46 protein-coding genes (1 of these 46 running past the window's edge) are annotated in these 57671 nt (G+C 44.1%); 28 read left to right on the forward strand and 18 right to left on the reverse strand.

The window, feature by feature from the left end:
• Positions 1 to 729: 729 nt before the first annotated feature.
• On the forward strand, positions 730 to 2901 hold the full coding sequence (locus tag CH376_RS11810) for an ankyrin repeat domain-containing protein (RefSeq protein WP_100787517.1): 2172 nt from the start codon (positions 730 to 732) through the stop codon (positions 2899 to 2901).
• An 88-nt stretch (positions 2902 to 2989) separates the two neighbouring features.
• Here the strand turns inward: CH376_RS11810 and CH376_RS11815 are convergent, their stop codons facing one another.
• The 3 genes from CH376_RS11815 to CH376_RS24260 all read right to left on the reverse strand — a co-directional run bounded on the left by CH376_RS11815 (position 2990) and on the right by CH376_RS24260 (position 8010).
• Positions 2990 to 3520, reverse strand: a complete 531-nt coding sequence (locus CH376_RS11815) for a hypothetical protein (protein ID WP_100787518.1) — start codon at positions 3518 to 3520, stop codon at positions 2990 to 2992.
• Entirely contained in the window at positions 3517 to 7530 is a 4014-nt protein-coding gene (locus tag CH376_RS11820) for a DUF4132 domain-containing protein (protein ID WP_207767210.1), read from the reverse strand. Before CH376_RS11820 ends, CH376_RS11815 begins: the two co-directional genes overlap by 4 nt.
• Positions 7531 to 7869: 339 nt before the next feature.
• Complete coding sequence (locus CH376_RS24260; protein WP_165781828.1) at positions 7870 to 8010, reverse strand: hypothetical protein; 141 nt, start codon at positions 8008 to 8010, stop codon at positions 7870 to 7872.
• 260 nt (positions 8011 to 8270) lie between these two features.
• Here CH376_RS24260 and CH376_RS11835 point away from each other — a divergent pair, with 260 nt between their 5' ends.
• The 4 genes from CH376_RS11835 (at position 8271) to CH376_RS11850 (ending at position 11788) form a co-directional block, all read left to right on the forward strand.
• On the forward strand, positions 8271 to 9275 hold the full coding sequence (locus CH376_RS11835) for a cytochrome-c peroxidase (RefSeq protein WP_100787520.1): 1005 nt from the start codon (positions 8271 to 8273) through the stop codon (positions 9273 to 9275).
• Positions 9276 to 9376: 101 nt separating this feature from the next.
• The gene (locus tag CH376_RS11840) at positions 9377 to 9697 is read left to right on the forward strand and encodes a methylamine utilization protein (RefSeq protein ID WP_100787521.1); all 321 of its coding nucleotides are present in this window, start codon (positions 9377 to 9379) and stop codon (positions 9695 to 9697) included.
• On the forward strand, positions 9694 to 10050 hold the full coding sequence (locus CH376_RS11845; RefSeq protein ID WP_100787522.1) for a c-type cytochrome: 357 nt from the start codon (positions 9694 to 9696) through the stop codon (positions 10048 to 10050). Before CH376_RS11840 ends, CH376_RS11845 begins: the two co-directional genes overlap by 4 nt.
• A 25-nt stretch (positions 10051 to 10075) precedes the next feature.
• Positions 10076 to 11788 (forward strand): methyl-accepting chemotaxis protein, encoded by a 1713-nt coding sequence (locus CH376_RS11850; RefSeq protein WP_100787523.1) that lies wholly within the window; start codon positions 10076 to 10078, stop codon positions 11786 to 11788.
• A 6-nt stretch (positions 11789 to 11794) separates the two neighbouring features.
• On the opposite strand, the gene CH376_RS11855 is transcribed toward CH376_RS11850, so the two are convergent.
• Positions 11795 to 12688, reverse strand: coding sequence for a DMT family transporter (locus tag CH376_RS11855; RefSeq protein WP_100788108.1), 894 nt, complete (start codon positions 12686 to 12688; stop codon positions 11795 to 11797).
• Entirely contained in the window at positions 12688 to 14214 is a 1527-nt protein-coding gene (locus CH376_RS11860; protein ID WP_100787525.1) for a M14 family zinc carboxypeptidase, read from the reverse strand. The genes CH376_RS11855 and CH376_RS11860 overlap by 1 nt, the downstream gene beginning before the upstream one ends.
• Before the next feature lie 177 nt (positions 14215 to 14391).
• Here CH376_RS11860 and CH376_RS11865 point away from each other — a divergent pair, with 177 nt between their 5' ends.
• The 12 genes from CH376_RS11865 to CH376_RS11925 all read left to right on the forward strand — a co-directional run bounded on the left by CH376_RS11865 (position 14392) and on the right by CH376_RS11925 (position 34794).
• Complete coding sequence (locus CH376_RS11865) at positions 14392 to 15360, forward strand: formylglycine-generating enzyme family protein (RefSeq protein ID WP_100787526.1); 969 nt, start codon at positions 14392 to 14394, stop codon at positions 15358 to 15360.
• 1 nt (position 15361) lies between these two features.
• A complete protein-coding gene (locus tag CH376_RS11870; protein ID WP_100787527.1) occupies positions 15362 to 16459 on the forward strand; it encodes an LIC_10091 family lipoprotein in 1098 nt (365 codons plus the stop codon).
• Between the two features lie 7 nt (positions 16460 to 16466).
• The gene (locus CH376_RS11875; RefSeq protein WP_100787528.1) at positions 16467 to 18047 is read left to right on the forward strand and encodes a hypothetical protein; all 1581 of its coding nucleotides are present in this window, start codon (positions 16467 to 16469) and stop codon (positions 18045 to 18047) included.
• A 449-nt stretch (positions 18048 to 18496) separates the two neighbouring features.
• Positions 18497 to 19420, forward strand: coding sequence for a hypothetical protein (locus CH376_RS11885; protein WP_100787530.1), 924 nt, complete (start codon positions 18497 to 18499; stop codon positions 19418 to 19420).
• Between the two features lie 59 nt (positions 19421 to 19479).
• Complete coding sequence (locus CH376_RS11890) at positions 19480 to 21549, forward strand: NAD(P)-binding protein (RefSeq protein ID WP_100787531.1); 2070 nt, start codon at positions 19480 to 19482, stop codon at positions 21547 to 21549.
• Positions 21550 to 21614: 65 nt separating this feature from the next.
• Complete coding sequence (locus CH376_RS11895; RefSeq protein ID WP_100787532.1) at positions 21615 to 26825, forward strand: trifunctional serine/threonine-protein kinase/ATP-binding protein/SpoIIE family protein phosphatase; 5211 nt, start codon at positions 21615 to 21617, stop codon at positions 26823 to 26825.
• A gap of 193 nt (positions 26826 to 27018) precedes the next feature.
• A complete protein-coding gene (locus CH376_RS11900; RefSeq protein WP_100787533.1) occupies positions 27019 to 27108 on the forward strand; it encodes a potassium-transporting ATPase subunit F in 90 nt (29 codons plus the stop codon).
• A 9-nt stretch (positions 27109 to 27117) separates the two neighbouring features.
• A complete protein-coding gene (kdpA, locus tag CH376_RS11905; protein ID WP_100787534.1) occupies positions 27118 to 28791 on the forward strand; it encodes a potassium-transporting ATPase subunit KdpA in 1674 nt (557 codons plus the stop codon).
• 10 nt (positions 28792 to 28801) lie between these two features.
• Positions 28802 to 30886: a potassium-transporting ATPase subunit KdpB gene (gene kdpB / locus CH376_RS11910; protein WP_100787535.1), complete on the forward strand. Its 2085-nt coding sequence runs from the start codon at positions 28802 to 28804 to the stop codon at positions 30884 to 30886.
• 11 nt (positions 30887 to 30897) lie between these two features.
• Positions 30898 to 31482: a potassium-transporting ATPase subunit KdpC gene (kdpC, locus tag CH376_RS11915; protein ID WP_100787536.1), complete on the forward strand. Its 585-nt coding sequence runs from the start codon at positions 30898 to 30900 to the stop codon at positions 31480 to 31482.
• Positions 31479 to 34106: a sensor histidine kinase gene (locus CH376_RS11920; protein WP_100787537.1), complete on the forward strand. Its 2628-nt coding sequence runs from the start codon at positions 31479 to 31481 to the stop codon at positions 34104 to 34106. The genes kdpC and CH376_RS11920 overlap by 4 nt, the downstream gene beginning before the upstream one ends.
• Before the next feature lie 4 nt (positions 34107 to 34110).
• Positions 34111 to 34794 carry a response regulator gene (locus CH376_RS11925; protein ID WP_100787538.1) on the forward strand — a complete coding sequence of 228 codons (684 nt, stop codon included), beginning with the start codon at positions 34111 to 34113 and terminating at the stop codon, positions 34792 to 34794.
• A 15-nt stretch (positions 34795 to 34809) separates the two neighbouring features.
• On the opposite strand, the gene CH376_RS11930 is transcribed toward CH376_RS11925, so the two are convergent.
• Positions 34810 to 35508, reverse strand: a complete 699-nt coding sequence (locus CH376_RS11930; protein WP_125231986.1) for a hypothetical protein — start codon at positions 35506 to 35508, stop codon at positions 34810 to 34812.
• Positions 35509 to 35784: 276 nt separating this feature from the next.
• Between CH376_RS11930 and CH376_RS11935 the strand changes: the two genes are divergently transcribed.
• A complete protein-coding gene (locus CH376_RS11935; protein ID WP_100787540.1) occupies positions 35785 to 36690 on the forward strand; it encodes an EAL domain-containing protein in 906 nt (301 codons plus the stop codon).
• Between the two features lie 113 nt (positions 36691 to 36803).
• Here the strand turns inward: CH376_RS11935 and CH376_RS11940 are convergent, their stop codons facing one another.
• Positions 36804 to 37805, reverse strand: coding sequence for a class I SAM-dependent methyltransferase (locus tag CH376_RS11940; protein WP_100787541.1), 1002 nt, complete (start codon positions 37803 to 37805; stop codon positions 36804 to 36806).
• A gap of 143 nt (positions 37806 to 37948) precedes the next feature.
• On the opposite strand from CH376_RS11940, the gene CH376_RS11945 reads away from it, so the two are divergent.
• The 4 genes from CH376_RS11945 (at position 37949) to CH376_RS11960 (ending at position 42168) form a co-directional block, all read left to right on the forward strand.
• Positions 37949 to 38836, forward strand: a complete 888-nt coding sequence (locus CH376_RS11945; RefSeq protein ID WP_100787567.1) for an alpha/beta fold hydrolase — start codon at positions 37949 to 37951, stop codon at positions 38834 to 38836.
• A gap of 471 nt (positions 38837 to 39307) precedes the next feature.
• Positions 39308 to 39976, forward strand: a complete 669-nt coding sequence (locus CH376_RS11950) for a S1 family peptidase (protein WP_165781830.1) — start codon at positions 39308 to 39310, stop codon at positions 39974 to 39976.
• Positions 39977 to 40058: 82 nt separating this feature from the next.
• Positions 40059 to 41054 carry a hypothetical protein gene (locus tag CH376_RS11955; RefSeq protein ID WP_100787543.1) on the forward strand — a complete coding sequence of 332 codons (996 nt, stop codon included), beginning with the start codon at positions 40059 to 40061 and terminating at the stop codon, positions 41052 to 41054.
• A 520-nt stretch (positions 41055 to 41574) separates the two neighbouring features.
• Positions 41575 to 42168 carry a DUF4256 domain-containing protein gene (locus tag CH376_RS11960; protein WP_100787568.1) on the forward strand — a complete coding sequence of 198 codons (594 nt, stop codon included), beginning with the start codon at positions 41575 to 41577 and terminating at the stop codon, positions 42166 to 42168.
• Positions 42169 to 42241: 73 nt separating this feature from the next.
• On the opposite strand, the gene CH376_RS11965 is transcribed toward CH376_RS11960, so the two are convergent.
• From CH376_RS11965 to CH376_RS11995, 7 genes are all read right to left on the reverse strand, one after another.
• The gene (locus tag CH376_RS11965; protein ID WP_243394848.1) at positions 42242 to 42667 is read right to left on the reverse strand and encodes a C40 family peptidase; all 426 of its coding nucleotides are present in this window, start codon (positions 42665 to 42667) and stop codon (positions 42242 to 42244) included.
• A gap of 100 nt (positions 42668 to 42767) precedes the next feature.
• Positions 42768 to 43793, reverse strand: a complete 1026-nt coding sequence (locus tag CH376_RS11970) for a hypothetical protein (RefSeq protein WP_165781831.1) — start codon at positions 43791 to 43793, stop codon at positions 42768 to 42770.
• A 137-nt stretch (positions 43794 to 43930) separates the two neighbouring features.
• Positions 43931 to 44914 (reverse strand): alpha/beta fold hydrolase, encoded by a 984-nt coding sequence (locus CH376_RS11975; RefSeq protein WP_100787545.1) that lies wholly within the window; start codon positions 44912 to 44914, stop codon positions 43931 to 43933.
• A gap of 161 nt (positions 44915 to 45075) precedes the next feature.
• Positions 45076 to 45900 carry an SDR family NAD(P)-dependent oxidoreductase gene (locus CH376_RS11980; protein WP_100787546.1) on the reverse strand — a complete coding sequence of 275 codons (825 nt, stop codon included), beginning with the start codon at positions 45898 to 45900 and terminating at the stop codon, positions 45076 to 45078.
• Positions 45897 to 46727, reverse strand: coding sequence for a metal-dependent hydrolase (locus CH376_RS11985; RefSeq protein WP_100787547.1), 831 nt, complete (start codon positions 46725 to 46727; stop codon positions 45897 to 45899). The genes CH376_RS11980 and CH376_RS11985 overlap by 4 nt, the downstream gene beginning before the upstream one ends.
• A gap of 123 nt (positions 46728 to 46850) precedes the next feature.
• A complete protein-coding gene (locus CH376_RS11990; protein ID WP_100787570.1) occupies positions 46851 to 47825 on the reverse strand; it encodes a M24 family metallopeptidase in 975 nt (324 codons plus the stop codon).
• A gap of 97 nt (positions 47826 to 47922) precedes the next feature.
• Positions 47923 to 49020, reverse strand: coding sequence for a helix-turn-helix domain-containing protein (locus CH376_RS11995; protein WP_100787548.1), 1098 nt, complete (start codon positions 49018 to 49020; stop codon positions 47923 to 47925).
• Positions 49021 to 49136: 116 nt separating this feature from the next.
• Between CH376_RS11995 and CH376_RS12005 the strand changes: the two genes are divergently transcribed.
• From CH376_RS12005 to CH376_RS12020, 4 genes are all read left to right on the forward strand, one after another.
• Positions 49137 to 50417, forward strand: coding sequence for a citrate/2-methylcitrate synthase (locus tag CH376_RS12005; protein WP_100787550.1), 1281 nt, complete (start codon positions 49137 to 49139; stop codon positions 50415 to 50417).
• A gap of 6 nt (positions 50418 to 50423) precedes the next feature.
• Positions 50424 to 50807 (forward strand): HEPN domain-containing protein, encoded by a 384-nt coding sequence (locus CH376_RS12010; RefSeq protein ID WP_100787551.1) that lies wholly within the window; start codon positions 50424 to 50426, stop codon positions 50805 to 50807.
• On the forward strand, positions 50804 to 51151 hold the full coding sequence (locus CH376_RS12015; protein ID WP_100787552.1) for a nucleotidyltransferase domain-containing protein: 348 nt from the start codon (positions 50804 to 50806) through the stop codon (positions 51149 to 51151). Before CH376_RS12010 ends, CH376_RS12015 begins: the two co-directional genes overlap by 4 nt.
• Positions 51152 to 51287: 136 nt before the next feature.
• Entirely contained in the window at positions 51288 to 51677 is a 390-nt protein-coding gene (locus CH376_RS12020; RefSeq protein ID WP_100787553.1) for a DUF3703 domain-containing protein, read from the forward strand.
• 398 nt (positions 51678 to 52075) lie between these two features.
• On the opposite strand, the gene CH376_RS12025 is transcribed toward CH376_RS12020, so the two are convergent.
• From CH376_RS12025 to CH376_RS24035, 3 genes are all read right to left on the reverse strand, one after another.
• Positions 52076 to 53065 (reverse strand): cytochrome-c peroxidase, encoded by a 990-nt coding sequence (locus CH376_RS12025; RefSeq protein ID WP_100787554.1) that lies wholly within the window; start codon positions 53063 to 53065, stop codon positions 52076 to 52078.
• An 82-nt stretch (positions 53066 to 53147) separates the two neighbouring features.
• Entirely contained in the window at positions 53148 to 54113 is a 966-nt protein-coding gene (locus CH376_RS12030) for an MBL fold metallo-hydrolase (protein ID WP_100787555.1), read from the reverse strand.
• Positions 54114 to 55129: 1016 nt separating this feature from the next.
• Positions 55130 to 55378, reverse strand: coding sequence for a hypothetical protein (locus tag CH376_RS24035; protein WP_125231987.1), 249 nt, complete (start codon positions 55376 to 55378; stop codon positions 55130 to 55132).
• Between the two features lie 613 nt (positions 55379 to 55991).
• Between CH376_RS24035 and CH376_RS12045 the strand changes: the two genes are divergently transcribed.
• Together CH376_RS12045 and CH376_RS12050 are read left to right on the forward strand one after the other, a co-directional pair.
• A complete protein-coding gene (locus tag CH376_RS12045) occupies positions 55992 to 56522 on the forward strand; it encodes an LBL_2463 family protein (protein ID WP_420843548.1) in 531 nt (176 codons plus the stop codon).
• A 7-nt stretch (positions 56523 to 56529) separates the two neighbouring features.
• Positions 56530 to 57465: an LIC10906 family membrane protein gene (locus tag CH376_RS12050; protein ID WP_100787559.1), complete on the forward strand. Its 936-nt coding sequence runs from the start codon at positions 56530 to 56532 to the stop codon at positions 57463 to 57465.
• A 4-nt stretch (positions 57466 to 57469) separates the two neighbouring features.
• Here CH376_RS12050 and CH376_RS12055 read toward each other — a convergent pair whose 3' ends face one another.
• On the reverse strand, positions 57470 to 57671 hold the 3' portion of the coding sequence (locus CH376_RS12055) for an XRE family transcriptional regulator (protein WP_100787560.1). It continues 200 nt past the right edge of the window; 202 of the gene's 402 nt are visible here — the last part of the coding sequence; the start codon falls outside the window, past its right edge; it ends in the stop codon at positions 57470 to 57472.

Here is a 57671-nt window from a genome sequence, read left to right on the forward strand (position 1 = left end):
CCCGTTTCCGATTCCTATATCTGGTCCGCAATCTCTCGCGAACGGATTCAGAAGCTAAACAGTTGGGCGCTTGGTTCGATGAAGTTCACCTTGTGGTGATTTCGTCGTAAAAACCAATTTAAGAAATCGAAGCGCTACGGCAAGCAATTATTAAAAAAATTGTTCCGATTTTTCGGGAAAAATCCCCTTATTTTTTTTCTCTACCCGAAAAAAGGCCTCAAGTTCTCCCGAGCGAGAAGCCCGTTTCAACCGGGAGACTTTGTCAATAGGGGCTCATTTTGATAGACCAGTAGGTCTACTATAAAAATAAAAACACATTATAAAATTAAATTATACGATTATTCTTATATACCTAGCGACCATCTTTTATTTCGAAAAGAGGCTCCGCAAAACGAGCAAGCCGGCTTACAAGAAACATTCGTCTATTTTTAACCCCGCTCGATCGATGGAAAACATACTTTGTTTAAACCGTTCCGTGAAGGAGTTCAAATAGAAAAAACTGACCGCTATGATGCATATCCTACTGACCGTCCGCGAAAAGTATCATTTCCTGGATCCGATCTTGGTTTTAAGGAGAATGATAGATAAGATTAACCCGCAGACATTCCTAAAACAAAAAACCGCCTTACCTTGAATATCCATCCGTTAGGTTACCATCGAATTCGGCAGGAAGCAAACCGTTAGAATTCTTAGGAAAATTCGATCAACTTAACTGAAAAACGATGTTGGATGGATATGTCTTATTCTTCGACTTCGCGCCGGTTTTTGATTTCATTCCTTGCTCTTTCTATCCTGGTATTCTTACTCATATTATATTCAAACACAAGAAAGATCGCGAACTCGCCCGATGAAGAGGAATTTTTGGATGCCGCAATCAGCGACGATCTGAAAAAATTAAAAGAAACCTTTCCAAAAATTAAACGCGTGGACGTTTTCCCTGAGAACTGGAAATGTACGGCATTGTTCTTCGCTTCTAAAAACGTCAACTTGGAAGCCGTTCAATTTCTAATCGAACGCGGAGCGGATGCAAATGGGAGAGGAGATTGTTACAGCACTCCTTTAATAGAAGCGATCAACGAGGGTTCTTACGAAATCGTCAAACTACTTATCAAAAGAGGTGCGGACGTAAACAAAAAGAATCGAGATAAACAAAATCCATTGAAGGCGGCCATAGACAATCCCATTCTTAGTGCTCAGTTTTCCAATCAGATCGCAAAACTATTGATCAAATCCGGAGCCGACGTAAACGGAGAGAAAGAATCTTTTTACACAAGCACTCCTCTGTTCAGCGCTTCTATCAAAAGCAATTTAGAATTGGTCCGGCTGCTCTTAAACGCGGGTGCGAACGTTAACGCGGCGGATAACATGGGGAATTCGGTGCTGTCCGCGTTGATGTCATTCGAATGGGCGCCAGAGGAATCGGATTCAATATATAAGATCACCGAACTTCTACTTGCCGCAAACGCGGAAATAAACTCCGTCGATGTGGAAGGAAATTCGGTCCTAACAAAGGCTGCCCTGAATCCGAGCCTTCCGCTCAAAATGATACAACTTCTCCTCGATCGAGGAGCCGACGTAAATTCGATTAACAGCACCGGCGATTCCGCTTTGTCGTTGTTAATAGAAAACTATCGGTTATGGCACGAAACTAAGGATCTTACCCGACGGAAAATTAAACTGCTGATTAAAGAAGGCGCAAACATTCATTTAAAGAATACGAAAACCGGTTGCACCCCGTTACAATTGTCTATCCGGAGTGACATACCGGAAATCTCAAAACTTCTTATACTCGGCGGAGCGGAGATCAATTCTAATTCAGAATGCGAAATCGTCAGCTTATCCGAAGCTGCGTTCTATGATTCCGCTGAAACCGTGAAATTACTTCTGGATCACGGCTCGCAGGAAATCAACGCGCAAAAGCAGAATGGTACCCCTCTCATCAATGCCGTACAAAACGGCAATTTTTCTCTCGTAAAAATGCTTATAACTCAAGGCGCTAATATCGACGCTCAACATACCGTCGAAGGATGTACGGCCTTGTATTACGCCGCGCGTCACGGCTCTTTCGCAATAACCAAATATTTACTCGATCAAGGCGCCATTACGGAGACCAAAGAACCTTGTAAAAATTCCATCCTGATCGCGGCGGTTCTCTCCGATTCTTATTCTACCGTAAAACTACTGTTAGATTACGGTTTGAAAGACGTAAATGGACAAAATGACGAGGGAACTCCTCTTACCGTCGCGGCTTCTTACTCAAGCCTATCGATCCTTCGATTATTACTCGAACGCGGCGCGAAGATCAACTTACAAGACAACAAAGGGGACACTCCTCTGAACGCATTGGTAAAAGAAGCAAACTTCAACGATAACAATGATCTAAAATGGAATGTGATAGAAAGAGCGAAATTTTTTATTCGCCACGGAGCACAAGTCAATCTGCAAAATAAAGAAGGCGTGACGCCCCTTCTTAGTTCCGCTCTTCGTTATCCTTACGATCTTACAAAACTACTGATCGATAAAGGCGCCGACGTAAATGCAAAAAGCGATTTTGGCTGCTCCATATTATTAAAGGCGGTTTCGGTAAAATGGATCTACTTTCGCGAAGATATGTGGCCGGAAGAATTAAATCAACAGTATAGAACCGCCAAACTTTTGATTTCAAAAGGGGCGGATGTCAACGCAAAAAACGAGGACGGCTATACGGTTCTCATGGCAGCGATATGGCCCGGGAAAACCTCCGCTAAGTTAGCAAAACTTCTGATCGATCACGGTGCGGACGTAAACGCAAAATCGAAAAACGGATTGACGCCTCTTCAAAAAGCTATCAACGAAAACCAACTAGAAGTGATACATTTGCTCTTAGAGAAAGGCGCAAAGAACGAAAGCCGCGGCGATTGAAATCTAAAACGAAGACTATAACCGAAAAAAATCAACGGCTCATACAATCAGAATATTTGAAAGAATGCGAAAGGGGAAGAATTCATTTTTACCAAAGAATCGCATTCTCATAAAATCGTTCTCTTTGCTTCGCGTCAAAAAACACGGTAAGATGATTCGTAAAAAGTTTGCATTTGTTTTCGTCGAGAATTTCGGTCGCTCCTATAAAGATACTTTCTCCTTCGGAAAGAATCAATTCCAAGTCTTGCGGATAATCGGAGCGGCTGTAGTGATGCCATAAAACTCGGCGACTGTCGCTTATATATCTCCAGTGCAACCGAACGTCCTTGATTACAAAAGAGTCCTTCCATAAAAGAGTCGCGTCCCGGAACTCTTCTTCACGATCATCGGGAAAAATTCGACCCACTTTTTTTACGGAGATTCCGAAACCCCATCGAAGGGAGAATTCGTCCTCGAAACCGAATCGGAAGATTTCGTCTTCGGCCGTGATCCAATAAATCGCCTTCGAAACTCCATGAGTTTTTTCGAATATTCTAAAATTGCCGTAGTATTGAACCGTCCGGACTTTAAGACCGATAAGTCGTCTGCATCTTTGTTCCAGATCCAGTTCCCGATTCATTCTTCCTCGTTTTTGCTCTGAAGAATCCTGTGAAGATCGTATAAGGTTTCCGAATATACGATCGGATTAACGGATCCGAAGGAAAGCAATCGGTGATCGTCTTCTCCCCTCGGTTCGTCGTAAACGTAACTTCCGGTCGTAATCGATCCCCGATTCACGAAAAAGAATTCTTGAAACGTCATCGGTTCTCCGTAATCAAAACCCTGCACGTTCAATCCTTCGATTTTAAGAAACACTTCCACGTTCTCGTTCGGAAATATCTTGTGATAAGAGGAAATCCCTCCGCTGTCGACGACAGATCCCCTCCTCCATCCGTATTTTTCGGCCCTGTATTTAAACGTGCTCCCGGACATGGATTTGTCCTCAAATTGAAAGGAAATTTTCTTATCGCGATCTTCCTCGGGCAAAAGATACGTGTCTCGATCAAGCTGAGGAAACGAAGGATGAATTTTTAGATTCCGAAATTTTGCGGACCACAAATCGTTTTCTTTTTCGTTCAGAGAAAGCGGATGCAAAAGAAGAATTTTGGACGCGTCGTCGATATTTAACTTTTTATCTTCGAAGTTTAAGACGGATTTTTGGGAAACATAAAAATTTTCCCTCTCTTGATTCTTCTTGGAAGTTTTTACCCATACAAAATTCTGCGCAAAAGCGTTCGCGATCGGATTTCTAAGAAAGAATTCTTTCCATTCTTCGACGGACCATCTCCTCTGGACCACAAGATAGTATTCCATGTTGACGCCGAATTGTTTGACCGAATCCTTCAGCAGGGCCGTATCTTCCTTGATCTTTTTCTTTTCGGCTTCGCTCGTTTTCGGAGGGGTTTTCATTTCCTTCCCGTCCTTGCTCCAATAAACGAACTTCAAGTCCTTGGAAATTCTCAGAGTATATTCAACTTTGCTTAATTTTATCTTTTTGGCGAGATTATCGAAACCCCAATCAGGCAGCATACGATCCTGCAATTCGTACGGAGTCAGATTCATCTTAGAAGCGATAGACTCGAACCCTTGTTCGGCCGCTTCTCTCACGTTCGGATATTTTGTTCTGAAAGTCTGAATGATTCGATCCAGGGCGCGGGCTGCGGTCATCGTATCCATCATCCCCAAACAAGCGCATGCGTTTAGATTTGTGTCTTTTTTCGCAGTCGTTTCCAGATCCGAAACGATATCATCATCCCCGAATATTCCAATAATTGAAACTATAAAACGGTTCGGAGCCTTAAACCCTCCGTTTTTCTGTACGAGCTGCGACAAAAATTTTGTAAAGGACGAGAAAGAACTTTTATCCACTTGTTCGACGACGTCTCGCAGTTCGGAATCGAGAACCACTTCGGAACGGGTTTTCTGCCTATAAAAAAGATATCTGACTTCTTCGGGGCTCAAGGCCTTCTTATCCTTCCAGAAAACCTTCGGAAGTTTCGTTTCGTCCAACCACTTCGCCAGAGGCTTTTCGAGTTTTCCCAAATTTTTAGCGACGAAGATTCGATTTTTCGCTTCTGCCGTAGTTATGGAATTCGGTTTTTCATAGATCAAGTCCGCGGCCAAATTACGTACGTCGTCGTTCTTTTCGTTTTCAAGAAGAGAAGCGAGCGCTTGGATCGATTTTTGAGTTCGCATTAAATTGAGAATCAAAGCACCCGCTTCCCTGAGATGAGTTTGTTTCTCTTTCAAAAATTCGGTCGCCTTCGGAATTACGATTTCCTCGGGCAATTTGCTCAAAGCCAGACAAGCGGTTTCGCTCACTTTTCTGAACTCGCTTCCCGCGATTTTCCAGGTTTTATCGTAATATTTCGAGTAGTCCAGCCCGGAAAGAATATTGAAAATCTGGCGAAAATGTCCCGCAATCTCGTCGCTTTTGACGGTCATATCGAGAGCCTCGCCGGCGATATCGATGGCCTCCTGACCTAGATACTTTACCGCGACTTCGATCACGTTCAGATCCAAAACTTTCGTTTTTTCGACGTATTCGAAAACGACGTCCTTCACTTTTTCTCCGAAGGTCCGCAGCAACCATTCGATAAAGTCGGGAGTGTCGTCCCTGTAATATCCTTTTCCGGTCGACCAATCGAAGCTGTATCCGCGATCCAGATTCTTATTTTTTTTATCGGAGATATAACGCAGAACTTCCTTTACGAAGTCCGTAGTCTCGGCTCCGTATTTTTCTCCGAAAGATTCGTAACGAATGCGCGTAAGTTCGGCTCTACAGGAAACACAATCAATATTTTGAATATGATTGTTCAGAATCGGCTCGATCGTTTCCGGAGAAACCTTGCAAAGAATTTCGATCGTTTCGTATGGAACGTGTTTTTTGCCGTCCGTCCCGTCGTATTCTTTGATTTGAGTGATTTTAGGAATGTGATTTCTGATTTTTTCAAATCCCTCCTTCACGAAAAGTTCCACGAACTGATCGGGCAATCCTTCTTTGAGGAAGTCGTTTATCAAAGAATCTGAATTTGCAAGAAGGAATCTTCCGAACGAAGTGACATGTTTATCTGAAGTAAGAGCCATCTCTCCGATTTTAGATTCCCTTTCCACGAGCATCTTCGTCTCGTCGATTCCGTATTCTCGGAGAGAATTAAGAATATCGGAAAAGAGAGTCTGATCTTCAGGATGAGCGAGAACTTCCTTTTTCATCCATCGGTAAAAAGATTCGAAAAAACCTTCCTTGTTCTTTTTAAAGGACCAGGCTCCTTGTGTGATATAGGAAAGAATTCTAAAATCGACGACGGTCCATTTTCGATACGAAGTCAAAACGCTCGGGAGATCTTCGAAATAATACTGATCTTCGTTGACCGCCTTAGGGACCTCGTCCTTTTCTCCGGAAATAAAACTCAAAAGTTCGACGAGTTTCTTTTTCGTATCCTCTTTGTAGGCCTTGTTCTTAACGGCTCGATTGAATTTTTCAAGCGCGTCCTTGTGTTGATCCAAACTTCGTTTCAATTCCGCGGGATCCGCGTTAGGAACCTTTTGTTTTTTTTGATTTTGCGCCGGTTTTAAAAAATTCCGGATCGACTCGATGCCTCCGTAAACGATGTCCTCCGGAATATTTTCGATCTCGTTGCCTTCGATATCAAACCGAGTAAGGTTTGTTAAATTACAAAATTCTAATGGAATTTTTTTGAGAGGAGAATAGATCATCTCCAGCGTTTCCAAATTTTCCAGTTCGAAAATACATTTCGGAATCTTCTGAAACCGATTAAAATTCAGATCCAAATCGGTTAGATTTTTAAGTTTGCCGATCGTTTCGGGCAAGTCCGAAAGCAGATTGGAGTTCAAAGACAATTCGGTCAACTGAACCAAATCGCCGATCGAATCCGGAATTTTTATGGCGCCTTTATTTTTCTTTTTTTCGAAACGATCGTTTTCCCGGTTATAACTCACCCAAAGAGTTTCCAGAGATTTCAAAGAACCTATACTTTCCGGCAACTCCATTAGAGATTCGTTATGTTGTATATTCAGCCGTTTCAGGCTGGAAAGTTTTCCGAGAGAATCAGGCAAGGTTTCGATCGAGGTTCTTTCGATGCTCAACCACGTAAGGTTTTTCAGTTTTCCCAGAGATTCCGGAATCGATTTTAAAGATTTGCTTTCCTTGATTTCCAGATGATCCAGATTCTTAAAATTACCGATGGCCTCCGGGAGAAAAGAAACGTTCTGTAAATCCAGCCGTTCCAACCAATCCAAGGTGCAGACTTCTTCCATGAGTTTTTCCGAACCTTGGACGTCGACGCTCAGCCGTTCGCTCTTCTGTTTTCTTGCGTCTTCGATCGACTTCAGTTCGAATACGTTAACGCCCGAGATGGGAATCGGGACTTCCACAAAACCTTCTTTTAATTTCGCAGCGATCTGACGGTCCGATTCTTTTTTACAAAGTTCTTCGGAACCGAACTTTTCCGTATTTGTTTTCGGTTCACCATAACGTTGTCCTTGGCGAAAGGTGATTGACTTCGGATTGGAATCGATGGACCAGAATTTTTCCGATTTTCCCTTTTGATAGATAAAGTTACGCGTCATTGAAGTAAGATTCCCATATTATTATTTTTTATTTCGCGGAGGCAAAGCGAACGATCACAATGGACAACAAGTTGGTTTCGAGTTTTTGCAAAGAAGGCAAGGAGGAATTGAAGAGCGAAAAAAATAATGATACGAGCAAATTTTAAAAAGACATTCGTGCATAGAACGCGAATTCTTAAATTTTCCTCTCGATCCCGAGCCCGATTCGCAGACTTCCTATCTTATCGGATCTAAAAACTTCACGATCCGACGCGAAACAAGCGTAAAAGCTCATTGAAGCAAGAATCCTCCCCGTTTTTCAAAATTCTTTCGAAAAGTGGAAAACTTACTTTCGAATTCTTAGAAAAGACGAAAAACCTGTTCTTCCAACTCGAAAGGATCGAGATCCAATGGACTTTTGAAACCGGTTTCTCCCTTGCCCATTCCGTTCTTCCTGACGGCGTGCCCCCAAACGTTATTCTTCTTTGTCGGAAAGATCAAGTGTAAGGCTCTTTCTCAGCCTTGGAGGCTCTTTTTTTTGTAACAATCCATCTTCAATTGAATCCGTTGTAATAAACGAGAAGGCCCATCATTACATTATAAGAAGTCTTCTGCCATATTATAAAGTCAGAAGAATAATCGGAGAAACCGGATACAATCGTTATTCGGCAATCAAAGTTTAATTCTTATAAATTCGGATCGCCCTGTTTGAAATTCAAATTCAAACAGCATTCAAAAATACTAATTCACGAGTGCATCGTATGACGCGTTTTATTTGGATCGCAATCTTCTCTTCCTTCTTCTTTTCCGTTTGTAAAGAAAAAACAACCGAACCTCCCAAAGAAATCAAACCGGTTCTTAAAATTTCTTATCCCTTTCCGAAAGACAACGAGCCTAACGCCGATCGTATCGAATTGGGTAAGATTCTATTCTTTGATCCGATCGCGTCCGGTTCCAATTGGATCAGTTGTGCGACATGTCACAATCCCGGTCTCGCTTGGACGGACGGTTTAAAAACCGCGATCGGCCACAATATGAAAGTGTTGGGTAAAAACACTCCCACAATTCTAAACTCCGCTTTCGGTAGTAAGATGTTCTGGGACGGAAGGGCGAATTCTTTGGAAGAGCAAGCCTTAGGTCCGATCTCTTCTCCCGATGAAATGAATCAGAATCCGGACGAACTCGTTCTGGAGCTCAAAAAAATCAAAGGTTATCAAGATCGTTTCGACCGCGCTTACCCGAACGAAGGAATCAGCAGGGAAACGATTGCAAAAGCGATCGCAAGTTTTGAAAGAACGATCCTTTCCTCTCGAGCTCCTTACGACGTTTGGCTCCAAGGAGACAACAAAGCGATCTCGGAATCCGCCCAAAGAGGACAAGCGCTCTTTAAGGGAAAAGCGAACTGCGTCGCATGTCATTTCGGCGATAACTTCACGGACGACGGTTTTCACAACATCGGAATCAAATCCAAAGAAAAAGATCCCGGTCGTTTTAAATTGGTTCCCGTTAAATCGATGAAGGGCGCGTTCAAAACTCCCACGTTGAGAGACACCGCTCTTACCGCTCCCTACATGCACGACGGAAGTTATCGGACTTTAGAAGAAGTGATCGATCACTACGACCGAGGAGGAGACGACCTTTCCAATCTCGATCCGAATATGAAACCTCTCAAACTCTCTCCGGAGGAAAAAAAAGATCTGGTCGCTTTTCTACATTCTCTCACCGGAAAAAACGTGCCGATCTTGATCCCCGAACTTCCGAGATAAACCCGGAGGCAGAACGTAAGTTATTTAATATTTTAGAATATTGTATTTTTTGAATAAGCGAAATCGAATTATTATAAACACAAAAAACCAAGGAGCAATCCATGTTGCGCAGAGTTTTAACGATATCCATAATCGCAGTTTCCCTGACGGGAAGTCTTTTCGCCGCCGAACACGAAGTGGGTCAAAAGGAAAAAAAGTTCACGACAGAATCCTTGAAAGTGAAGGTCGGAGACGTAGTGAGTTTTCCTAACTACGATTCTTTTTTTCACAATATCTATTCCTTGTCTTCCGAAAAGATCTTCGACCTCGGTTCTTATCCGCAAGGACAAACCAAAAAAGTCAAGTTCGACAAAGCCGGAAAAATCCTCGTGGAATGCGCGATCCATCCCGGCATGAAAATGACGATCGAAGTGCAGCCATGAGAAGAATTCGAATTCTGATCCTGATCTTTTTTCTTTCGTTGAATTCGAACATCTTCGCTCTGGACGCAAACGATAAGTCCGTGATCCGGGGAAGTATCGTTTTTAGAACCTATTGCGCTCTCTGCCACGGAGAAAACGCGGACGGAAAAGGACGTCTTGCCGAAGGTAAAATTCCTCCTCCCGCAAATCTGACTAAGACGTTTCTAAGCGACGCTCAAAAGGAAGAAATCATTCGAAAGGGAGGAATGGGAGTCAACCGTTCTCCGTTTATGCCTCCCTGGAAGGACGAACTTTCCAACGAACAGATCAAAGACGTGATTTCGTATATCAACTTTATTTCAAAATCGAAATAGAGTTTAAAGGAATGTTCAGAACAAAGTGAACCCGCTCAGCAACATCAGCATCAAATCAAGACTCAGACTTAGTTTCGGAACGATCATCGTCGTTTTTATCGCTTCTTCGATCGTGATCGCGACGAGCACCCTCTCCTATCGAATGACGATCCGTTCCATGATGGATAATTCCCAACCTAAGTTTCAGCTTCTCAATCTGACTTTGGAAAAGATCATTCTTATCGAATTGAAAATATCCTCCAAGGTTTCCACGGTCGACTCCCTTCTTTCGGAGGAAGAATACAATAAAACACAGAGGCTGTTCGAAGAAATAAAAAACAATCTGGATCAGTTTCATCATTTTCCTTTGAAGAATTTCGAAATCGAGAACGTTACTCTTCTCAAAGGGCAGCTTCAGAAATTCTCGCAATACAACGAAACGGTTCATCGCCTCTGGAAACAAAATCAAAGACAGGAAGCTCAAATTCTCTACGTAAGAGGTATCAATCCTCTCAGCGAATCTATGCGTGATACAATCAAAAAATGGGTGGAATCCGAAAATGAAACATCCCGATCAAGCGGAGATAACGCAGATTCTCAACTTACGTTTTCTTTGTATTTGATCGCGATCCTCACATTCCTTTCCTCGATAGCCGGAATCTTTTTTTCAAGGTCGATCATCCGTTCGATCACTTCTCCTCTCAAAAAAGCGATCGACTTGGCGTCGGCGATCGAAAACGGAAATCTTAATACGAAAATTCAAAACGAAAGTTCGGATGAAATGGGTGAGTTATTAAAATTCTTAAAACGAATGGAAACTTCCCTTCGGGAAATCATCGTGGAAGCAAGAATCTCAATCGAAAGTTCCGAGAAAACAAGCCGTGAATTTTCCAAGGTTTCGAAAGAATTTATCGCGACATCGGAAACCCAAGCGAACAATTCGCAAAACGTCGCGGATCTCATCGAACGTCTCAGTAAACTCGTGGAAAAAAATAATTCCGTCATATTACATTCCGCGGAGCATCTTCGAAATTTAGAAAAGGAAATTCAGAAAAATCTAATATCTTTGGGCGCCGTCACGAACTCATTGAATGAGTTCACGATCAAGGCTAAGGAATCTTCCGAGACCGCGATCAAAGGCAGGGAAAAAGTCGACGTGGTTCAGAAATCCCTCGAAGAAGCGAAAAACAGCGTTAGAAGAATTAAGGAAACTCTCGAAAAGATCGGCGAAATTTCCAATCGAACCAACATGCTCGCGTTAAACGCATCGATCGAGGCCGCGAGAGCCGGCGAACACGGAAAAGGCTTTTCGGTCGTCGCCGAGGAAGTTTCCCAGCTCGCGGATCACACGATGAGGAGCACGCGAGAGATCAAAGATTTGATCGAATCGACCCGAATCAACGTGGAACTCGGAGACGGCGAGATGAATCAGTTCTCCGATTTTTTTAAAACGATTCAATCCGATACTTCGTTTATGGCTCAATTCAGTTCTAAACTTCTGGAAGACATGAGAAACCAGGAAGCGAGTCTGAATTCCTGTTCCACTCGAATGCACTCGATAGCGGGGAATATTACGGATTTGGAAAATTCTTCTTTGGAAAACAAATCGGCTTACAGTTCGATTCAGAATTCGGTGCAGGATCTTTCCACTGGGGCCAAGTTGATTTCGTCGGGTTCCCAAGAGATCGCCTCCGGCGCCAAACTTCTCGACGCGCAATCCATGAAAGTGAAATCTCTGATGGAAAAATTTATCGTCTGATTTTTTTTAGTCCCGGTCCTTACCGATCGACTCGGCCAAGATCAAACAGGCGAACACGAAAGAACATCCTAGAATCCGAATCGGCCCCGAAGTTTCACCTAACAAAAAATAGGCGATGATGGTCGAAAACACCGGTTCGAGGGAAAAAATAATTCCAACGCGAGTCGGTGAAACGAATCTCTGAAACTTGGTTTGCAGGAATGTGGTCAACACCGACGCCAAAAGAGCGTTGTATAAAACCCCCGGAATGAGCCGAACGTTCGGTTCGAATTTCAACTCCTCCAATCCTGTCAGATGCAAGGCGAGCACGGATAAAAAAGCGAAAAGCCCCGCGACAAAAGACTGATAAAAAACGGAGATTCCGATCGGAGTCCCGGAACTCACTCGATCCATCTGAATGATATAGAGCGAAAAAAAGAGAGCGCCGCCTAACGTGATCCAATCGCCTTTTTCTATCTGCAGCGAACCTTCTTTTCCGGACTCTCCCAAAAAAATAAGACAAATCCCGGCAAAAACGACTGCGGCTCCGAGCAAATTGCCCTTGGAAGGGATTTTTCTTTTGAGAACCGCTTCCAAAAAAGGAGTAATGACGACTAACGTTCCGATTAAAAAAGAGGACTTTGTCGCCGTCGTCGTTTTTAGTCCGACCGTTTCACAGGCGAATCCGAGAAACAAAAACAATCCCAGAAAAAAAGCCCCTGGATACCAGAGTGTTCCTTTTCTAAATTCTTTCCAGGCGAACGGTAAAAAAATGAGACTAGCGATCGTAAAACGTAAGGCCAAAAATACGGAGGGAGAAGTATCCCTAAGACCGAAGATCGTCATCGTAAAAGTTCCGCCCCATATCAAGGTGCAAAACACGAGCGCGGTTTCGTTGATAAATTTTCCGGACCGGAACATCAGGTTTTGTTTTTCTTAAGTAGAATTTTATACGGTTCCCAGTTTCTGCTCGGGCGGATTTGAAACTCGTAAGTTTCGTAACCTTCTTTCGAAATTCTGACCTTAGTTTCCTTTCGATCCGGAAACAACTGAAAGAAAAATCCGTTTTGGCGATTGGAGAATCTGATTTCTTCCTGAAAGTATTTTATCCTTTCTACTTCGACTTTGGCTTCGAGAGGAAAACCTTGTTCGTCGGTAATCTTTAAAAATATCTTTCGTCCCTCGACGACTTCGTTTAACAAAATGTTCCATGAATCCTTCAAACTCAGATTCACCTTTTCGACTTCTTTGTAAACCGGATTGAGATGGGTGGTTTCCAAAAGATAGGCTAACGTTCCGTAGGCGAAGTATAAATAATCCTGATCCACTCCGTCGATCGGATAGATATTCTTTCTGGCTTCGAATTCTTTCTCAGGATTTAAACTCGCGACGGAAGAGGCGATTTTTCTTCCGAGCTCGGAAGCCATATCCGGCTCCGGGTTGTTTAAGGAATCGATCGAATAAGGAATCAAAAGACAATTCGCATATGCATGATAGCTAATGGAGGCAACGAACCTTTCCTTCTGGGCAAGATCCATCATAGCCTTTGTCTCCGGCTCGGAACCCGCGGACGGTCCTCTGTAAAAATAATTGGCCGGATTGGACGAGGAATAACCTCCCCCCGTTTTTCCCCAAAAAAAAGGATAATTCCGATTGATATCGACTCCCGGATTGATCTTATCGTTCACCGGTCCCACTCCGGGATATCCGTTCTTTCTTCCCATCAGATTGGAAACGTGCCAAAAATGTCTGGCCCCGTCCGGGTTAACGATGGGAACGATCCAGATCTTAATCTTGTTTAGAATTTCCTCATATTCTTTCGGCTTGGAAAGAATGGTGTAGACGATATCGTAACAGTGCTCGATCGATATCGCTTCATTGGCGTGATGCGCACAGTTGAAAAGAACCGAAACTTTGTCCTTATCCGGAACGTTCGAATCGGTGAGAACTAATGCCGGGATTTCCCTTCCTCTCGCGCTTTTTCCGATCACTTCCGCTCTCGCCAGTTTGGAATGGTGATTTGCAATCCCGAGTATATAATGGATATTTAATATATTATCCTTATAGCCTTTTTTAAGGTCCTCCAATCCGCCGAAGGTTTCGCTTATCAATTCCTGATAATTTCCGGAGTAGTATTTGAACGGAAAGTTCTGTTTGATCACGCTGATCCCGGGAGAAGGAAAGCCCGTTTTTTCCACGTCTTCTTTGCTCATCACCGAATAATAAGCGTCCGATTCTTGATAACTGATCCGATATTTTCTTTTGGTTCTTTCCTTAAATTCTCCCAAACGCCCCGGATCGATTTTGATCAGGAGCATCTTTCTCGTATCGTTTAAGGGAGAATTCGGAATCCTCTTTCGAAAAAAACCCGCGCAGGAAACGAGTAGAATCAAGCCCAGACCGAAAAGGAGGAAGGCTCGGATGAGAAGAACAAATTGCGGTTTCATTCGATTTTAAGACTGGAACTACTTTGCTTCCATCCGTTCCAGAATCCAGATATTTTTTTCCTCGATGCGAAAGCGATCTTCGCTCGATCGACGATACTCCCGTACCCAACGACTCCTCCATTGAGCGACACGGGCTCGCACGAACGCCGAAGGCGCGCGCGTCCGGGGAATTTTCTCTTGATTTGTCCGTTTCCTTTTTCAGTCTATCCTCAGCCTAAAAGAATCTTCGTAAGTAAGAATTTTTTGGGCAGGAACCCATTCATGAAATCTAAAATTCAGAACCTTCTTCTTTGGAGCGTTATCGTTTCGGCGGCTTGCGCGGAATTCGACTGCAAACTCCTTGCAGATTCTTCCGCTTGCGGAAGCCGGGAAGTTCCGGGAATGAAATGTATTCCCGCCGGAGAATTCATACGCGGAAGCAACGTTTACGACGCGGATGAAAAACCCGAGGAGAAAGTTTACGTGAGCGACTTCTACATGGACGTCTACGAAGTCACAAACGAAGAGTTTGACAAATGTAAAAGCGCGGGCAAGTGCCAAGAATGTCTTAAGACCGGGAAATGCAACTATATCGGGCCGCGTTATGGTAAACCGTATTTAGGACCCAAACAACCCGCAGCGGGAATCAGCTGGTACACCGCCAAGGAATTCTGCGAATGGGCGGGCAAACGTCTTCCCACAGAAGCGGAATGGGAAAAAGCGGCAAGAGGTCCCGACGGAAATTTATATCCTTGGGGAAACGAACCCGCCACCTGCGAAAAGGCAATCATCGAAGTGGGAGATGTCAAGGGATGTGTCGCCAAAAAAACGGCAAAGCCTCATCTGATGCCGACCGCAAACGTGGGAACCAGAGCTCCCGGAGTCTACGGACTTTACGATATGGCCGGCAACTCTTGGGAATGGACTCAGGATTGGTATTCTCCTTCCTTTACGTCTTGCGGAGACGCTTGCAAAGGAAAGGACCCCAAAGGCCCTTGCGCCGGAAAGGAATCCTGTCCCGGTTTTACGAAGAAGGTTTTGAAAAGCGGATCCTGGTGGTGGCCCGCCAATTACGCGAGAGGCTCTAAAAGAAGATCTCATATCCCAGAAAATTTTCCGGAATACCATCACTTTGGATTCCGTTGTGCCAAGGACGCAAACAAATAACATGTTCAACAATTCTAAATTAGGAATTTATATTATTCTTATCTTTTTTTCCTTCGGATTTTCGTTCTGTTCCGGCTCGGAAAAAGTGAAGGAAACCCGTTCCCTGAGCGAGGAAAATCTCGTTTCCAAGATTGGAATTCTCAGAGAAACTCCGCAGGAAGTCCTCGTTCCCACAAAATGGGACGTGGGCGATACGACCGTCTCCAACGAAGACAGACTCGACTTGCTGATTCCTCACGTTCAAAACGCGGGCAACGCGTATATCGGAGTGGGTTCCGAACAGAACCTTACGATCGCCGCCTGGGCAAAATCGGATTTTATTTATCTGATGGACTTCACCCAAATCGTGGTTCACGCAAACGAGATTACCGTTCTCTTTCTCAAGAAGGGAGAAAAGAAAGAGGATTTTATCCGTTACTGGGGAAAAGAAGGAGAGAAGGACGCACTCGAACTGATTCAGACTTCGCTTTCCAATCCGGATGTGTATAAGAAGGTCTACAAACAGGCCTCGCCTTTTATCAGGAAACGTCATAGAACCAATCTGATGCTTTCTAAAAAATACAATTACAAGATGTTTCAAACCGACGACGAACAATATTCTTATATTAGAAAATTGGCGATCGAGGATAGAATCTTTCCGTTAAAGGGAAATCTTCTGGGCAACACAACTCTTCTCGGAATCGGAAACACTCTGAAAAAAGTCGGACACAAAGTCGGAATCATCTACTTCAGCAACGCGGAAGAATACTTTGCTTATCCCCAGGAATTTAAGAATTCGCTTATCAATCTTCCGGTGGACGAGAAGTCGCTCGTAGTAAGAACGATCTCAGTTCGAAGAGATTTGTTTCCTTGGTCGCCGGGTTCCGAAATTTCTACGGACCGCGGGTTTCACTACTGCGTTCAAAAGATTTCAAACTTCCAGAAATGGCTTTCAAGCAACAAACCGGGACTTCGTTCTCTGCAAGTTATGGTGGAAGGCGGAACCGTGGATAAAAAGAACGGAATTACCGTCGTAGACAAGGAACCAGCGATTGCGCCGGCTCCGTCGACGACGACCGCTCCTAAAACTCAACCCGCAACAAACTCAATTCCTCAATAAAAACCGAATGTTTCGGAAGTTCAAAAAGGAAATCGTACTCGTTGCGATTTCCTTTTTTGTCTTTCTGACTTCGCTTAACAATCAACCGCAAATCTCGGACCTCGTATTCAACGCAGACATTCTCTATCCTGCGGTTCTATATCAGGATATAATCACCGACGGGAATTCATTCTTAGGCTGGAGCGTTACTCCGTCGCCGTATTTTTTTCCGGACATAGCCGCCTTTTTTCTGATAAAACTTTTTGTGGACGACGGCGTAAAAAGTCAATACGTCGTATTTTTTTTACAGGCATTGGCTCTTCTGGGAGCGCTTTTATTTTTTATCCGTTCCGGAATCGATTCGGATGAAACCAAAGACATCTCCTCGAAAATCAGCATTTGGGTATATTCGATATTTATAATTTCTTTTTCGTTTCAGTCGTATTTTTTTCCGGTTTTAGGATTTGCGGTCCACGGCGGCGCGCTCGTCTTCACTTTGATCTCCGGAGCTATGTGGCTTTCCGAAAAGAGAAAAAAGAATTCCACCTATTTTTGGATTCTGTTCGGAGCGATGCAAATCTTCCTAATCGTATCGGATCCCTTATACTTTTTTTATTCTTCACTTCCGTGTCTGTTCTTTGCGGGAAAAACTTGGATCCGAAAAAGAGAAAAAGAAGATCGGAATTCTTTTTTACTTTTGCTGTTCTTTATCGGAATCGGTTTGATTCTTTATAAGAATCTGACCAAATCGGATCTTATTTTTATTCCGACGAATTATTATCAAAGGGAAACATCCTGGAATTTCATCCGGCCTCTTTGGCTCCTGATTCAAAATCAAATCCTCTTTACTCCCTATTCTTTCCTACTTCTCATTCTTTTTTATCTTTCATCCTGGATGCTGCTCCGCCTTTCGAACGAAAGGACAAAGAAGAAACAACCGTTCGACGAACACATATCCTTTTCGGCGTTGGTAGTCCTCGTTTCTTCTTTCGGAATTTTAATTTCCGGTGCATTCTCAGGAATCTTTCAAAAAGACGGAATCGCGATACGTTATCTGCTTCCTCTCCTGTTTTTTTGGATTCCGTTTTTAATCGTTGCGCTTCTTCGTTTATCGACTTCTTATCTCCGGGAGGTCTTTCGAGGATTGAGTTTGATAATCTTGATCGTAGGAGCTTGTTCCTCGTATTGGGGAGACTTACGGCCAAGGTTGTATCGGGATTCGTTGGCGGATTGTCTGGATCGGAAACAAGAAATCGTTTCCCGATCGAGAGGACTTTCCGATTTTTGGAACTCGAGAAGAATTAGAATCTTCTCTCAAAAAGATCTGCGCGCCGACAATTATCTACAGGACCTTCATCCCGAATACTGGCAGAATTCTTGGAATTGGTTTATAAAAGTTCCGGAGAGGGAATATAACTTCGCCGTCTTACCAGGCTTAGACGAAAAAAGATTAAAGGAAGAATTCGGAGAACCGAACGACCGCGTTTTCTGCGAAAAACATGAAATTCTAATATGGGATTCGGATTCAAAGGAAAGATTCGTCCGATTTCGAAAAAAGAAAATCGAAGAAATCGAATTATGGCGCAGACTCACCGGAAGAAAGAGTTAGACAAATCGATCCGATTCATCGCAGATCCGATCCGGACCAAACGAAAAAACCGAAACTTTCATTCGGCAAAGAATTCGGGAAATCGAGAAAAACGCAAAGGACACTTTTATAAGAACCTTTCCCAAAATTGGGACAGAACCTTGCAGCTTGATCTTTCCGACAAAATAAAATAAGGTTTTGGGACGCGCTGTAAATCAAAACGCCCCTTTCCGAATTCTAATTCCATAGAATCAAATCCGGAAAATAAATGCGGATTACGTTTTGTGTAAGTCGATTCGATTTGCCATCGAATTCAAAACTAAATCCCTTCGGCTTCAATATTCGGAAACGTTGTCCAAAATTCTTCCAGGAATAAGGAGCAGAAGAAACATCATTTTTTCGTAATTTTCTTATTTACAATATTTTCATTTCCTAAGAAACCATGAACCCCGATCCAAACAGGAGAACTCATGGCAAATTACGTTGTGCGCGGCGGAGAACAGGAATTACCCCCGCCCTATCAGATGAAACAAGTGGAATTTTATTCTTTTTGCATAGAAGGAAATCAGAATTCGATTCAAACGATCGTAGATCGGGATTTAAACGGTCCCGCAAACGGTTCGGCCCACTACTCCGCGTTCACCGATAAATTATTTCTCGTCTTTGCGAAACAACAATACCTGGTTCCGGGCAACGATTGCGGTTGGGTGGAAGAAACGGACGTAGGGTTTTGGATTCCCCTCTTTGCAAAGGATCCGCTCAGAATCCGCTTTTATCAGCCGTATCTTTTCGTGGACATTCCGACTGCGATGGCGACGGGAAGAGAAATCTACGGGTTCCACAAAATCCAAGGCGATTTTCAGATGCCTTCCTTGCAGGTTCCTCCGGAATATTTTTCCGTGGATGCGATTACTCCCCGCGGCAAAGACAGACAAGCGATTTCGCAAAGAATGTTCACGCTCACTTGTCCGCCCGGCGGATCCAAAACAAAAGAATCTTACGATGATTTTTCCAAAATAGGAAGTAAGTTTGCGGAAATTCTTTTCGGAGATCCGTCCAAGATCGCGATCCCGGGAATGGGCCTCGTCGTCAATCTTCTGGACTTTTTATTCTCTCCGGAGCTGGGTATGGTCTTTCTCAAACAATTCAGAGACGCGGCCAATCCGACTCTTGCCTGTTACCAAGCGATCGTGGAAGCGAGCAGCAACGTAACTCATTTTCGAAAAGGCGGACTTCTGGAAGGAAATTACGTTTTGGATCTTCTCGACAATCCGTATTTCCCTTTTATCAAAGACTTCGGCCTCAAAGGGGCTTCGGTTCCGGTTCAATTCGGAATTTGGTGCGATTTTGATTTCGACTTTTCACCCGGAAAGATCATTCACCAAAACGCATAATATTTTAAGAATATTCTAAAATTTATATACATTAATTTTTAAAAGAGTCAGGTAGAAAGATGGCCGATAAAAAAGAAAAAGTAGTCATTTTGGGCGGAGGCTTAAGTTCGTTGGTTACGGCCTACGAAATCACCTCTCAACCGGGTTGGGAAAAAAAATACGATCTTACGTTATACCACATGGGCTGGAGGCTCGGTGGAAAAGGCGCAAGCGGCAGAAACCAACAGATCTACAATCGGATCGAGGAACACGGTCTTCATATATGGTTCGGTTTTTACGATCACGCTTTCCAGCTCATACAGAAATGTTATCAGGAAGCCGGAAGATCGCTGACTCAGCCTTTGGCGACTTGGGAAGAGGCTTTTAAACCGGCGAACTATTTCGTCTTAGAAGAAAAAGTAAACGACGGTTACGTTCCTTGGCCCATCGATTTTCCGATGAACGATCAGGTTCCGGGAGAAAGTCTGGATCTTCCGGATCCGAAAAACTATCCGGGACTCATTTTAAATTATCTGCATAAATACTACAACGAAAACGCGGATACTATATTTCCGGAGAAAGAAGACGAAAATCAAAGCGGAATCTGGGATCAGATCTTAGAATGGATCGAAGGAACCGTCGAAGCGATCGGCCTCGATCTGATCGGTAAAACTCTCTTTGTCTTAAAAAATCTTCTGAATAAACTCAGTTCCGATTTTCCAAAGGATCGTTTTCTAAAGATCGTCGACCTTTTTGCAAAAACTCTCTGGAAGAAAGTTGAAAAACAGATCGAATCCAACACGAACGCGAGACGCTTTTGGATCATGGTCGATTTCTCTCTCACGAACATCAAAGGTATGATCGAAGATCGGCTCTTTGAAAAAGGCTTTGAAAGTATAGACGATTACGATTACAGAGAATGGCTGAGACACCATGGAGCGAGCGAACTCACGATCAACTCCGCGATCGTTCAGGCGATCTACGGTCTCGTGTTCGGAGGAGTGAATCAATATACTTTTGCCGCGGGCACCGCTCTGAAGGGGGCTCTTCGGATGGTTTTCACATACAGAGGGGCCGTAGCCTACAGGATGCAGGCGGGAATGGGCGATACGATCATGACCCCTCTTTACGAAATTCTAAAACGACGCGGAGTTAACATCAAATTTTTCCACAGAGTCAGAGAACTCGTTCCCGGAACATCGGAAGGAAAAGCCAACATCCAGAGCATTCGTATTGGACGACAGGTCACCTTAAAGGGAGAAGAATACGCTCCACTAATCGATGTTAAAGGTCTACCTTGCTGGCCATCGGAGCCCTTGTATGATCAAATCGTAGAGGGGGAAATATTAAAAAAAGAGCATGTAGATCTGGAGAACTATTGGTCCGACTGGAAGGATAGGGAAGAGATCGTCCTGGAACACGGAAAAGACTATGATCGAATCGTATTCGGAATATCGATCGGCGCGATCCCATTCTTATGTCCTCAAATTCTAAACACGAATCCGCAATGGAAACAGATGACCGAAACGATAGAGACTTGTCTGACGGACGCGTTTCAACTCTGGATGTTTCCCGATAGCGCCGGCTTAGGATGGAAGTATTGGAAAAACGAGCCGCCGATCCTCGGCTCCTTCGTCGAACCCTTCGATACTTGGTGCGACATGAGTCATCTCATCAATCGGGAATCTTGGCCGGATTCCATGACGCCGAATCATATCGCTTATTTTTGCGGACCGTCCCCGCCCGGAACGGCGCCGAGCAACCCCCTTGCAAACCCCGACATAGAGGCTGAGATGAAAAAGTTAAGAGAAAGAGTCGCGCTCTTTTTAAACCAAGACGTTAGCACTCTTTGGCCGGCGGCGACAATGACCGGAGCCAGAGGAGGATTCAATTGGAATCTTCTTTTGGATAAACAGGAAAAAAGCGGCGTAACGAGAATCGAAGGCCAGTTTGTCCGTTTAAATATACAGCCTACCGAAAGATATGTCTTATCGGCAAAGGGCTCCACAAAATACAGACTCCCCGCGGGAATGAACGGTTATTCCAATCTTGTCATAACGGGGGATTGGATACAAAATCCGATCTTGAACGCCGGTTGTGTCGAAAGTACCGTTGTGAGCGGTATCGAAGCGGCGAAATGTTTCCTCTGATTTTCTAAAATCAATTTTTTTCTTTTTGATTTTAATCCTAGGGAGAATATCACAGTTCTTCCAGGATGGAACTCCCCGGCTTTGAAACTTTCGAATCCTTTTCCATTGATCATCAGTTTCTGATATACAGATCTCTGGATCAAAGATCGGGGAAGCACGTTCTCCTCAAAATTCTTCGTCAAAAAAATCCTTCGCGCAAAGACATTCAGAAAATTCATCACGATTTTAGAATTTCTAGTTTTGCTAAAGGTCCGAGAATTCAGAACTCTCTGGAATTAATCCGACATGAAGACCTTCCCATCCTCGTAATAGAAGATAACGGATCGGTTCCTCTCTCCAGAATGTATCCAAACGGTGTTAATTCTGTAGAAAAATTTTTCGAGATTGCCATGAGTATCTCCTTGGCTCTCAAAGAAATTCATGAAAAAAGAATTCTACATCAGGCGCTACGTCCTGGAAACATCTGGGTTCAACCGGAAACCGGAATAGCAAGAATCACGGATTTTTCATCCTCGACTTTCTCGGGAAAGGATACTTCTCCTTCCGTTACGCCGGATCTATCCGTCGAAATTCTATCCTATCTTCCTCCGGAATTGACCGGAAGACTTTCCCGGGTTTTGGACCTGCGCACTGATTTTTATTCTCTGGGAATTATCTTTTACCAGATGATCACCGGAATGTTGCCGTTCGTTTCCAAAGACAGAAATGAACTTCTGCACGCGCATTTGGCGAGGCGGCCGGCATTGGTTCACACTCTTCGAGACGACCTTCCGGTTTCCATTTCGCTTATCATCGCGAAACTACTGGAAAAGGATCCTGAACAACGTTATGCGTCCATCAATGGATTGATCTACGATTTGGAGCTTTCCCGGAAAGAGTACGAAGACAAAAATCAAGAGGCGGTTTTCGTTCCGGGAACAAGAGACGTTCCGGATTTGAGTTTCGATCCGTCGGCGTTGTACGGAAGAGATCGTGAAAAGGCGGTATTGGAATCTTCTTTGGATAGAGTTTTTCGGGGAGAAACGGGCTTAGTATTGATCACCGGAGATTCCGGTTCGGGAAAATCCGCCTTAGCGAAATCTTTCCTAAAGAGCATCTCCGAAAGAGGGGGAATCGTAGTCCAAGGCAAATTTGATCAATATGAAACTTCGGTTCCTTTCGGGGGCTTGATCCATTCTCTTCGGGATCTTGTTTCCATATTCTTATCCAAACCCGAAAAGGATATCAAAGAATTTAAAAAACTCATTCTACAATATACCGGAGCCAACGGAAAAATTCTTTTGAATCAGATTCCTGAGTTGGAGTTTATCATCGGTCCTCAACCCGAGTTGGCGGAACTACCGCCCGACGAAAACAGAAACCGATTCTACTTTACGCTCCGAAATTTTATCCGCGCTATCTCCGAAATTAGCCGTCCGCTCGTTCTTTATATGGACGATCTTCAATGGGCGGACCCGGCAAGTTTAAAACTCATAGAAACATTTTTAATATATTCAAAAATTAAGAATTTCTTATGTATTCTTTCTTATCGCCCGGAAGCGACGGACAAAAACAATACCTTTTCAAAAATTTTAGAATCCCTTGAAAGCAATAGGGTTCAGAAGAATCTGATCACCGTCAATCCTCTGGACGAGGAAAGTATCTATCGTCTATTGCAGGATTTGGCTCCCGGTCCCGAGGAAGAAATCCGCGTCGTTTCTTCGATCCTTCACAAAAAAACTCTGGGAAATCCGTTCGCGATCGTCCAACTGCTTCGAACTTCGGAAAAGACTAATTCCATATCGTATCAATTCGAAACAAAACTCTGGAAATGGGACAACGAAAAAGCGCTTCAGCTTCCTGTTGCGGATAACGTGATCGATCTTTTATGCCAAAGGATCAGGGATCTTTCCCCCGGAGTTCAGGAGCTGCTCGGAGTCTGTTCCTGTCTCGGAGAAAGATTCACTTCGGGATTTATTTCTAAATTACATTTTTTTGATACTGCTAAACTCAATCAAATCCTCTGGGAAGCCGTAAGAGAAGGACTTTTAGCCCCGTCCCACAATCAGGACCATTCCCTTTTCGAAGAAAACGTCTCCGCAGAACAAGCATTTGGTTTTTCGCACGACAGAGTACAACAGGCCGCCTATAGTCTTTTGGAAGAATGGAAAAGAAAGGAATTTCACAAAAAGGTGGGAATCGCGCTCCTCGATCTGCACGGACCAAGTCCGAAAAATCGGGTTCTTTTTCAGATTACGAATCACCTCAACCAGTCGAGGGAAGTCATCGAAGAGGATATGCTTAGAAAAAAATTGACTCTTCTAAACTATAAGGCCGGCTTGCAGGCAAAAAGTTCCGGAGCCTACGAAAGTTCTCTTCAATATCTGAATTCGGCTTTAAACTCTTTGGATCAAGAGGCGATGATCAACGATTTGGAATTGTATTCCAACGTAATTCTGGAAACCGCGGAAACCGAATACCTTCTGAACAATTACGAGAGAACGATGCAGCTTTTGGAATCATTAGAAAATTTGAATCTTCCGGATTTGCAATACATCCGCGCCGACGCGATTCAAGTAAGACTCTATTCTAAAATGAACAAAGTGGAGAATGCGGTCCTCGCCGGTCTTCGGGCGATGCGGCGCTTTAAGATCAACATTCCCTCCTCTCCTCTTCGAGTGACCTTGGTCCTTTTTAAGGAACTTTTTCTTTCCATGATTCTTTCCAAAGGAAAAACGGATATCGAACTCGTAAACGTCCGGGAAAACGGAGAACCGGAATACCAAGCCCTGATCGACCTTTTCGCCGACCTAGGCCCCTCGGCGTTCACTTACAACCAAAACCTGTTCGCATCGATCGTATTAAAAATGTTTAATACTTCATTGACAAAGGGAGTTTCCAGGAGCAGCCCGATCGCCTACAGCGGCTACGGAATGATCGTAAATCAGGCCCTTAAAGATCTGAACCAAGCGATCCGATATTCGAAACTTGCGATGGATCTAAACGATAAAATCCATTTCGATTTGGTGAAATGGAAGGTACAATACGTCTATTCCGCCTATCTTTGTCATTGGAAAAGACATATTACTTTGGATATCGGTTTACTCGACGACGTCCACAACGGAGCGCTGCAAAACGGGGATATTTTTTACGCCGGTTTTAGCATGCAGGCAAAGACTCAGAAAAAAATATTCGCATCCATCCCGATAGAAGAATTGTTAAACGACATCGAAAATGCGGATCAATATTTCACCGCGTCCAGGGACAGTTTCGCATTCACGATCGCGAAAAGTTCCCACCAGTTCATAAAAGCTCTTGCCGGAAAAACTCAATCGCCCGATTCGCTCGACGACGAAAACTTTCACAGCAAAGAATTCGAAAAGGGAATTATAGACGATAAGAATTTCACCGCGCTTTCCTATTTCTACCACGACCTCACTAAGTTATATTACTTTTCCGGAAACTTTCAAAAAGGATTGGAGGCCGGACAAGAAGGCGAGAAGCTGATCCAGAACGCGTTCGGATTGATCCCTTACGCCGAATTTTGGTTCTACTACGGACTAACGATCTTAGAAAACTTTAAGGACTTTTCCTTTTCCAATCGGACCAAATTCTCCAAAAAATTAAAATTGGTTTTTTCACTTTTTGAAAAATGGAGTAAAGACTGCCCCGAAAATTTCATGGGTCACCTGGAACTCCTGAGAGCGGAACGGGACAGAAACAGAGGGAAAGTCGGCGAAACGATCTCCGGTTACGAAAGAGCGATCAAACTATTTCAAGAATCCGGCTTTCTTTCTTTTCAAGCGCTTTCCTGCGAAATTGCGGCCAAGTTCCATTACAAAAACGGAAATTTTTCATTAGGAAATCATTATATTCAACATTCGATCGATTTGTATTCCAGATGGGGCGCCGCCACAAAAGTCGACGACCTGGAGAATCGGTTTTCAAACAGATTGGATCTTTCCCTTTCTCCCGAGGCGATCGGACGCAGAATTCAGAATCAAACCCCCGATTTAGATCAGGAAATCATATTAAAAACATATAATTTACTGTCCGGCGAAATCGTTTTGGACAATCTTTTAAAAAAATTGATTCAAATCGCGATGGAAACTGCGGGAGCGACCCGAGCGATCTACTTTCACTTACACAATAAAAATTTAATGGTCTATCTTGCGGGGCAAAGCGGAGAAGACGGAATCGTGGTGGAAAACCTGCCGGAACTTGAGGAGACCCAATATCCGGTATCTTATCTCAATTACGTTTTTAGAACCGGTAAAATGATCTCGACAAACGGGTTCGATTCTTCTTCCATCAAAGATTTTACGGATCAATACATCAAGGAAAAGAGACCGCAATCCGTCATCTGTATTCCGCTCGTTCACGCAGGCGGTTTGAAAGGAGTTCTTTATCTCGAAAATCAACTCGTAAAAGGGATTTTCACCGAAAACAGAATTCAAACCTTGGAACTCATCGCGGGGCAAGCCGCGATTTCTATTGAAAACGCCAACCTCTACGCCGAATTGGAAGAGAAGGTAATAGAAAGAACCTCCGAACTCAACAACACCATCAATCTGATACAGAAAGATCTTCTCTACGCACAAAAAATTCAGGACAGAATTCTACCGAAACCGGAAGCCACGTTAGGCGGAATCTACATTCTAACCAAATATATCCCGATGAACGAAGTCGGAGGGGACATCTACGACTACGCGGAAATTTCTCCCGGCAAAATCAGAATTTTTCTCGCGGACGCGACCGGTCACGGAGTACAAGCCGCGTTAGTCACCATGTTAATCAAATCCGAATATGAAAGTCTCAAGTATTTGGATCTTCCGCCCGGAGAAGTAATCTCGGAATTGAATAAGGAGATCATCGCGAAATACAGCGCGATCAAATCGTTTTTCAGTTGCCTCATCGCGGACGTGGACACTTCCGAAGGAACGCTTTCTTATTCCGCGGCGGGACATCCCGATCAATTTTGTCTTACAGGGAGCACCGTCACTCGGCTTTCAAAAAGCGGACCGATCATCGGAATTTCGGATAAGGTAAAATATCAATCTCAATTTTTGGAAATCGCGAAGGGAGATAAGATGTTCTTTTTCTCGGACGGAATCGTGGAAGAATTCAACGCCTTCGAGGAAGAATTCGGAGAGGAACGTCTCCTCGACTCGATACTCAAGGAATCCTCCAAGTCGGTTCCCGATCTCGTAAAATCAATATTCGGCGATTTAGAGGCCTTTCTTTCCGGACAGAAAACGCAGGATGACATCACATTTCTCTCCGTAGAAGTTCTCTGAACTTAACAAATTCTTAACTTCGTTTTCCTTTCCTTAATCCCGCATCGATTGACTCCGAACTCGGAACATGATCTACTTGGAGCATGAATCAATCTTTGTCCATTCCCGTTCTTTCCCGAACGGTAAAAGAAAATAAGATCCTTTCTTTTTGCCGAGATCGTATATATTTGAAAGTTTCAGGAAATAGAATATTATGAATTTAGAAACAACCGTTGCGCTTATTTTAGCGGGAGTCTGCCTCGTTTATCTCGTGTATTCGATTTTTAAACCGGAAAAATTCTAAGGAGAATTTATGGCTACGGAATGGATCCAACTTTCAATCTTTCTTTTCTCGATCATAACTTTATCTCCTCTGGTCGGGGCCTGGCTCTATCAGGTTTTTAGTTCGACTGCAACTCCGAAAATGGAAGCCGCTTTGTATAAAATCTGCGGAATCGATCCGGGAAAGAATATGGAATGGAAAGAATACGCAATTTCGCTTCTTCTATTCAACTTCTTCGGTTTTGCGATACTTTTTGGAATATTATCATTTCAGAATATTCTTCCTATGAATTCCGGAAATTTAGCCGGTCTAAATCCTTTTTTAGCCTTCAATACCGCGGTAAGTTTTATGACGAACACAAATTGGCAGGCGTATTCCGGAGAAGCGGCGTTGAGTTATTTTTCGCAATCCATAGGACTTACCGTGCAGAATTTTGTAAGCGCAGCGACCGGCCTCTGTGTCCTTTTGGCCTTGGCTCGCGGACTTTCCTCCAATGCAAATCCCGGCCTTGGCAACTTCTGGAGAGATCTGATTCGAGGAACGGTTTATATTCTTCTCCCGCTTTCTTTTCTTTTGGCTTTGATTTTGTCGAACGCCGGAGTGATTCAAAATTTTTCCGAATATGTTACGGCCGCTACTTTGGAAGGAAACACTCAGATCATTCCTTTGGGTCCCGCGGCTTCTCAAATCGCAATCAAACAACTCGGAACAAACGGCGGAGGTTTTTTCGGAGTCAACAGCGCGCACCCTTTTGAAAATCCGACTCCGATCTCCAACTTTCTTCAAATGCTTTCGATCCTTTTACTGCCGGGAGCTTGTGTATTTTTATACGGAAGAATCGTGGGCAATCTCAAACACGCATGGGTGATCTTCTTCGTTATGTTCACCGTTTTTTCCATCGGAGTTTTGACGGTATGGACCGCGGAATCCTCGTTCAATCCTCTCTCGGGAGTTAACGGTTTTTGGGAAGGAAAAGAAACTCGATTCGGAATCTTAAACAGCGCCGTCTGGGAAGTTTCCACCACGGTGGCGTCTAACGGATCCGTCAACTCCATGCACGACAGTTTTTCGCCTATCGGAGGTTTGGTGGGAATGCTGAACATTCAATTAGGAGAAGTGATCTTCGGAGGCGTCGGCGCCGGTATGTACGGAATGGTTTTGTTTATTCTTCTTACGGTTTTCTTGAGCGGAATCATGGTGGGAAGAAGCCCCGAATATATGGGTAAAAAGATCGAAAAAAGGGAGATTCAAATGTCCATACTTGGGATTCTTTTACCTTCCACTGTGATCCTCCTTTTCACTGCGATCGCTGTCAGCTTGCCTCAAGGCCTTTCTCCGTTGACAAACCGTGGTCCTCACGGTCTTTCAGAAATCCTCTACGCCTTTTCCTCGGGCGCAGGAAATAACGGTTCCGCCTTCGCGGGGTTAGGCGCGGATACTCCGTTTTATAATTCCATGATCGGGATCGCGATGTTGATCGGAAGATTCGGAGTGATTCTTCCCGTCTTGGCGATCGCCGGAAGCGCCGCTTCTAAAAAAAGATCCGAAGTGATTTCGGAAGGCTCCTTCTCGACGGACGGTGGAACTTTTTACATTCTTCTTTTGTCGGTCATCGTCATCGTGGGAGCGTTGACCTTTTTTCCGGCGTTGACAATCGGCCCCATACTTGAGCATTTTCTAATGTTACAAGGCAGAACTTTTTAAGGAGAATCGGATGAGTCGTAAATCCAAAGTTTTTTTCGAATCCGGAGTCCTAAGAGAGGCTTCGATCAACACATTCAAAAAATTGAGTATTCGAGCCCAGGCAAAAAACCCGGTGATGTTTATCGTATTTTTAGGAGCGCTCTTCACCGCTTGGATCTTCGTCAAGGATCTGATCGGAGGGTCTTATTCTTCCTTCAATCTTCAGATCGGTCTCTGGCTATGGTTTACCGTTCTTTTCGCAAACTTCGCGGAGGCGATCGCAGAAGGACGCGGAAAGGCGAGAACGGACAGTCTTAAAAAAACGAGAACTAACATCGTCGCCAAAAAAATCGTGGACGGAAAAATACAACCGGTCCCCGGAACTTCCCTGAAGATCGGCGATCGCGTGTTATGCGAACCCGGAGATTTGATTCCCGGAGACGGGGAAATCATAGAAGGGATCGCGAGCGTGGACGAATCCGCAATCACTGGAGAATCCGCTCCCGTTGTAAGAGAAAGCGGCGGAGACAGAAGCGCGGTAACAGGCGGAACCAGAGTGTTAAGCGACAAGATCGTAATCACGATCACCGCCGAACAAGGAAACACTTTTTTGGATAAGATGATCGCGCTCGTGGAAGGGGCCAAACGGCAAAAGACTCCGAACGAGATCGCGCTTACGATGCTCCTCTCCGGATTGTCCTTCGTATTTTTAATCGCCGTGATCAGCCTTCCCTTTCTCTCGGAATTCGTCGCAAAGGAAGGAGGACAAAAGGCCGACCTTTCGATACCCGTTTTGATTTCCCTCCTTGTCTGTTTAATTCCGACTACGATTGCGGGGCTTCTTTCAGCGATCGGGATCTCAGGGATGGAACGTCTCATCCGTTTTAACGTTATCTCCAAAAGCGGTAAAGCCATCGAAGCTGCGGGAGATATAGACATTCTTCTTTTGGATAAGACGGGAACGATCACGTTAGGCAACAGAGAGGCGAGATCGTTTTTTCCCGCGGCCGGTGTGGAAGAAAAATATCTCGCGGACGTCGCGCAACTTTCCTCTTTAGCGGATGAAACTCCGGAAGGAAGGTCCATTGTCGTATTAGCAAAAGAGAAATTCGGAATCCGAGAGAGAAACCTCGCGGAGATGGAAGGAGAATTCATTCCTTTTAGCGCTTCCACGAAGATGAGCGGAGTCGATCTCAAAAAAGAAGGAAAGGTTATAAGAAGAATCAGGAAAGGCGCCGGCGACGCGATCAAAACCTATCTTTATAACTTCAGTCAAAAAATTCCCTCCGATATGGAGGATACGATTCAAAGAATTTCCCAAAAAGGAAGTACTCCGATTTTGGTCGCGGAAGACAATCGTCTTTTGGGAGTGATCGAATTAAAAGACATCGTCAAGGGAGGCTTAAAAGAAAGATTCGCGAGTCTTCGTAAGATGGGGATCCGCACCGTGATGATAACGGGAGACAATCAACTCACCGCGGCGGCGATCGCAGCGGAAGCCGGAGTGGACGACTTCCTCGCGGAAGCGACTCCGGAAACAAAACTCAAAAGAATCAGAGAACAACAATCGAAAGGATATCTCGTCGCGATGATCGGAGACGGAACGAACGACGCTCCCGCATTGGCGCAATCCGACGTCGGAGTCGCAATGAACACCGGAACTCAAACTGCAAGAGAAGCCGGTAACATGATCGATCTCGACAGCAATCCGAGCAAACTGATCGAAATCGTGGAAATCGGAAAACAACTTCTGATGACGAGAGGAGCCCTTACTACTTTCAGCATTGCGAACGACGTCGCAAAGTATTTCGCGATTCTTCCCGCACTGTTTGGAACTTTCTACGCCACATCGGACGCGTTAGGCGGACCTCTTTCCGTTCTCAACCTGATGCAATTGAGTTCGCAAAAAAGCGCGGTTTTGAGCGCGGTAATCTTCAACGCCCTCGTGATTCCCGCGTTGATTCCTCTCGCGCTCAAAGGAGTCGCCTATCGTCCGTTAGGTGCAAATACGATTTTGAAACGGAATCTTTTGATCTACGGATTCGGCGGGATCGTAACTCCTTTTATCGGAATCAAGCTGATCGACTGGATCTTAGTTCTTTTAGGACTCAATTGAGGAGAATTTTTATGTTAAACATGGCGTCAACCGCGATCAGAACCTTATTCCTTCTTACCTTTATAACCGGGATCTTTTATCCCATCGTCGTCACCGGTTTTTCAGAAAGGCTTTTCCCGTTTCAATCGGGCGGAAGTTTGATCAAAAATGGAGAACAAATCGTCGGGTCCGAATTGCTCGCACAGAAGTTTACAAAAGATGAATATTTCTGGGCAAGACCTTCTGCGTCGGACTTCGCAACGGTGGCCTCGGGCGCTTCGAATCAAAGCGCGACTAACGCGTCTCTAAAGTCGAAAGTGAACGAAAGAAAGGAATATCTTCTTAAAAAACATCCGGATCAATCGGCAATTCCTCCCGATCTTCTATTCGCGTCCGGCTCCGGCTTGGATCCTCATATCACCCCCGCCGCCGCCCAATTTCAACTCCAAAGAATCGCTTTCGCAAGAAAGCTAAGCCTGGAACAAATCTTAGAATTGAAAAATCTTTTGGAACAATCGGTCGAAAAACCTTCCTTTGGATTTATAGGAGAGAAAAGAATCAACGTCTTGAGATTGAACTTGAATCTTGATTCTAAATTCGGAAAAATAGGCCCATGACCGATTGGAAAGAAAATTCCAGATTGGACCCGGACGAACTTCTTCGGAAGATACAAGCCGAGGAACAGAAATCCGTTTCCGGAAAACTAAAGATTTTTTTCGGAATGGTAGCAGGAGTCGGAAAAACCTACGCGATGTTAAACGCCGCGCGGGCGCTCAAAAAAGAGGGAGTCGACGTAGTCGTTGGTTATATCGAAACTCACGGCAGAAAAGAGACCGAAGAACTTTTGGAAGGACTCGAAATTATTCCGCGAAAGATTATCGAACACAGAGGAATTCAATTCGAAGAGATGGACATCGACGCCATTCTTAAAAGAAAACCGGAAGTCGTTTTAGTCGACGAGTTCGCTCACACAAACATTCCCGGAAGCAGACATATCAAAAGATACCAAGACGTTATCGAAATCTTAAAACACAGCATCAACGTTTTCACGACCCTAAACGTTCAGCACTTGGAAAGCCAGGTCGAGGCCGTGGAAAAAACGACTTCGGTGAGAATTCGGGAAACGATTCCGGATTCGGTTTTGGATATCGCCGATGAAATTCTGTTGATCGATTTATCTCCGGACGATCTCCGCAAACGTCTGCAGGAAGGAAAAGTTTATGTTCCAGAGAAGGCGAATTTGGCGGGAGATCATTTTTTTAAAAAGGAGAATCTGTCCTTCTTAAGAGAAACCGCGTTAAACTACACCGCTCGACACGTCAACACGTCTCCCGACTCCACAAAATTCAGGGAAAGAATCCTCGTCGCGATCAGCGCAAGTCCGAATTCTTACTCTCTGTTACGTTATGCGAAACGGCTTGCTTACGAAAGAAACGGGGAACTGTATTCCATCTACAATCAAACGAGGGAGAATCTTTCCAAAGAAAATCTGAGTCAATTGGAAAAGAATCTGAGTTTTGCAAGAGAACTCGGCTCCGAAATTTTATACTCGGCGGACGAAGACCCGGTGGAAGCGATTATCAGAATCGCCGAACAAAAAAATATCACGAGAGTGGTTCTCGGCAAACCTCCGATGTCTTGGTGGAAAAAATGGAACTCTCCCGCTTCGAAGCTCGCGAGGACAACGGCCAACTTCGAGTTGTGTTTGGTTCCTTACGATCACACTTTGTTTTCCGGGGAAGAATCTATCTTCAGCCGTTTTTTAAGAACTTCTTCCGGAGGAAAACAATACGTTGCATCGGTCGCTCTGATTTTTTTGGCAACGAGCTTGAGTCTTTTTTTAGAACCGTTTACCGGATATTGGAGCATCTCTTTTTTATATCTCTTCTTCGTTTCAGCGATCGGTTCCTTTTTCTCAAAAGGCCCCACGATTCTTGCGGGACTTCTTTCCGGAATTTTCTGGGACTTTCTATTTATTCCTCCCAAATATACGTTCTTTATCGAAAAGCTGGAAGACGTTCTGATGTTCGGCTCTTTTCTTTTTATATCGATCATCATAGGCAACGTGACTTCCAGATTGAGACAAAAGGAAAAAGCCCTCGTCAATCGGGAATTAAGATTGGCTACGTTATACGAGCTTTCCAAAGAATTAGGCCACGCTAGGGAAATCCGTCAGATATCGGAGATCGGCGCCGAATATTTAAAAAAAGTTTTTCAAACCGACGTGACGATTCTTTTGGAAAACCAGGGCACGATCGATTCAAGTTCCTCGAGAGCCGGAAATTTTTTTCCGGATTCGAAGGAGACAGCCGTTGCAAACTGGGTTTATAAGAATAGAACTCCCGCAGGAAAGTTTTCGGACACTCTTTCGATGTCGCTCGGAACCTACTTCCCCATGGTCGCACCGGGTAAGATCATCGGAGTTTTGGGAATCATTTTAAACGAAAGACTCAATCTGGATCAGGAAAATCTTTTGCTTACGATGGGAAATCAGATCGCGCTCGCTCTCGAAAGGGAATTGTTATCCGAAGAGACAAGAACCAGATATCTCGCGAATCAATCCGAAAGACTCTATACCATCATCTTCAATTCGCTTTCTCACGAATTAAAAACTCCTCTTTCAGCGATTCGAGGCGCGGTTACCGCGCTTCTCGAACCGGAAATCGACAATTCTTCCGAGGCACGCAAAGAATTGTTAAACGAAATCAATGAAAGCAGTATGATTCTTAATTTGTTATTGGGAAATCTTTTGGACATGAGCCGCTTCGAATCCGGCTTTTTAAAACTAAGACAAGACTGGCACGATCCGTCCGATCTGATCCACGTCGTCGTAAGGAGACTTAGACAAACCGTTAAGAACAGCCGGTGTGTGATTCGTATTCCCGAAAATCCGATTCCGGTTTGGATGGATTTCACTCTTATGGAGCAGGCTCTTTTTAATATCGTATTCAACGCAGTTCAGATTTCTCCGGAAAACTCCCCGATTTCGATCGAGTTGATCTGCGGAAAGGAAAGAATCCAATACGTCGTGGAGGACAATGGTCCTGGAATCGCCGAAGAAGATCTTGAAAAAATCTTCGAAAAATTTTATAGAAGTAAGAATCGAAATCACGTTGGAAGCGGGCTCGGTCTTTCCATAAGCAAGTCCATCGTCGAGACTCATCAGGGAACATTGATAGCGGAAAACAAAAAAGAAGGCGGCGCTAGATTTTGCATCGACATTCCCGTAAAGCCGGGCTGAAATTATGAACTCAAAAATTCTCGTAGCGGACGACGACGATCGAATTCGAAAGATGATCCGCATCAGCCTCAATGCCTCGCATTACGACGTAATCGAATCGAGCACCGTTCAAGAGACAATTCGAAAAGCCGCAGCGGAATCTCCCGATGTCATTCTGTTGGACTTACAATTCCCGGATGGAAACGGAATCGACGCATTGAGAGAAATCAGAACCTGGAGCGAAACTCCCGTCATCGTTTTATCGGTGTTATCTTCCGATCCCGAAAAAATCACGTTATTGGACACGGGCGCCGACGACTATATTACAAAACCGTTTAGTATGGGAGAACTTCTCGCAAGAATCCGAGTGGCTCTTCGCAATAAAACTCAGGATACCGGTTCGCCGTTTTTTATTTCCGGAAATTTATTCGTCGATTTGGCGGGAAGAAACGTTCAGGTTTCGGGAAAAACGGTTCATTTGACTCCGATCGAATTTTCCTTTCTTACCCTATTGATCCAGCACGCGGGCAAGGTATTGACCCAGGAACAAATCATCCGTCATATCTGGGGTCCCCTCGCCAAAAACGAGTCCGGCCCTTTGAGGGTTCACGTCGCAAGTCTCAGAAAGAAAATCGAAACGGACCCGTCCAACCCCGAGCTGCTTTTGACGGAACCCGGAGTAGGATACAGACTCTCTGTTAATTTCTGATTAAATTAAATCGGTTTAAAACGAAATGCCGGCGGATAAAAACAATTGGATCCCGATTCCCTTTGCACGATCCAATTCCTTTTCCTTGCCGTCTTTCCAGATTCTTTCCAAGATAGCCGGGTCCGGCTTTAGATTGTAAAAACTAATCTCTTCTCTTTGAATGTGAGCGGAACTGTTCGTAAAAAGTAAAACGCTAAATCCTCCGTTCAAAAATATCCCGGAAGAGAACACATAACGTAACCCGGCTCCGGGAGCGAGATACGCCCTTTTATTGGAAATTGAATATTGCCAGGTTTTAGAGTCCGCACTTCCATCGGAGTAGACAACAATTTCATTCTTACGGTCCCTTTGAAAATAAAATTCCTGTCCGATCCCGATGCTGAAATAGTATGGAATCGTAAACGGAAACCATTCCAACGAAATCGTGTATTGATTTTGTGTGAAGTCTTTGTTTTGTAAGGAGAATGCCGCCGCTCCCGATTGATAGCCGGTTCGATCCAAATCAAAATGATCCGCGCGATGCCTTTGATGTGCGAGAAAGGATACGGAAAATCTTTCGCTAAGATTATATCCGGATTGAAACCAGGAGAGCTCCTTGATTCCAAAACCGCCGACATAAAAACGTTTTTGAACTCTTCGTTCGTTCTGATGTCCGATCTTATTTGCAGCGCCGGAAGACAAAGATTCTTCCGAACGGAGAGACGTTATGCACATTGGCAAAACAACTCCGGCAAGAATAAAAAGAATAGAAATTGATCGAAGCGGTTTCATAAAATAGTTTAGGAAAGAATTTATTCACCGTTCGAAAGCGTAAATTGGAAAAATAAGAAGTTAGAAAACGCCTTTCGACCCTACCCGTTTCAAACGATAAAAACTGACGGAAATCGCCAATTCAAGACATTCTGGGTTCAATTTATGATAATGAGACCTAATCTCATTTATGTTGACTTTTTAAATCCTCCCTCTTAGCTTGTAAAAATGAGGTTTTGCATGAAGTCGATTTTCAGATTCACACCTAACAGCGATTTGCCGAGATTCGAATCCACTTCGATTTTGGACCGGAGAGTTTTCCGGAATCTTTTCTCTTTTCATCCGAGCCGTTCAGAACCGAACGAGGTGATAAACAAGTTCCTGAAAGGAAAATCGATCACTACGGAAAATCCTTCGAATCACGCCTCCAATACGCCGAACAAAGCCGCACTGCAAAAGGCGCTCTCAAATATATTAGAAAACGGTAATTTCAATACCGAATATCAGCCGATTGTTTCTCTGGAAAATGAGAGCATATTCGCCTACGAAGCCCTCGCGCGTTTTAGAATTGAAGGATCCGATCTTTCTCCCGATTTCGTATTCAAAGAATTGCACGATCACGAGGAACTTTTTTTCGAGTTTGAGAAAAATCTAAAACGTTTCCAAATTCAAAATCGTCCTTACAACGAACGTCTTTTTTTAAATCTGGATCCGCACGTTTGTAAAAATGAAATTCAGGCAAAACACTGGTGCGATCTTTTGAGCGGACAAAAAAATCTCGTGTGTGAAATCATTGAAAACACGGATTCCACTTTAACCGCGGAAACCCGCTTTTGTCTGAAAAAGTTGAGCGGAGCGGAGATTCCTTTGGCATTGGACGACGTAGGAGGACGAGAGAATCTTTTCTGTTTTGACTTTTTGGAATATTCTAAATATATTAAGTTTGATAAATATTGGCTGAATCTGATAAAATCGAAGGAATCCTACAAATATCTTCTCTGGGGCTTTCTCGATTTTGCAAGAGAATCGAATATCCTTTGTGTCCTGGAAGGAATCGAAACCGCAGAAGATCTCCGATTGGCTTCGGAAATGAGATTCCCTCTCGTGCAAGGATTTCTTTTCAAATCCGAAAATATTTCAGTTTGATTTCAGTAGTACGTTCTAATACGGAAGACGATAAGGACGAAGCTACAATAATTTTAGAATATTCTATTTATCTTTTGCTCTGTCCTAAAAACGCGGCAAACCTCCGTCAAGAATCAGCTCGGCTTTTGCATTCGCCAACAGAAATGTATTCTTTCGTTTCTGAAGTCGTCGGGCAAAGTTTTTTTAGAGATGTCTTCTATTTGATCCCAGAGGATCGACTTCTCGGAAAGTTGAAATCTTCTAAAGTTGGTGGAGAAATAAAGAATCGCTCCCGGAAGCGCAAAGTCTCGGTAAAGAATATTGAGAATCTCGACGTGGTCTCGTTGAACGTCGAAGATATCGGTCATCTTCTTACTATTGGAAAAAGTCGGCGGATCGACCACGATTAGATCGAATCTTTCACGATCGTTTTCTTTTCGTTCGTTGCGAAGCCATTCGATAACGTCGGCGCGAAACATTCTATGTTTGGTCGTCGAGAAACCGTTCGCTCTGAGGTTTTCTTCCGCCCATGCAAGATACGTGTTGGAAAGATCGACGCTAAGACTTTTGGAAGCGCCGCCGGCGGCGGCATAAACCGTAAAGGCCCCCGTATATGAAAATAAGTTTAAGAATTTCTTATCCTTCGCTTCCTTTCTTACAAGATCCCTCGTGATTCTGTGATCCAAAAACAAACCGGTATCGAGATAATCGGAAAGATTCACGTAGAAACGAAGTCCGTTCTCCTCCACTTCCAAGAGTTCGGATTGTTCGGATTGTTTTTCGTATTGTTGTGTCCCTTTTTTGGGTTCCCTTTTTTTCCAAAAGATTCTTTCCGGATCTAGATTCAAAACTTCGGATACGATCTTACCGATTTCTAAATTCTCTCTTTCTCTTTCTTCTTCCGAAATTTCGTAACTGTTCTTATAAGCTGAGATTTGACAGTAGGGTCCGTAGAGGTCTACGCTTACCGGAACTTGAGGGATATCCCTGTCGTAGATTCGAAAACACTGCAGCCTTCGTTTGCGCGCCCATTTCTTCCAGTGTTTGTACATTCTGGAAAGACGGTTTCGAAACATCACCGCCGGATTTCCGGAATCGTTAAGCGACTTAGCTTCTTCGGATCCGTTCTCTGACATGAGGCCAGGTTAGAATCCGCGCTCGAAAATCCAACCAGAACAAAGATTGAAATTCCTTAAAAAGACTGGAAAATTTGCGGCGTAAAACGAGCATAGCCTGGCTTTTTTACGAAGATTCGATTCGTAAACCCGGAGAAGAACTTTTGAAATACACATACCTCGAAAATCAAAAAGTAAAACTGTTTCTTACTTATTCCGAAACCGATTCCAAGGATGTGATTCTTTTTGTACACGGTTATCCGGATACTCACAGAACCTGGGATTTGCAAATCGAAGAATTGGAAACATCTTATAGACTGGGAGCGATCGATCTGAGAGGTTTTGGAAGATCTTCGAAACCCCTGGAACAATCCGAATACAACTACGCAGCCATCCTTCCCGATCTTTTGGAGGCGATCCGATTTCTTTCCAAAGATAAGAGGGTTCACCTCGTGGGACACGATTGGGGAGCCGCTCTCGGCTGGTTATTCATTAGCGATCCTGAATATTCAGGTTATATAAGATCCTTTACCGCTATATCCGGTCCGCATCCGTGGTTAGCCGGGAAAAGAATGATCGACGATATCTTCAGCCTCAATCTCGAAAACTGGAAAAAAGTTTTCGATCAAGGTTTTCGTTCTTGGTATATTTGGTTTTATCAGATTCCTTTTTTACCCGAATTCCTCTGGCGGAATTTCGGAGAACCCATCTACAAACTAGTCATGGATTTGGGAGGAGTTCCTAAAAAGGACCACCTAAGACAGATGAGTCGGAACGACATCTACAGCGCTACCATGGCGCCGATCCATCTCTTCCGAGAATTATTATTCGGTAAAACGGTGATCTCCGCACCTTCTCACATTCGAATTCCCGTACAGTTGATCGTTCCCGAAAAGGACTTTATAGTTCTCCCTGAAATTTACGAAAACGCGAAAGACTACGTTGAAAAATTAGAAATCCATAAATTAGATTCTAATCATTGGGTGCACAGAGAACAACCGAAAGTCGTGACTGAACTCATCCGGAAATTTATTACGAATCATTCGGCTTAAAAAAGTATCCGTTCCCACCGGGACGAGGTACGATTTCGTTTATTCATTCAAAAATCGTCCGAAGGGTTCGATTCTCCCGGAGGGGTTGATGCGATATAAAAAGATATCCTGCTTTTACACCATCGAGCTACTTATCCGATCGCAATGATCGATCCCGGCCGGCCCGAGATGAATTACGGCTTGTTCCGTTATTGCGGGTTTCGACACGTTAAGCGACACTTCCTTCACAATCTGAAGCACTTGAATGAAAACGAGCGCACAGAATGGATCCGGAAATACAGAAGAATTGCGGGTTCTCTCTAAGAGCAGTTTTCAGTTCGACGCCGATCCGCGTATTTACGACTCGTCGTTGATTCTCTTCGATCTTCTTATATCCTTAACGGTGGCGTGAATCGGAAAAACTATGATTTTTTATTGCGAAAACTCAAAGTTTTTTTTGGCTGTTAGTATCCATCCATCCGGAGAAAAGCCTTGCTAAAATTAAAAAAAAATGCGCTCCACGTTTCATTCTTAATTTCTTTCCTTTGTCTTCCGTATTGCGATTCTCCTAAAGACGCTTCCGGAAAATGGAGAGATCTCAAAAATAGGTCGGTGCTTATCTATAGGGATAAGAATTTAGCGCCGCTTGGAACCGGATGTGTTTTAGGGAAAAACGTAATCCTTACTACGGAACATATACTGCGCGATCTCTATGGAGAAGTTTTTGTTTCTTACGATGCGAATGTTTTTTTCCCCGTTGCCGTTTCGAAGGCGGAGAAAAAGTTCGACTTGGCGTTGCTCCGACTCAAAGAAACTTCTGAAATCTTCCCGAATGAAAACTTAGAATTCGTAGATCGCTCCGAATTATCGGAGGGCATTCGCGTTTTTGCATGGACGGGCGCGTATGGCGGAACGCCGGGAATTTATTTCGGTTACGTTTCGCATTTGGAGAGAACCCAATTCGATTCTTCTTTTCCGAAGATTCCATTTATCCAAGTCAATCAAATCGCGTTTCCGGGCGCCAGCGGTTCTTGCGTGTTTTTAGAAAACGGAAAAACAATCGGCGTCGTTCGTTCTTCCGTAGGAATCACGGAAGGAAGTCAGATCGGTTTAGTAATTCCGTACGGCTTTATAAAAGTATTTCTCAACACCAATCCCTAAGTGATAATTACTCTTTGAATATTTATTGACAAAATTTCAGAGCAAGTTTTATATCTTTTCCTCAAAGAGGATGTTGTAGTTCATGAATAAAAATTTCACAAAAATAATCTGTCTTTCCTTGTTGGCGTTCCAGTTTTATACGTGCAAAAAGGAAAGTTCAGACGACACGAGCGCTCTGTTGCTCCTTGGTATTGCAATGAGCGCGAATGAAAACGCCGCAAAAACGAGCGTTCAAGTAAGATCCGCGGTTGCCGGATTATCGAATTCGATCAGCTCCGGGATTCAAGGCGGAGTAGCCACAAATTTTAATTTTTCCGTTCCTAAAATGGAAAAAAATAAATTAGCCGCGTATGTTCAAAAAAAATCCAGCGTCGCAGTTCTTAAGCAAAAAGTGCAATCCTTCCCTACGGCCCTCACAAGAGATTCCGGAACTTGTTCCGCAAATTCTTGTTCGGCTACCTTGAGCGGCACCATTAATTGTACGATCGGAGGAAGCCCTTCCGGTACGGTTACCTTGGATAAAATGAAAATCGTTTATACATCCGGAATGGGAGCGGGAGGAATGTCGTTTTCCATGAACATGGACGGAAAAGCGAAGATGGATAAATGTGCATCACAATCCAACGATTGGTTCAATTTTCCAAGTCTGACTTCTTCGGTTACAACGGGAGATCTCACGGTTACCGGAGATTCTAAAATCGAATTCGCGAGCGCGGATATGGCGGCTCAAACCATGACCATCAATTATGTTGAGAAAAATACCACCTCTTCCGCAAATATGGCGATCAACGGCGGAGCAGCCCAGAGCGTTAACGTTACTCAGAACGTAAGTTTGGAAGTGGTTAGTAAACCGACGATTACTGAAAACCCTACCTTTTCGAACAACAACTTCAAGTTCAAGGCAAGTTACGTCGACGTATTGACCGGAAGCGTCTCTGTAACCGGCAGCGTTGGAGGAGGAAACGTGAGTGTAAGTAGAACCTATAACAAGGATAAATTCACTTACGATGTGGCTTGTGATATTAAAATCAGTACCGATAATCAACTTTCAGGCGATTGTAAAATTACGGTAAAATAAGACCGAAAGTAAAGGTCTTCTCTCCTTTAGGTTCTCCGTCCTTAAATTTCTACGGGACGGAGAATTTTACGCACATATTCGATCCTTTCTTTTTGGAAGGATTCCTGAGTCCATTCCCGTTTAAAATTTCGTCATCTCTCTCACGAGAACGAACGTTCGAGAACCTCGTCCGTCAAATTTCAATCTTCCTTTTTTACGCTTCTGAAAACGAATTGAGCCTCCGCCTAAAGAAATCGGAACGCGTCATTTAGGAACGGTATCGAGTGAACTTGATTCCTGTAACATTCGCAAGAATCAAACTTCCCTTTACGCGTAACGTTCGCATCGCGCGAAGCGCAACATAAAGGAAGAATCAAAAAGTCGAAGACGCAAAACTTTTTCTTTTTAGAAAACGGCGTCGTTGAATCCGCGTTTGGCTTGCATTTTCGGACAATCGTCCTTACAACCGAATATGGACTTAGGCGATTTTCTTCGCGCGCAAAAATATAGTTTACCCCGATTTTCAACGGAAAGAAATAATATGACAAAAAACAAAAACGCAAAGAATAAGAATCGCGGTCAAAAAGAACTCGCGCCGGGACAAATTGAAATTCTTCTCAAAACCTTAAAGAACCGATTCGAGAAAAATCAAAACCGTCACAAAGGGATCGAATGGAACAAGGTGGAGACAAAGTTGAAAGACTACGCGGAGAAACTGTGGTCACTCGATCGGATGGAAGAAAGCGGCGGCGAACCGGACGTCGTAGGTTACGATAAAAAAACAGGCGAATACGTTTTCTTTGATTGTGCGGCGGAAAGTCCGAAAGGGCGCAGAAGCGTTTGTTACGATCGGGAGGGACTCGAATCCAGAAAGGAACACAAACCGGAAGACAGTGCGATTGATATGGCCGTTTCTATGGGAATTGAATTGTTAAGCGAAGAAGAATATCGAGAACTACAAACGTTAGGCGAATTCGACGCGAAAACTTCGAGCTGGATCAAAACTCCTCCAAGCATCCGAAAATTAGGCGGCGCGCTTTTCGCGGATTTCCGATACGGCAGCGTTTTTGTTTATCACAACGGCGCTCAGTCTTATTACGCGGTGAGAGGCTTCCGAGGTTCGTTGCGGGTTTAAGCTCGGCAAAGCGGATCCACTTCGTTTAACAAAAGTTTCGTTTGATAAGCGCCTTTTTGGTCCAATCGAATGATCAGAGCCTTCCCGAAGAAGTATAATATTTCTTATAATATTCTTCTTCTAAGGAATTGATCGTCACTCCTCGCTTGGTCGAAGCGTGAGCGAATTTTTTATCTTTCAGATAAATACCCACGTGACTCACCTTGTTTCCGGAAATGGAAAAGAAGATCAGATCTCCTTCCCTCAAATCTTCCTTCGATACCGGATTGGTTCGAGGGACCATCGTATAACTCGGACCGCTGAGATTCGATCCGTAAACTTTGGATAAGATCCTGCTCGTAAAGCTGGAACAATCGATTCCGGATTCGTCCGTTCCGAAATCCTTATAGGGCGTTCCCAACCAACGATAGACTTCTTGATACAGAAGAATCGTATCTTTCGGACCGATGGAAATTTTATGATGCAGCAGGAAATAATTCCGAAATTCGGCCTCTTCCAAATTCTTCTTTTCTCCGTGTAAGATCGCGAAACAAATCAAAAAAATACACGGAGCCGAAAAGAGAACGAGCCTGGAGGGAAACATTCTAAGGTTAGACGTTTTAGAAGTTCACTCCGCCGAAAACCATGATCTCTAAAAATCCGAAATTCTGACTCGCACGATCCTTGGAACGTCCGGTTGTAAAGATATTCGGAAGGTCGATATATCCTCCCTTCGCGCCGAATTCGAAGAAGAATGATTTGTAAAGATCCGTTCTTCCCGCGACGTAACCCGAAACTCCGTAACCCGATGCGTGAAAGTGGTTGTTTTTCCCTTCCCCGAACAGACGTACATCGCTTCGCGCGATGATCGGACCGCCTCCAACCGAAGAAACAAAACTGAACGCATTTTCTCCGTTAGACGAAACCCAAAGAGGCTGCACCGTACCTACGTCGACATAAAGAAAATTCAAGCCGTCGGTATGTTCAAATTTCAAAAAGTCGGGAGTTACGTTGATGGTTTCCCCGTTGTGATAACCTTCCAAACGTTTGTATGCGTCCGGAAAAAGATAAAGATAAACCGCCATATCGGAAGCCGTTCCGAGATGAGCCCTCTGAATCGCAAGCGGATCGATATAACCGTTGATGTTTGCGGCTTGTCCCCGGCTCATCACGTATTTCATATGATCCTGACCGAAGGCGATAAAAAATTTATCCGCGAAATAATACGTTAGGCGAAAGTTGTATTGCGGAATTTCCCAAAGACTCGGATTGAGATATACGGATGCGTCGAGTTTTTCGGGTTTATCTTTTGCAACCACGTCTTTGAGAGTGAAGTTATAACCCGGACCTTTGAAAGTGATATCGCTCTGAGTGTAATAGTCGCGGTTGTATCCCCACTGAAAACTCCACGTTCCCTTACGTTGATCCACCCTTCTTTCGGCTTCGGTTTTTTTAGGATCCACCGGGGCGGGAAGAGTTTCGGTTTTAATCTCCGCGTTCGCCTGAGCGAAGGGAACCACGTCTTGAAAATCCTTCTCTTTCGATTTTGTTTCCGCAAAAATCGGAAGAACTGAAAAACAAAAAAGGAAAACGGTAAGAATTGATCGGATTGAAATCGTTTGATTTCTAAGTTGTATCTGTTTCATGCGGCGGGTAAGTCGTTCGAATCTAGTATATCAAAATACTAAAATTACCCGAGTAAGCCCTCTGGCTATGTTTTTTTCATTCTACGCTGTTTCAAATTTTAAAGCAGAATCCATCTCTCAAGCCATACGCCGACCTGTCAGGAGAATCTTCGATTGGAAATCTTTTGAGAAGAGTTTCGATTCACGAAGTTACGTATCTCGGCGCTTACAAGGTCCGGCTTTTCTTTCTGAATCCAATGATTGGAATCGATAAACGTAGTTTCGAGCGAATCGCAGATCGCCGCGTGAGATACGTAACACTCCGGACCGATCGCCATATCTCGAATCGGAACGAGAAGCCGAACAGGAACGGATATCCTTTCCGGAGTGGGAAATTTTTTTCCACGGATGAGTTCTCTGTATAAGTTGATCGGATAGAGCGCGCTTTTAAGAATTTCGCGTCTCGTAAAACTTCGCATCGGATCTCCTTTCGGAATCTCAGCCTCGTGCATGAGAAACTTCCACACAAACAGGGTGAACATAGAAATCAGAAATTCAGGAAGCAAAGGAATCTGAAAAAATACTATATACCAGGACTTCAGCGATTGTCTGAGCGAGGTCAGGATCTTTTTCGGATTCAAACTGAAAAAATAACGGAACATCAGATTTCTCGCGACGATAGGATGCGGACCGCCCATTGCAGTATAAGAAAGAATCCGCTTTGAAAATTCGGAATCTCCCACAAAGGCCCATGAAAGAAGAGCGCCCCAATCGTGCGCCACAAGATGGACCGGTCTTCCGTTTCCTAAAAAACGAATCACCGCTTCAAAGTCTTGGAAGACGACTTGCGCGTTGTAATCTTTTTGTTTCTTCGGTTTACTCGAATTCCCCGCGCCTCTGAGATCGAAAGCGCCCACGTTGAATTCTTCGCTTAACAATTCCAATTGCCGATCCCATGTGGAGTGTTCGTCCGGATATCCGTGAACGAATAGGATCGTTTCCCTTTCGGGTCTTTCCGCGGCGGTCGTGTTGTATTTCAGAAAAAGATCCAAATTCCCGTTACGGACCGAGGTCGTCCTAAACGGAAGAATCACTTTCGTTTTTTTGAATGTCTTTTGTTTTTCGGACGATAAAGTTATCATTTCATTTTCCGTTTTAAGAGATCGATCGTGCCTGGACGAAACGGCTTTCGGTAATTTCCGGATTTTCCCGTCTGAACTTTAAAATAAGAACCGAAGGGACACGATGTCGCTTATCAAAATCGTATCCGCAAATACACGATAAATTCTTAATATATTAATTCTTAGAACCTGTCGCTGAGACTCGTGACCTTATGGACGATATTCGGCGTCATGCGGCTGAAAAAACTGATGGTCTTGGATTTTATTCCGGGAAAGACGTGCAGTTTTCTTTTTTCCATTCCTTTCACGATCGCTTTTACGACGGCGATCGGGCTGTCCACGATTCCCATCGGAATCTCCTGTTGTTTTCCGAACTGCTGCGATTTGAGAATCCCCGTATCCGCAAAGAAAGGATATACGTTCGTAACCGCGATCCCCTTTTTGCGGAGATCCGCGTCCATAGCCTCGCCCATCGCGCGTATTCCGAATTTGGAAATCGAATAATAGATCAATTCCCCTGCGGCGACATGACCTGCGACCGAAGAAAGATTTACAATCTGTCCTTGTTTTCTTTCCAACATCGCCGGCACAAACAAACGACTCAGATGGATCGGAGCGTAGAGATTCACGTCCAGGATAAGATTCCAGTTTTTATCGGGAACGTCCAGAAGTCCGCCTTTGAACGCAAGCCCCGCGTTGTTTATCAGGACGTCCACTCCCCTCGGAGAAAGGTTTAGAGTATTCTGATATACATCCTTACAACCTTCCTGCGTCTGCAGATCTCCGGAAAAACTTCCTAAGATCTTTCCCACGCGTTTAGGATGGAAACCGTTCTTACCGTTTTCGATCCACTTTCTCTGAAGATAAAAATCCGCGTCCGTACTCGGGGCCTTGAGATCCGTAAGAATCAAATCGGCTCCCTTTTCCAAAAGTTGTTTTGTAAGTTCTCTACCGAAACCTCCGTTGGCTCCGGTGATTAAGATCGTCTTCTCTTTCAATTTGCTCATGTTGCTTCTCTGTATTGGTGTTCTTGTGATGAAAAAATTTCTTTGGCTAAGTGGAGATTGTCCTCTTCGTCGGGATGAAAGGAGACTCCGAAATATCGAAACGCGGCCCGCATCGTCAACGGAAGAACTTTCTCTTTCGTGAAGAGAAGTTGAAAGAGTTCTTTCTGAGTTTGCAATTTAAAAAGAATCCCGTCCTGCCAAAGAAACATCAATACCGCGATAAAGGTGAACGCGAAAAAGATTCCCGATGCGATACACATTCCGAAAACACGGATCCAATAACTCTTCGTGACTTCTTTCAAAACGTCGAAGGCGGCGGACTTGTGCTCCAACTCCTCCGCTGCGTGCCATTCGAAGAGCCTTCTCATCTCCGGATGCGCCGGTTTGAGAAGACCGCTTCTTAAACCGAGATCTGCTACGAGCGAGGTGTAGTGTTCCAGTCCGGCGACTGCGGCGAGATTCATTCTTTCGGAAAAAAGTTTTTCCAAAAGACCGAAGGCGAACCAAACCACAAAATTCATAAAACCTTCGAAACGATAACCTTGGTTCTTCAGATTCTGCCAGAATTTTTTGTGTTCTCCCGCGTGTTGCGCTTCCTGACCCACGAAGGCGATCGCGTTTCTTTTAACCTTTCCTTCTTTGAGACTCGGAATGTGTTTCTGAATCGTTCTGATAAAGTATTTCTCCCCTTCGGGAAAGAGGATCGTCCACGCGTTCAGAACGTGCGTAAGAGAGGCGCTTCCTCCGCACCAGTGTTTCGGAACGTCGTCCGAAAATTGAAATCTGGGTTTTCGAACCGGGTAGTCCGGTTTTTGGATCTGATTCATAATTCTTCCATTCGCATTGTTATTTTAGAATATTCTAATTTTCTTTAGCGCCTCAATCCGAACGGGCGGCGGAGTTCGCCTCGCAAGGAACGATCGTATTTCGGAATCCAAGTTCCGATTTTTTTACGCGGCTCCGACCCTCGGCTTCGGATTCTTTTTCGTTTTAGGAAGAGAAGAAACCTTTTTCACCTTTGAGATCCGTTCCTGTTTTTCCCAAAAACGAACGTGAGGCAGATCCTCGTCGAGCCAGAACGCATCGGAGTCGCTTACTACCAAGATCTCTTCCCATTTCACTCCGAAACTTTCCTCCTCTCGCGAACCGGAATAAATCTTTCCGATATGAGGCTCGACCGCCCAGAGCCCCGCGTCCGCGCGCGACTTTGTAAATTCTCCCCAGAGAGGAGAAGCGTTGGAGGAAGATGCGAAAATCCCTTTAAGAATTTGCGGCACCAAATAAAGAAACGTCTGCGGAGGAAAACCGAGAAACCTTCCAGCCGGAAAGTTCGAGGCCGGAACCCTTCCGACTTTGTGGCCCAAAACTCCGTTAGGATAAATCGTATGACAATTGGAATAACCCAGATCTTGAATGAGATCGTCGCAGGCCCGGTAGATATCGCCCATGGATCTTTCGGAACGGACCAGCTCCAGGATAAGAGTTCTGAATTCTTTGAGATCCTTGCGTCCCTGTTCCACTTCGGAATTTTTACCGAACGAGAAAGAATATCCCACGTCCGCGGTCACACCTTTCACGTTAGGCGCAACGTCTAAGATGACCGCCATTCCTTCCTTTAACTTTCGATCGGAAGGTTGAAACTGAAATCCGAAGTGAGGGAGAAGCCCTTCCCCTCCGATCCGCTTCCAAGTGAGCGGCCTTCTGAATCCGCGAAAACAAGTCCTGTCTCCGAACCACGCAAATCCGTAATGAAAGAAATTTTTTCCGCCTCTTTCGTAGATATAAGAATCGATCAGAGAAGCCGCCGTCTTTTCCGTCATTCCGACGACGAGACGCTCGCGAACCCACTCGACGGCATCGTATGCAAGTTTTTGCACGTTCTTAAAATCGTTCAGATCCGCGGAAGTATAATATTCGCGAGACATTCGGATTCTCCTTTCAAACTCTTTTTCGAGTTCGGTTCGGAGATTGTAACGCATGTCACAGGAGTAATCGTCCGATCTTATGATTTACGACCGATTTTTAGATTTTTTTTCTCCACTCGGCCGGAGTCATTCCCGCGATTTTTAAGAATTGAGCGTTGAACGTGGACTTCGTATTAAAACCGACTTCGAAACCGATGGACAGAATCGTCTTTTCAGGTTCTTCCAGAAGAATTTTTTTCGCCTCTTGAATCCGGAATCCGTTGATGAACTCGTTGAAATTCTTCTCGTATGTTTCGTTCAGAATCCTCGAAAGCTGATGCGGCGTGATCAGAAGTTTTTCGGCGAGATCCTGCATCCGCAATTCTTCCTCTCGATAGATTTTTTCCTCTTCCATAAGTTCAGTCAGACGAGTTCGGATCGCGTCCAAGTTGAGTCCGCCGAGTTGAGTTTTCTCGTATCGTTTTTGCTGTAATTCCAATTTGAGAGAATTGAAGAAGTTCGGATATCTCGCCGTGAATACAAAGACGAGTCCGTTGCCGAACGTCATCAACACGGAAGCGAACGCGAACAGTTTTGGAAAGTCCAAATAGAAGCCGATTCCGGAAAGTTGAACCGATACGATCGTGACGAGAAGAATCCAGGAGGCAAGTCTTGAGAGATGAAAGTCTATCTCCCGAAAAGATTTCCAAAAAAGATAAACCGAATAGAAACAATAGATTGTTAGGTGAAGATAGCCGATCCCGATCAGAAGAGAAATCGGACTTTTGCCCCGATGCACGAACGCGTCTTCTATGAGTTTCGATTTCGAATCCGTCGGATAAAGAAAAAAGATCAACTCGCAAAGAACGGCGAGATACGCCGGAAAAAAATGTCTCTTTAACGGGATCTTCTTCTCGAGAGCGAATTCCAACATTCTTCCCAAGACAAGAAGGAGCACGGGGCCCATCGCAAAAAGAGATGAAAAAAAGAAGATCCAGAGAAACGGATAAGCTCCCGTTCCCGGAATCGAAACCAAACCGATCCGAGATTCGACGGACGCCATAAGAAACGCCAAATAAAACATCCCGGTAAATTCTTCTCCGCGTTTGTGTTTAGCGAGTTCCGTGAAAAAAAGAAGGATACAATATCCCGGACCGAGTTGGATCAGAAATTGGAGACCGAGCCAGGATATATCCGGAGCTAAATTCGGGTTCATAGGAAATGCGAAAAGGAAAGCCGACCCCGAAGTTTTGTCCAGAAGAAACGGGAAAAATCAACGTTCCTAAAATTAGAAGAATTGACGCGTACCATTCTCCGAGGTTCCTTATCGGTATGAGTGAATTCATTGAAATCAAAGTTGGGGAGAAATCCTACCAGTTGCCATTGATCGCCGGAACGGATGGAAAAAAAGGGATCGATATTCGTGAACTCCATCAAAAGACCGGACTCATTTCCTACGATCCCGGTTTTTTTAATACCGCGTACGCAGTGAGCCGCATTTCCAGAAGGGATCCCGATTCGGGAGAACTTCACTACAGAGGATACGACGTCGCCGATCTCGTTCAACATTCCACCTTTGTGGAAACCAGTTATCTTTTGATCTACGGTAAACTTCCCACCGAACAACAACTCAAAGACTTCTCCTTAAAACTTTCCAAACATTCTTTGATCCACGAAGACATGATCAATCTTTTCGACGGCTTTCCCGGAAAAGGTCATCCTCTCGCGGTCCTTTCCGTGATGGTAACTTCTCTTTCCAGTTATTATCCGGAAGAATACGAAGAATCCCTCGACAAAGGGATCGATCATTCCGCAAGACTTCTCGCAAAGATCAGAACGATCGCGGCCTTCAGTTACAAAAAGATCGTGGGACAACCTTTCGTTTATCCTTTGGACAAACATCCTTATTGTACGAACTTTCTTTATATGTTGTTTTCGATTCCTTCCAAAGATCACGTTCCTAGCGAAGACGTGGATCGGATTCTCAATCAGCTCTGGATTCTCTACGCGGATCACGAACAAAACGTTTCCAACACTACGGTTCAGGTGATCGGTTCGACTCAGGCGAATCTTTTCGCCTCGATCTCTTCCGCGATCAACGCGCTCTGGGGTTCCAGAGAAGGCGGGCGTCAAGTCGCGGCGGTCGGTTTGATCGAGGACATCATCAAGTCGAGAAAGTCGGTCGCGGAATACTTCGAGAAGTTCAAAGGCGATTCGGAAAGGCTCTTTTCAAACGGTTTCGGTCACAAGGCCTACACCGCGAAAAGCAGAAGAGCGATCATCGCCGGAAAACTCTTTCACGAATTCTACAAAAAACATCCTCTCAATCCGATCGCCGAAGTCGCACTCAAGATCGACGAGTATATGCAAAATGATGAATATTACATCAATCAAAACCTTTACCCCAACCTTGAGTTTTACAGCGCCGTGATTTTCAATTCGATAGGAATTCCTAAAGAACTTTTTACCGCGATGCAGGTAATCGGAAAACTCCCGGGATGGCTCGCCCATTGGAGAGAACAACGCGTTTCCGGAAACTACAGTAAGGCTCGTCCGAAACAAATTTACACCGGAGAAATCGGAAGAAAATACGTTCCTCTTTCCGAAAGATAAAGCACGATGCAAAACCCGAGATGGAAAGACTGGCTCGCCCAAGCCGAAAGAGACTTGGAATGGGCGGAAGTGTCTCTCAATTCGGGTTTCTTTGCGCAAGCCTGTTTCGTCTGTCAGCAAGTGGGGGAAAAGGCTTTAAAGGCTCTTGCTTACTTTAGAGGCGCCGATCTTGTAAAGTCCCATTCCGTAAAGACGATCGCGAAAGAGCTGAATGAAAACGGAGAAATCGAATCCATCGGACAAAAATTAGATTTGTATTATATTCCCACCCGCTACCCCGATGCGTTTACGGACGGAGCGCCGTTCGAATACTTTGAAAAATCGCAGGCAAAAGAAGCCTTCGTATTTGCGGAAAAACTGATTCGCATCGTAAAAGAAAAAATCCGATGAGCGTAATCGTTTTCCCAAAAAGAGATCCCCTCGGAGGGATGACTCGAGAGGAGCTGATCCGAAACATTCAATCCGCTCTTCGGGAAAAAGTAAACAAGACGTTTTTATTCGGAAGCGTCGCAAGAAATTCTCAACACGCATACAGCGACGTGGATCTGATCGTGATCGCGAAAACGGATCTTCCCTTTTTAGAAAGACAGGAACTCTTCCCGGAACTTTTACGAATGCCGGTCGAATGGAACTTATTCGTTTATACGGAAGAAGAATGGGAAAAAATCCGGGAACAAAGCCGATATCCCGGTTTTTGGAAAACGGTCTTTGCGGAGATGATTCCTATTTTGTAATATACTTTTAGATATTGTAGATTCTCTCCGTAAAAATTCTTCTTCCAATTGAAAAAGTTTTTTTAAACAGCCCCTTTCTTCAAGACATTTGCTTCGTTTGATTCTATCATTCAAAAACCGTCCATAGAGAGGTCCTATGAATTTTAGAATGCCGAAACATTTCAAAGTCGCTTACAAAAAAGAACTGAACTCGTATCACGTCCGACTCAAAGAGAAGAATTGGATGGAGGCCTGGAAATTTTTAGAGAGGGCTCATCTGATTGGACAATATCATCCGTTGCCGCACACAGGAATCCATTTTAGAATGCTCGTCTTTGCGGTAAGAACCGCGAATTGGAAAGAATTTTTCGGACAACTCTTGCGACTTTCCGTCGGAGGTTTGGGATCCCTTTTCAATCGTGTTCCCGTTGGAAATACGGGCGGGGTGAATGTTCCGATCCTTGCCTCCCTTCCTCTTCCGGAAGATTTGCGGGAACTCCTCGCGAAAGCGGATACTTCGGGGAAAGGTTTGTCGGGGCTACGTTAGACTTTTTTCGGGTGATTTTTCTTTTCAGACGAAATCACCCAGGAAATTGAGGGAGCTCCCACGTTCCTTTGGAAGTCAAAATTCTTCTGTGGATTTGAAAAAGTAGGAACTCACACAACACCCAGAAAGTCAACCTTCGAAGAAAACCATTCCGTGATACCAAAAACGCGGGAGTTCCCGCACTCGTTTGGAAACCAAATTCTTCAAGGAAACATCAAAAAGTAGAAACGAATACCTTTATCAGAAAGATTCACTCTTATGCCGATTTTTCCGTGAGGCGTAGACCGGGGAGTTCCCGCAAATTCACCCGAAAAACGGCAAGGTCCAGAGGGCAAAAAAAGACCGGCTAATCGCGTTAGCAACCGCCGGCTGAATAGGTTTCAATTCTGTAAGTCCAGTTAATTAGACCGGTTCTTATCGGTCAACGCCTTCAAGAAAGTTACAATCGACTTTGTATCGGAATCCGAGAGGTCTTTTCCGAGCTGAAGATGGGCCATTTTCCGAACGGCTTCTTCCAAAGTTGCCACTTTCCCGTCGTGAAAATAAGGTCCGGTGATGGCTATATTACGAAGAGACGGAACTTTAAAGACAAAAGCGTCGGCCGCATTCTTCGTAACCCCGAGACGGCCCTTGTCCACGGTATTTTCATACGGATTTACCTGCCCCAGTTTTCGGAAAGAATTCCCTCCCAAAAGAGGACCTATGTGACAAGCGGTGCAACCCGTAGCCAGGAACGTTTCCAGACCTTCCTGTTCTTCGGAAGAGAGGGCTTTGTGATCCCCTCTTTGAAAATCGTCAAAACGGTCTTTGGTCACGAGAGTTCTCTCGAAAGCCGCGATCGCGCCCGCGAGATTTTCATAAGTGATTTTCTTTTCATCCTTAGGATACGCTTTTGCAAAGAGGTCTTGGTATTCTGCGATCGCACCGATTTTTTTCTCCACCTCTGCCGCGGACGGCATCGCCATTTCCACGGGGTTCAAAATCGGGCCTTTCGCCTGTTCCTTTAAGTCCTTCGCTCTTCCATCCCAGAATTGAGCGAGGTGAAAACCCGCGTTCAAAACGGTAGGAGAATTTCTGTCCCCATTCTTGCCAAACGCTCCCGGAGAAGTCGGGAGGTTGTCCACGCCTGCGCCCTTTCCGGCGACGTTGTGGCAGGAATTACAAGCCTGCGTATCGTTTGCCGAAAGTCTCTTTTCGAAATATAACTTTTCCCCGAGTTGGACCAGCTCCGGAGTATCGCCTTCTCCGCCGGGAATTTTATCCGGAATCGTTCCCAAGATCTTTTTGGAATCGTCGATCAGTTTCTTCGTCTTTTCAGACGGCCCGCAGGAAACCAAAACGGCCCCCAAAAGGACCAAAAATAAGGCCCCTAATGTAGATTGTTTCATACCAGTTCCTCTCTCCATTTTATTTTAGAATGATTCTAAAAGTGGATTCTATTTAGAATCGTTCTAAAAAACAATTATTTTTTCAAACCTTCTTTCGCTTTTTCCTCTCAATCTGAAAAACCAAACCCTGGGCGTTGATTTTAGAATCAAACCCGAGCAACATCTCCTCTCTTTCACCCAGGGCGATTCCCTGTGTGGAAATTTCTCTTTCTAAATAAGAGCGAATTCTTCCCGTACAAAATTCCAGAAGCGGCTCCCCTTCCAGACCGGATCTTTCACCGGAAGAAAGAATGTTCTGCATCGCATGAAGTCCTTGTTTCATTTGTCTCGCGCCGGAAGGAAGATCCTTCCAAACTCCGAAATGAGTTAGGTAGGCCTTGTCAGCCCCTGTGGAAAGAATTTTGTCCACGGTAATCATCGCCTCTTCGGAATCGAAATCCGTCGGCGTCGTGGACGGATATAAAACCGGATTTTTCCCAACCGCAAACTCACGATAACCGAGACCGAAAGAATCTCCCGTAAAAATTCCGTTACTCAGGGAATCGTATATGCAAAAATGATGATTTGCGTGGCCGCGTGTATAATAGAATTTGAATATTCTCCTTCCCCAAAGGATCTCTTCTCCGTCTTCGGGACTTCTCACGCGCTCCGAAGGAACGGGAACGATATCGCCGTAGAGTTTTTTGAAATTCTCCTCTCCGTAAACCTGGATCGAACTTTCGATGAGCCTCTCCGGCGAGACGAGATGTTTCGCCGCTTTTGGATGCGCGAGAATCGTAGCGTTCGGACAATGTTTTGCGAGAAGACCCGTTCCTCCCGCGTGATCCAGATGAACGTGAGTGACGATGATGTATTTTACGTCTTCGGGTTTTCGTCCCGCATTCTCCAATTCTTTCAAAAGAATCGGGACCGCGTGATTGGTATTGTTTTCTACGAACGCGGCCTCCTTACCTTCCAGAACGAGATAAGCGCAGGCGACTCCGGGAGAAATATAATCACAGTCGATTGTAAACAATCCTGGAAAGGGTTCTTTTTCAAAAGGCGGCATAAGATTCTCCTGAATTCAGAATCGAAAATTCTCAAACAAACGTCTCGTGTCTTCTTTCTATTTAAGAATCCAGTTATACCGGATCTCTCTGTTTGGAGCAAAGTCTATTTTACAAATCCTTTCTCTACAACTCCTTAATTTCTCCGATTTGTCCTTTCCGACGAATATTTCCAAACCATAGACCTGAATCCTTTCAAAACGGAAACTCGCTCGAATAGAAAATGCAATTTTCGTTCGATACAACGAGAAGATTTAGGAAAGAATCGAGAATCGATCTTTTTTACGCTCTTCGAGTAGGAATCGAGTTCTCGATCAATGATTCTTTCCTAATATATTTCTCTCCGCATCATCGCGCTTTTAAATCGATCGATCCTGCAAAAAACTGTCCCAATCTTTCCGTCGATGAAATCCCTTGATCCGAAACTAAGTTCGTTCCGGCAAAAGATAAATGGACGCCGAACGCGCTTTCTTTTAAAGGAGATTGAATCGCCCGGTAATTCTTAAGATAAAGAATTATTGGAAGATTTCGAACGATCCGCTCACAATCGTTTGTATTTAAGTCGGAAATTTTTTGATGAAAGCGATCTCTGAAAACAAGTGATTTTGTTTTAACTGAAGAATATGAGCGTTTTCTCATACACTCTATAGTCTTTCTTCTTACAAAAGCCCGATAAATTTCCGCTCTTAGAACTTTTCGAAAAAACTCACCGAAGATCGGATACGACGACTTGTCGAATCTAAGAAAGCGATAAGCGCCCGGCATGAGGGAAATACTGAACATTTGAAACGCACTCTGTCAACCAGAATAATCGCCGGAAGAATTCTTTTCAGGATGCTGAAACCTGTTTTGATAGGGGCGCATCCGTTTTTGTTTCAGATATAGGAACTGATCCCTGATCGAATCTTTCGAAGCGCCTTCGAACTCACGAAGGCCGACGATGAAGATAAGGTAAGCTCCATGAACATAAAATCGGAATCGGGGTTTAACGTTCCTTTCAAGTCGACATCAAGAAAGATCAGAACTTTTTAGAATATCCAAAACTAAAATATACGAAATTGGTTACAATCCTCTGCTGATTGTATCTTTCTTTCACGTATTGCCTAACGTTAGGATCCGAAAACGTTGCTTTGATTTGATCGTAAACGAACGTATTATCATAACCGTATAATTTCGAAGGATCCTGAACGTGACCGTCATGTGCAAGGCGCGTCGCGCCGTCGAAATAATTATGGTTGTCGTAGAGATGAACGTCGGGGCGATTCACGTGATTTCCGGAAACGAAAAAATTTTCAAGATGGAACTGAATAACACCGGAAAAAGCGGAAAGGTTTTCTCAAGTTCCCTTCGTATGAAACTTTAAAGGAAGGATCGAAGATCCATTCGGCTCAACCTTACTTCACAACTGTATAAACAATTTTCTAAGAAGAACTTCGTTCCAAGAAAACGTTGCTCTCAAGCTACCGAATGAACGAGCGAGGACACAAATTGCCGGAATGATTTTACGGAAGAACTCGACGCTCGCTTGAAAAGGGGAAAAAGATAATTCTAAATTCTAATCCGAAAAAAGGAACTGCATCGAATGTGATCCTGAAGAACGACGCGCTCTCACCGTCGCGCAACGTCGATCGTAAAGATTAAGATCCCAAAAATTCAAATCAAAGATAAAATAACGTAGAAAATCGCCAATTCGAAGCGAAAATTTGCCTTGAAAAAATAAATCTAATATGGGACATAATTATGTTATTATGACCCAAACAACTCAAGATTCAGTTTTAAATATTCATCAGTATTCCACTCCTCCGATCTTTTGGGAAAAAGATGCCTTTATTTGTCATTCTTTCCAGGCTTCCGATCCAAAACACTTTCATACGCTTCAAATGCTGAAGGACTTTGTTTATTCAATAAACATGAACGCAGGAAACGAATACCCCAGAAAGGACGACGGGTTGGATCCGTACACGACGTGGTTTTATGTAATCAACGAAAACGAACTTCTGTCTTGTATGCGCATCGTATTAAAAAAACCGGAGAATCTAATTCCATTAGAAAGTGCTCATTTAGCTGAGAATCCTGAAAAACAGTACAGGGTAAACGAGTCTAACGTGGCCGACTGGAATTCGGTCGCATTCGTATCATCCCTTAAGGGTGCGAAAGCCGCAAAATTAAACTTTGCCTGCGTTTCGGAATTTTGTCTAAATCAAAAATTTGACGTCGTCTACGGAATGTTTAACGATCGGAGGAAAGGAATCGGCAGAATCTATCTGGAAGCGGGAGCGCAAGTTTCAAAAAAATTTCCGGATAAGATTTCATTCCAAGATTTTAAAACCTTAGGCGAACCCGCCACATTCACAATCATAGAAATTGAAAAAAACAGTTTGCAAAAATTGTCCGAAATTCTACGATCGTGACAATTCTATGTCCTTCAACACATCCTATGAGATCATTCTTCTCAATGCGACATCCGCCTTACTCATCTTCTTGCTCGGACTCTATGTTCTTAACCCGATTCCCAACCGAAGAATCCAACTCTACTTTGGAATTCTCTGTCTTCTTCTCGGAGGATGGTTCCAATCGTTTATTCTTCGGGAAATTGTTCCTTTTTGGTCATACAACTGGCTGATCAATTGGGGATTGATTCCTTCGATTCCGATTCCGTTTATTCTTTATAAGATCACGACTTCGTACAATCAAAGAATGGAAAAGCCTATGGATTCAAAGAATTGGTTCAATCGAATCAACTTTGTATTCATCGGCTTTTTTATCGTTCACGCTTTCTTTTTGCAAACGCTCAAAATCACGTCCAAAGCGGACGAACGTTTCACTTTCGAAAGCAACTATATCTATAAGGCATTGCTTATATATTCCTTAACCGTAACTTTGATGTCTTTGGGAAAGTTGGGCCGAAATATAATCAAGGAAAAAGGAAGAGCAAAAACAAATGCAGTTTTATTGTTTCTTGGGACGATTCCGCCGATAATTTCTATATTAGTTTTTATCTATATTCGACCGACATTATACGGACTATTCTCGGGCGGTTATACCGCGATAGGATTCCTATTCGGAACTCTAATTTGGTCTGTAGCTATCATGAACTCAGACGCGTTTCAATTAAAGGATATAGAACCGTATCCGAAAAATCAACGAGTCTTGACCAAATTGACGATGCCGCTTTTTAATTTATCTTATTCGATCGTTGACAACAAATCTTGGATGACGGAAGTTTTTTCGAGAAAAATCCATTTTATGAAAATGGTGATCACAAAGGATACCGAGCTTGAGGATAACTACGAATACTCCCTCATGAAGCGAAGTTCCATTTTAGCAAGAATGTTCAGCGGCCACATAAAATGATTTTCTATCGTTTGTAGCTGTCGACGATCTTCTTGATCGCAGAAAGTTGATTTTCGGAAAGCTCCAAAAGACTCTCCACTAATTTTATCATACCCTTTCTATTCTCTAATTTTTGGATTAGACTGCTCTTCGCCTCGGATTTTTTCACTCGAGAAGAAGCAAGACCCGCTTCGAGAAGCATGTCTCCCTCTCCAACCTCAAACCAG

The organism is Leptospira adleri (assembly GCF_002811985.1).
GTDB classification, from domain to species: Bacteria; Spirochaetota; Leptospiria; order Leptospirales; family Leptospiraceae; genus Leptospira; species Leptospira adleri.

What these genes read in the sequence shown, in the direction of transcription:
- CH376_RS11810 (WP_100787517.1), top strand. Translation starts at nt 730, where the DNA reads ATGGATATGTCTTATTCTTCGACTTCGCGCCGGTTTTTGATTTCATTC.
- CH376_RS11815 (WP_100787518.1), bottom strand. Translation starts at nt 3,520, where the DNA reads ATGAATCGGGAACTGGATCTGGAACAAAGATGCAGACGACTTATCGGT.
- CH376_RS11820 (WP_207767210.1), bottom strand. Translation starts at nt 7,530, where the DNA reads ATGACGCGTAACTTTATCTATCAAAAGGGAAAATCGGAAAAATTCTGG.
- CH376_RS11835 (WP_100787520.1), top strand. Translation starts at nt 8,271, where the DNA reads ATGACGCGTTTTATTTGGATCGCAATCTTCTCTTCCTTCTTCTTTTCC.
- CH376_RS11840 (WP_100787521.1), top strand. Translation starts at nt 9,377, where the DNA reads ATGTTGCGCAGAGTTTTAACGATATCCATAATCGCAGTTTCCCTGACG.
- CH376_RS11845 (WP_100787522.1), top strand. Translation starts at nt 9,694, where the DNA reads ATGAGAAGAATTCGAATTCTGATCCTGATCTTTTTTCTTTCGTTGAAT.
- CH376_RS11855 (WP_100788108.1), bottom strand. Translation starts at nt 12,688, where the DNA reads ATGTTCCGGTCCGGAAAATTTATCAACGAAACCGCGCTCGTGTTTTGC.
- CH376_RS11860 (WP_100787525.1), bottom strand. Translation starts at nt 14,214, where the DNA reads ATGAAACCGCAATTTGTTCTTCTCATCCGAGCCTTCCTCCTTTTCGGT.
- CH376_RS11870 (WP_100787527.1), top strand. Translation starts at nt 15,362, where the DNA reads ATGTTCAACAATTCTAAATTAGGAATTTATATTATTCTTATCTTTTTT.
- CH376_RS11875 (WP_100787528.1), top strand. Translation starts at nt 16,467, where the DNA reads ATGTTTCGGAAGTTCAAAAAGGAAATCGTACTCGTTGCGATTTCCTTT.
- CH376_RS11885 (WP_100787530.1), top strand. Translation starts at nt 18,497, where the DNA reads ATGGCAAATTACGTTGTGCGCGGCGGAGAACAGGAATTACCCCCGCCC.
- CH376_RS11890 (WP_100787531.1), top strand. Translation starts at nt 19,480, where the DNA reads ATGGCCGATAAAAAAGAAAAAGTAGTCATTTTGGGCGGAGGCTTAAGT.
- CH376_RS11895 (WP_100787532.1), top strand. Translation starts at nt 21,615, where the DNA reads ATGGAACTCCCCGGCTTTGAAACTTTCGAATCCTTTTCCATTGATCAT.
- CH376_RS11900 (WP_100787533.1), top strand. Translation starts at nt 27,019, where the DNA reads ATGAATTTAGAAACAACCGTTGCGCTTATTTTAGCGGGAGTCTGCCTC.
- kdpA (WP_100787534.1), top strand. Translation starts at nt 27,118, where the DNA reads ATGGCTACGGAATGGATCCAACTTTCAATCTTTCTTTTCTCGATCATA.
- kdpB (WP_100787535.1), top strand. Translation starts at nt 28,802, where the DNA reads ATGAGTCGTAAATCCAAAGTTTTTTTCGAATCCGGAGTCCTAAGAGAG.
- kdpC (WP_100787536.1), top strand. Translation starts at nt 30,898, where the DNA reads ATGTTAAACATGGCGTCAACCGCGATCAGAACCTTATTCCTTCTTACC.
- CH376_RS11920 (WP_100787537.1), top strand. Translation starts at nt 31,479, where the DNA reads ATGACCGATTGGAAAGAAAATTCCAGATTGGACCCGGACGAACTTCTT.
- CH376_RS11925 (WP_100787538.1), top strand. Translation starts at nt 34,111, where the DNA reads ATGAACTCAAAAATTCTCGTAGCGGACGACGACGATCGAATTCGAAAG.
- CH376_RS11930 (WP_125231986.1), bottom strand. Translation starts at nt 35,508, where the DNA reads ATGTGCATAACGTCTCTCCGTTCGGAAGAATCTTTGTCTTCCGGCGCT.
- CH376_RS11935 (WP_100787540.1), top strand. Translation starts at nt 35,785, where the DNA reads ATGAAGTCGATTTTCAGATTCACACCTAACAGCGATTTGCCGAGATTC.
- CH376_RS11940 (WP_100787541.1), bottom strand. Translation starts at nt 37,805, where the DNA reads ATGTCAGAGAACGGATCCGAAGAAGCTAAGTCGCTTAACGATTCCGGA.
- CH376_RS11955 (WP_100787543.1), top strand. Translation starts at nt 40,059, where the DNA reads ATGAATAAAAATTTCACAAAAATAATCTGTCTTTCCTTGTTGGCGTTC.
- CH376_RS11960 (WP_100787568.1), top strand. Translation starts at nt 41,575, where the DNA reads ATGACAAAAAACAAAAACGCAAAGAATAAGAATCGCGGTCAAAAAGAA.
- CH376_RS11970 (WP_165781831.1), bottom strand. Translation starts at nt 43,793, where the DNA reads ATGAAACAGATACAACTTAGAAATCAAACGATTTCAATCCGATCAATT.
- CH376_RS11975 (WP_100787545.1), bottom strand. Translation starts at nt 44,914, where the DNA reads ATGATAACTTTATCGTCCGAAAAACAAAAGACATTCAAAAAAACGAAA.
- CH376_RS11980 (WP_100787546.1), bottom strand. Translation starts at nt 45,900, where the DNA reads ATGAGCAAATTGAAAGAGAAGACGATCTTAATCACCGGAGCCAACGGA.
- CH376_RS11985 (WP_100787547.1), bottom strand. Translation starts at nt 46,727, where the DNA reads ATGAATCAGATCCAAAAACCGGACTACCCGGTTCGAAAACCCAGATTT.
- CH376_RS11990 (WP_100787570.1), bottom strand. Translation starts at nt 47,825, where the DNA reads ATGTCTCGCGAATATTATACTTCCGCGGATCTGAACGATTTTAAGAAC.
- CH376_RS11995 (WP_100787548.1), bottom strand. Translation starts at nt 49,020, where the DNA reads ATGAACCCGAATTTAGCTCCGGATATATCCTGGCTCGGTCTCCAATTT.
- CH376_RS12005 (WP_100787550.1), top strand. Translation starts at nt 49,137, where the DNA reads ATGAGTGAATTCATTGAAATCAAAGTTGGGGAGAAATCCTACCAGTTG.
- CH376_RS12010 (WP_100787551.1), top strand. Translation starts at nt 50,424, where the DNA reads ATGCAAAACCCGAGATGGAAAGACTGGCTCGCCCAAGCCGAAAGAGAC.
- CH376_RS12015 (WP_100787552.1), top strand. Translation starts at nt 50,804, where the DNA reads ATGAGCGTAATCGTTTTCCCAAAAAGAGATCCCCTCGGAGGGATGACT.
- CH376_RS12020 (WP_100787553.1), top strand. Translation starts at nt 51,288, where the DNA reads ATGAATTTTAGAATGCCGAAACATTTCAAAGTCGCTTACAAAAAAGAA.
- CH376_RS12025 (WP_100787554.1), bottom strand. Translation starts at nt 53,065, where the DNA reads ATGAAACAATCTACATTAGGGGCCTTATTTTTGGTCCTTTTGGGGGCC.
- CH376_RS12030 (WP_100787555.1), bottom strand. Translation starts at nt 54,113, where the DNA reads ATGCCGCCTTTTGAAAAAGAACCCTTTCCAGGATTGTTTACAATCGAC.
- CH376_RS12045 (WP_420843548.1), top strand. Translation starts at nt 55,992, where the DNA reads ATGCTGAAGGACTTTGTTTATTCAATAAACATGAACGCAGGAAACGAA.
- CH376_RS12050 (WP_100787559.1), top strand. Translation starts at nt 56,530, where the DNA reads ATGTCCTTCAACACATCCTATGAGATCATTCTTCTCAATGCGACATCC.